58 protein-coding genes (1 of these 58 only partly in view) are annotated in these 54,245 nt (G+C 70.1%); 17 read left to right on the forward strand and 41 right to left on the reverse strand.

What is annotated here, in order from left to right; genetic code table 11:
- The 10 genes from AAHG09_RS24625 to AAHG09_RS24670 form a co-directional block, all read right to left on the reverse strand.
- On the reverse strand, positions 1–527 hold the 5' end (the start) of the coding sequence (locus tag AAHG09_RS24625) for a response regulator (RefSeq protein WP_342110148.1). It extends 1,852 nt beyond the left edge of the window; 527 of the gene's 2,379 nt are visible here — the first part of the coding sequence; it begins with the start codon at positions 525–527; its stop codon lies off the left edge, out of view.
- Between the two features lie 51 nt (positions 528–578).
- Positions 579–1,475 (reverse strand): EamA family transporter RarD, encoded by an 897-nt coding sequence (rarD, locus tag AAHG09_RS24630; RefSeq protein WP_342110149.1) that lies wholly within the window; start codon positions 1,473–1,475, stop codon positions 579–581.
- A gap of 110 nt (positions 1,476–1,585) precedes the next feature.
- Positions 1,586–3,118 (reverse strand): methyl-accepting chemotaxis protein, encoded by a 1,533-nt coding sequence (locus tag AAHG09_RS24635; RefSeq protein ID WP_342110150.1) that lies wholly within the window; start codon positions 3,116–3,118, stop codon positions 1,586–1,588.
- 472 nt (positions 3,119–3,590) lie between these two features.
- Positions 3,591–4,193: a pyridoxamine 5'-phosphate oxidase family protein gene (locus tag AAHG09_RS24640; RefSeq protein ID WP_342110151.1), complete on the reverse strand. Its 603-nt coding sequence runs from the start codon at positions 4,191–4,193 to the stop codon at positions 3,591–3,593.
- Positions 4,190–4,522 (reverse strand): lipid-A-disaccharide synthase N-terminal domain-containing protein, encoded by a 333-nt coding sequence (locus AAHG09_RS24645; protein ID WP_091715611.1) that lies wholly within the window; start codon positions 4,520–4,522, stop codon positions 4,190–4,192. Before AAHG09_RS24645 ends, AAHG09_RS24640 begins: the two co-directional genes overlap by 4 nt.
- Positions 4,516–5,283: a glycosyltransferase family 2 protein gene (locus tag AAHG09_RS24650; RefSeq protein ID WP_342110152.1), complete on the reverse strand. Its 768-nt coding sequence runs from the start codon at positions 5,281–5,283 to the stop codon at positions 4,516–4,518. Before AAHG09_RS24650 ends, AAHG09_RS24645 begins: the two co-directional genes overlap by 7 nt.
- Positions 5,280–7,013, reverse strand: a complete 1,734-nt coding sequence (locus AAHG09_RS24655; protein ID WP_342110153.1) for an ArnT family glycosyltransferase — start codon at positions 7,011–7,013, stop codon at positions 5,280–5,282. Before AAHG09_RS24655 ends, AAHG09_RS24650 begins: the two co-directional genes overlap by 4 nt.
- A gap of 101 nt (positions 7,014–7,114) precedes the next feature.
- Positions 7,115–8,548, reverse strand: a complete 1,434-nt coding sequence (locus AAHG09_RS24660) for an MmgE/PrpD family protein (protein ID WP_342110154.1) — start codon at positions 8,546–8,548, stop codon at positions 7,115–7,117.
- The gene (gene metC / locus AAHG09_RS24665; RefSeq protein WP_342110155.1) at positions 8,545–9,735 is read right to left on the reverse strand and encodes a cystathionine beta-lyase; all 1,191 of its coding nucleotides are present in this window, start codon (positions 9,733–9,735) and stop codon (positions 8,545–8,547) included. Before metC ends, AAHG09_RS24660 begins: the two co-directional genes overlap by 4 nt.
- Before the next feature lie 107 nt (positions 9,736–9,842).
- Positions 9,843–10,016, reverse strand: coding sequence for a ribosome modulation factor (locus AAHG09_RS24670; RefSeq protein ID WP_342110156.1), 174 nt, complete (start codon positions 10,014–10,016; stop codon positions 9,843–9,845).
- Between the two features lie 100 nt (positions 10,017–10,116).
- On the opposite strand from AAHG09_RS24670, the gene AAHG09_RS24675 reads away from it, so the two are divergent.
- A complete protein-coding gene (locus tag AAHG09_RS24675) occupies positions 10,117–10,386 on the forward strand; it encodes a hypothetical protein (protein ID WP_342110157.1) in 270 nt (89 codons plus the stop codon).
- Positions 10,387–10,609: 223 nt separating this feature from the next.
- On the opposite strand, the gene ntrC is transcribed toward AAHG09_RS24675, so the two are convergent.
- Genes ntrC through dusB form a run of 3 tightly spaced genes read right to left on the reverse strand, consistent with a single transcriptional unit; the run spans position 10,610 to position 14,288 of the window.
- Complete coding sequence (gene ntrC / locus AAHG09_RS24680) at positions 10,610–12,076, reverse strand: nitrogen regulation protein NR(I) (RefSeq protein WP_342110158.1); 1,467 nt, start codon at positions 12,074–12,076, stop codon at positions 10,610–10,612.
- 47 nt (positions 12,077–12,123) lie between these two features.
- Entirely contained in the window at positions 12,124–13,266 is a 1,143-nt protein-coding gene (locus AAHG09_RS24685) for a two-component system sensor histidine kinase NtrB (RefSeq protein WP_342110159.1), read from the reverse strand.
- Positions 13,263–14,288, reverse strand: a complete 1,026-nt coding sequence (dusB, locus tag AAHG09_RS24690; RefSeq protein ID WP_342110160.1) for a tRNA dihydrouridine synthase DusB — start codon at positions 14,286–14,288, stop codon at positions 13,263–13,265. Before dusB ends, AAHG09_RS24685 begins: the two co-directional genes overlap by 4 nt.
- A gap of 168 nt (positions 14,289–14,456) precedes the next feature.
- Here dusB and AAHG09_RS24695 point away from each other — a divergent pair, with 168 nt between their 5' ends.
- The gene (locus tag AAHG09_RS24695) at positions 14,457–15,749 is read left to right on the forward strand and encodes a bifunctional 2-C-methyl-D-erythritol 4-phosphate cytidylyltransferase/2-C-methyl-D-erythritol 2,4-cyclodiphosphate synthase (RefSeq protein WP_342110161.1); all 1,293 of its coding nucleotides are present in this window, start codon (positions 14,457–14,459) and stop codon (positions 15,747–15,749) included.
- A gap of 159 nt (positions 15,750–15,908) precedes the next feature.
- On the opposite strand, the gene AAHG09_RS24700 is transcribed toward AAHG09_RS24695, so the two are convergent.
- Complete coding sequence (locus AAHG09_RS24700) at positions 15,909–16,307, reverse strand: MAPEG family protein (protein ID WP_342110162.1); 399 nt, start codon at positions 16,305–16,307, stop codon at positions 15,909–15,911.
- 103 nt (positions 16,308–16,410) lie between these two features.
- Between AAHG09_RS24700 and AAHG09_RS24705 the strand changes: the two genes are divergently transcribed.
- A complete protein-coding gene (locus AAHG09_RS24705) occupies positions 16,411–16,908 on the forward strand; it encodes a CinA family protein (RefSeq protein WP_342110163.1) in 498 nt (165 codons plus the stop codon).
- A 17-nt stretch (positions 16,909–16,925) separates the two neighbouring features.
- The gene (locus AAHG09_RS24710) at positions 16,926–18,143 is read left to right on the forward strand and encodes an FAD-dependent oxidoreductase (protein WP_342110164.1); all 1,218 of its coding nucleotides are present in this window, start codon (positions 16,926–16,928) and stop codon (positions 18,141–18,143) included.
- 214 nt (positions 18,144–18,357) lie between these two features.
- Here the strand turns inward: AAHG09_RS24710 and AAHG09_RS24715 are convergent, their stop codons facing one another.
- From AAHG09_RS24715 to AAHG09_RS24745, 7 genes are all read right to left on the reverse strand, one after another.
- Positions 18,358–18,816, reverse strand: coding sequence for a type II toxin-antitoxin system RatA family toxin (locus AAHG09_RS24715; RefSeq protein ID WP_342110165.1), 459 nt, complete (start codon positions 18,814–18,816; stop codon positions 18,358–18,360).
- Positions 18,817–18,831: 15 nt separating this feature from the next.
- Positions 18,832–19,809, reverse strand: coding sequence for a lipoyl synthase (lipA, locus tag AAHG09_RS24720; RefSeq protein ID WP_342110166.1), 978 nt, complete (start codon positions 19,807–19,809; stop codon positions 18,832–18,834).
- 138 nt (positions 19,810–19,947) lie between these two features.
- Complete coding sequence (locus tag AAHG09_RS24725) at positions 19,948–20,679, reverse strand: MIP/aquaporin family protein (protein ID WP_342110167.1); 732 nt, start codon at positions 20,677–20,679, stop codon at positions 19,948–19,950.
- A 325-nt stretch (positions 20,680–21,004) separates the two neighbouring features.
- Positions 21,005–22,510, reverse strand: a complete 1,506-nt coding sequence (gene glpK, locus AAHG09_RS24730; RefSeq protein ID WP_342110168.1) for a glycerol kinase GlpK — start codon at positions 22,508–22,510, stop codon at positions 21,005–21,007.
- A 54-nt stretch (positions 22,511–22,564) separates the two neighbouring features.
- Entirely contained in the window at positions 22,565–24,097 is a 1,533-nt protein-coding gene (glpD, locus tag AAHG09_RS24735) for a glycerol-3-phosphate dehydrogenase (protein ID WP_342110169.1), read from the reverse strand.
- Between the two features lie 83 nt (positions 24,098–24,180).
- Positions 24,181–25,002, reverse strand: coding sequence for a DeoR/GlpR family DNA-binding transcription regulator (locus tag AAHG09_RS24740; protein WP_342110170.1), 822 nt, complete (start codon positions 25,000–25,002; stop codon positions 24,181–24,183).
- 284 nt (positions 25,003–25,286) lie between these two features.
- Entirely contained in the window at positions 25,287–25,535 is a 249-nt protein-coding gene (locus AAHG09_RS24745) for a hypothetical protein (protein WP_342110171.1), read from the reverse strand.
- 345 nt (positions 25,536–25,880) lie between these two features.
- On the opposite strand from AAHG09_RS24745, the gene AAHG09_RS24750 reads away from it, so the two are divergent.
- From AAHG09_RS24750 to AAHG09_RS24785, 8 genes are read left to right on the forward strand one after another with little or no spacing between them, the layout of a single operon-like run.
- Positions 25,881–26,375: a chemotaxis protein CheW gene (locus AAHG09_RS24750; RefSeq protein WP_342110172.1), complete on the forward strand. Its 495-nt coding sequence runs from the start codon at positions 25,881–25,883 to the stop codon at positions 26,373–26,375.
- A 6-nt stretch (positions 26,376–26,381) separates the two neighbouring features.
- On the forward strand, positions 26,382–27,956 hold the full coding sequence (locus AAHG09_RS24755) for a CheR family methyltransferase (protein ID WP_342110173.1): 1,575 nt from the start codon (positions 26,382–26,384) through the stop codon (positions 27,954–27,956).
- Complete coding sequence (locus AAHG09_RS24760) at positions 27,956–28,507, forward strand: chemotaxis protein CheW (protein ID WP_342110174.1); 552 nt, start codon at positions 27,956–27,958, stop codon at positions 28,505–28,507. Before AAHG09_RS24755 ends, AAHG09_RS24760 begins: the two co-directional genes overlap by 1 nt.
- An 18-nt stretch (positions 28,508–28,525) precedes the next feature.
- Positions 28,526–30,199, forward strand: coding sequence for a methyl-accepting chemotaxis protein (locus AAHG09_RS24765; RefSeq protein WP_342110175.1), 1,674 nt, complete (start codon positions 28,526–28,528; stop codon positions 30,197–30,199).
- A gap of 13 nt (positions 30,200–30,212) precedes the next feature.
- Positions 30,213–32,507, forward strand: a complete 2,295-nt coding sequence (locus AAHG09_RS24770; RefSeq protein ID WP_342110176.1) for a hybrid sensor histidine kinase/response regulator — start codon at positions 30,213–30,215, stop codon at positions 32,505–32,507.
- 14 nt (positions 32,508–32,521) lie between these two features.
- Entirely contained in the window at positions 32,522–33,571 is a 1,050-nt protein-coding gene (gene cheB, locus AAHG09_RS24775) for a chemotaxis-specific protein-glutamate methyltransferase CheB (RefSeq protein WP_342110192.1), read from the forward strand.
- Positions 33,568–35,292 carry a response regulator gene (locus tag AAHG09_RS24780; RefSeq protein WP_342110177.1) on the forward strand — a complete coding sequence of 575 codons (1,725 nt, stop codon included), beginning with the start codon at positions 33,568–33,570 and terminating at the stop codon, positions 35,290–35,292. Before cheB ends, AAHG09_RS24780 begins: the two co-directional genes overlap by 4 nt.
- Positions 35,289–37,175, forward strand: coding sequence for a response regulator (locus AAHG09_RS24785; RefSeq protein ID WP_342110178.1), 1,887 nt, complete (start codon positions 35,289–35,291; stop codon positions 37,173–37,175). Before AAHG09_RS24780 ends, AAHG09_RS24785 begins: the two co-directional genes overlap by 4 nt.
- Positions 37,176–37,641: 466 nt before the next feature.
- Here AAHG09_RS24785 and rplQ read toward each other — a convergent pair whose 3' ends face one another.
- From rplQ to rpsM, 5 genes are all read right to left on the reverse strand, one after another.
- On the reverse strand, positions 37,642–38,052 hold the full coding sequence (rplQ, locus tag AAHG09_RS24790) for a 50S ribosomal protein L17 (protein WP_342110179.1): 411 nt from the start codon (positions 38,050–38,052) through the stop codon (positions 37,642–37,644).
- A 244-nt stretch (positions 38,053–38,296) separates the two neighbouring features.
- Positions 38,297–39,316, reverse strand: a complete 1,020-nt coding sequence (locus AAHG09_RS24795) for a DNA-directed RNA polymerase subunit alpha (protein WP_010686165.1) — start codon at positions 39,314–39,316, stop codon at positions 38,297–38,299.
- A gap of 108 nt (positions 39,317–39,424) precedes the next feature.
- On the reverse strand, positions 39,425–40,297 hold the full coding sequence (locus tag AAHG09_RS24800) for an MBL fold metallo-hydrolase (protein ID WP_342110180.1): 873 nt from the start codon (positions 40,295–40,297) through the stop codon (positions 39,425–39,427).
- Between the two features lie 34 nt (positions 40,298–40,331).
- On the reverse strand, positions 40,332–40,721 hold the full coding sequence (gene rpsK, locus AAHG09_RS24805) for a 30S ribosomal protein S11 (protein ID WP_010686167.1): 390 nt from the start codon (positions 40,719–40,721) through the stop codon (positions 40,332–40,334).
- Between the two features lie 169 nt (positions 40,722–40,890).
- Positions 40,891–41,259 carry a 30S ribosomal protein S13 gene (rpsM, locus tag AAHG09_RS24810; protein ID WP_010686168.1) on the reverse strand — a complete coding sequence of 123 codons (369 nt, stop codon included), beginning with the start codon at positions 41,257–41,259 and terminating at the stop codon, positions 40,891–40,893.
- 250 nt (positions 41,260–41,509) lie between these two features.
- Between rpsM and AAHG09_RS24815 the strand changes: the two genes are divergently transcribed.
- Positions 41,510–41,866, forward strand: coding sequence for a hypothetical protein (locus AAHG09_RS24815; protein ID WP_342110181.1), 357 nt, complete (start codon positions 41,510–41,512; stop codon positions 41,864–41,866).
- Positions 41,867–41,948: 82 nt separating this feature from the next.
- Here AAHG09_RS24815 and AAHG09_RS24820 read toward each other — a convergent pair whose 3' ends face one another.
- The 15 genes from AAHG09_RS24820 to AAHG09_RS24890 all read right to left on the reverse strand — a co-directional run bounded on the left by AAHG09_RS24820 (position 41,949) and on the right by AAHG09_RS24890 (position 50,212).
- The gene (locus AAHG09_RS24820) at positions 41,949–42,179 is read right to left on the reverse strand and encodes a hypothetical protein (protein WP_342110182.1); all 231 of its coding nucleotides are present in this window, start codon (positions 42,177–42,179) and stop codon (positions 41,949–41,951) included.
- A 93-nt stretch (positions 42,180–42,272) separates the two neighbouring features.
- A complete protein-coding gene (locus tag AAHG09_RS24825) occupies positions 42,273–42,875 on the reverse strand; it encodes an adenylate kinase (protein WP_342110183.1) in 603 nt (200 codons plus the stop codon).
- Between the two features lie 168 nt (positions 42,876–43,043).
- Positions 43,044–44,390, reverse strand: coding sequence for a preprotein translocase subunit SecY (gene secY / locus AAHG09_RS24830; protein ID WP_342110184.1), 1,347 nt, complete (start codon positions 44,388–44,390; stop codon positions 43,044–43,046).
- 145 nt (positions 44,391–44,535) lie between these two features.
- A complete protein-coding gene (gene rplO / locus AAHG09_RS24835) occupies positions 44,536–45,039 on the reverse strand; it encodes a 50S ribosomal protein L15 (protein WP_342110185.1) in 504 nt (167 codons plus the stop codon).
- 10 nt (positions 45,040–45,049) lie between these two features.
- Complete coding sequence (rpmD, locus tag AAHG09_RS24840; protein WP_020096280.1) at positions 45,050–45,241, reverse strand: 50S ribosomal protein L30; 192 nt, start codon at positions 45,239–45,241, stop codon at positions 45,050–45,052.
- A 12-nt stretch (positions 45,242–45,253) separates the two neighbouring features.
- Positions 45,254–45,841 (reverse strand): 30S ribosomal protein S5, encoded by a 588-nt coding sequence (gene rpsE, locus AAHG09_RS24845; RefSeq protein ID WP_012319173.1) that lies wholly within the window; start codon positions 45,839–45,841, stop codon positions 45,254–45,256.
- A gap of 156 nt (positions 45,842–45,997) precedes the next feature.
- On the reverse strand, positions 45,998–46,360 hold the full coding sequence (gene rplR, locus AAHG09_RS24850) for a 50S ribosomal protein L18 (RefSeq protein WP_020096279.1): 363 nt from the start codon (positions 46,358–46,360) through the stop codon (positions 45,998–46,000).
- A 10-nt stretch (positions 46,361–46,370) separates the two neighbouring features.
- Complete coding sequence (gene rplF / locus AAHG09_RS24855; protein ID WP_342110186.1) at positions 46,371–46,904, reverse strand: 50S ribosomal protein L6; 534 nt, start codon at positions 46,902–46,904, stop codon at positions 46,371–46,373.
- A 22-nt stretch (positions 46,905–46,926) separates the two neighbouring features.
- Positions 46,927–47,322 carry a 30S ribosomal protein S8 gene (rpsH, locus tag AAHG09_RS24860; protein ID WP_091715665.1) on the reverse strand — a complete coding sequence of 132 codons (396 nt, stop codon included), beginning with the start codon at positions 47,320–47,322 and terminating at the stop codon, positions 46,927–46,929.
- 10 nt (positions 47,323–47,332) lie between these two features.
- Positions 47,333–47,638, reverse strand: a complete 306-nt coding sequence (gene rpsN, locus AAHG09_RS24865) for a 30S ribosomal protein S14 (RefSeq protein WP_010686179.1) — start codon at positions 47,636–47,638, stop codon at positions 47,333–47,335.
- Positions 47,639–47,678: 40 nt separating this feature from the next.
- Entirely contained in the window at positions 47,679–48,245 is a 567-nt protein-coding gene (gene rplE, locus AAHG09_RS24870) for a 50S ribosomal protein L5 (protein WP_331289774.1), read from the reverse strand.
- A complete protein-coding gene (gene rplX / locus AAHG09_RS24875; RefSeq protein WP_244041696.1) occupies positions 48,238–48,552 on the reverse strand; it encodes a 50S ribosomal protein L24 in 315 nt (104 codons plus the stop codon). Before rplX ends, rplE begins: the two co-directional genes overlap by 8 nt.
- Entirely contained in the window at positions 48,552–48,920 is a 369-nt protein-coding gene (gene rplN, locus AAHG09_RS24880) for a 50S ribosomal protein L14 (RefSeq protein WP_342110187.1), read from the reverse strand. Before rplN ends, rplX begins: the two co-directional genes overlap by 1 nt.
- Positions 48,921–49,502: 582 nt before the next feature.
- Positions 49,503–49,880 carry a hypothetical protein gene (locus AAHG09_RS24885; protein WP_342110188.1) on the reverse strand — a complete coding sequence of 126 codons (378 nt, stop codon included), beginning with the start codon at positions 49,878–49,880 and terminating at the stop codon, positions 49,503–49,505.
- 146 nt (positions 49,881–50,026) lie between these two features.
- Positions 50,027–50,212, reverse strand: coding sequence for a hypothetical protein (locus AAHG09_RS24890; protein WP_342110189.1), 186 nt, complete (start codon positions 50,210–50,212; stop codon positions 50,027–50,029).
- 795 nt (positions 50,213–51,007) lie between these two features.
- On the opposite strand from AAHG09_RS24890, the gene rpsL reads away from it, so the two are divergent.
- The 4 genes from rpsL to AAHG09_RS24910 form a co-directional block, all read left to right on the forward strand.
- The gene (rpsL, locus tag AAHG09_RS24895) at positions 51,008–51,379 is read left to right on the forward strand and encodes a 30S ribosomal protein S12 (RefSeq protein ID WP_007557568.1); all 372 of its coding nucleotides are present in this window, start codon (positions 51,008–51,010) and stop codon (positions 51,377–51,379) included.
- 103 nt (positions 51,380–51,482) lie between these two features.
- Positions 51,483–51,953, forward strand: coding sequence for a 30S ribosomal protein S7 (rpsG, locus tag AAHG09_RS24900; RefSeq protein WP_007557567.1), 471 nt, complete (start codon positions 51,483–51,485; stop codon positions 51,951–51,953).
- A gap of 30 nt (positions 51,954–51,983) precedes the next feature.
- Positions 51,984–54,059, forward strand: coding sequence for an elongation factor G (gene fusA, locus AAHG09_RS24905; RefSeq protein WP_342110190.1), 2,076 nt, complete (start codon positions 51,984–51,986; stop codon positions 54,057–54,059).
- Between the two features lie 59 nt (positions 54,060–54,118).
- On the forward strand, positions 54,119–54,245 hold a 127-nt coding region (locus tag AAHG09_RS24910), incomplete at its 3' end, for a GTP-binding protein (protein WP_342107789.1).

Here is a 54,245-nt window from a genome sequence, read left to right on the forward strand (position 1 = left end):
GTCTGGCCCGTGTAGATGCTCCAGCGGACCTGCGGCGGGGTCAGCTCGCCCGCCGCGTTGGTGTTCCAGATCACGGCCGCGGAGGCGTCGACCAGCGCGCGGAAGCGCTGCTCGGAATGGCGCAGGCGCTCCTCGATGGCGCGGCGGCCTGAGATGTCGGTGTTGGTCCCGTACCAGCGCAGGACCCGCCCGGATTCGTCGCAATGGGGGCGGGCCTTCGACAGGAACCAGCGGTAGACCCCGTCCCGGCCCCGCAGCGGGAACGTGTCCTCCCAGGAGGTCCCGAGGGCGATGGCGGCCTGATAGCGCCCGGTCACCGCAGCGACATGGTCGGGATGGTGGACGGTGCGCCAGCCCCAGCCGCGCATCTCCTCCAGGGTCGTGCCGGTATAGTCGTACCAGCGCTGGTTGTACCAGATGATGGTGCCGTCGGCCTCGGCGATCCAGGCGAGCTGCGGCAGCGTCTCGGCGAGGATCCGGTAGTCCGCGTCCGTGACGCGCGGTGCGCCGCCCTCACTCTCGCTCATCGGCTGCGCATCATCCTTCATCCGGCCCCCGTGGCCCCGTACCGGTATGCCTTATACACGCATTGCGTCCGGATCCGACGGCACCGGCGCGGTCGCGAGGGTGCGCCGGCCGCGGAGCGCATCGACCGTATAGAGGGCGAGCGCCACCCAGATCAGGGCGAGCATCAGGGCCCGGTGCGGCTCCACGCGCTCGCCATAGGCCAGCACGCTGAGGCCGAGCAGGCAGGTCGGGGCGACGTATTGCAGCAGGCCCAGCGTGGTCAGGCGCAGCCGCACCGCCGCGGCGGCGAACCAGATCAGCGGCAGGGCGGTGGTCAGCCCGGTGAGCATCAGGAGCGCGCGGCCCGTGGGCTCGGCGGGCAGGAACGGCTCGGGCGTGAGAACGAGCCACACGAGCGCCGGCGGCAGCAGCAGCAGCGTCTCGGACAGGAAGCCCACCAGCGCGTCGACTCCGACGATCTTCCGGATGAGCCCGTAGAGCGCGAAGCTCACGGCCAGCGACAGGGACATCAGCGGCAGCTCGCCGGCCCAGATCACCGCGATCCCGACGCCCGCGACCGCGATGGCGACGGCCGCGCCCTGCATCGGCCGCAGGCGCTCGCCGAGCACCACCCGCCCGAGCGCCACGCTGACCAGCGGGTTGATGTAGTAGCCGAGGCTCGCGTCGAGCAGATGCCCGCTGCTGACCGCGTAGAGATAGAGCAGCCAGTTCACGCCGATCATCGCGGCCGAGAGCAGAAGCAGGGCGTGCCGGCGGCGCAGGGGCAGCGGCAGGACGAGGCGGTGGCGCGCCGCCAGGATCAGTGCCAGCGTGCCGGCGAACAGGCTCGACCAGACGATACGCTCGGCCAGGATGTGGTTCGGGCTGTAGGCTCCGAGCAGCCGGAAGTGGACCGGGACCAGGAGGCCCCAGCTCAGATAGGCGGCGAGCGCGTAGACGAGGCCCACGTCGGTCTCCGGGGCGATCCGGTCGGGCGGCCGGGTGCCGGGGTTTAGCCTGGGCGGGGCGACGGCGTCAGGGGGACGGATGCAGGGCTGCCATCAGGCGGGCGGGGCTGTCACGCCGCGCGGATCGTGGCGAGGAAGCGCCGGACCTCGCCGCCGAGATCCTCCGACTGACGCGCCAGCGCGGCGGTGGCGGCCAGGACCTGGCCGGCCGCCGCACCGGTCGCCTCCGAGGCCTCGGCCACGCCCACCATGTTGCTGGTGACCTCGCTGGTGCCGGTGGCGGCCTGGGCGACGTTGCGCACGATCTCCTGTGTCGCCGCCCCCTGCTGCTCCACCGCGGCCGCGATCGTGGTCGCAACCGCGTCGATCTCGCGGATCCGCGCCGTGATCGTGGCGATCTGCGAGACGGCCTGCCCGGTCGCCCCCTGGATGCGGCCGATCTGCGCCGTGATCTCCTCCGTCGCCCGGGCCGCCTGGGCGGCGAGGCCCTTGACCTCCCCGGCCACGACCGCGAAGCCGCGGCCTGCCTCGCCGGCGCGCGCGGCTTCGATGGTGGCGTTCAGCGCCAGCAGGTTGGTCTGGCCGGCGATAGCCGCGATCAGCTCGACGACGGTGCCGACCTTGCCGGCTGCGGCGCTGAGGTCCTGTACCAGGGCGGCGGTCCGGTCGGCCTCCGAGACGGCGTTCTGCGCGAGCGTGGCGGAGCCGCTGACCTGCCGGCTGATCTCGAGCACCGAGGAGCCCAGCTCCTCGGCGGCGCTCGCCACCGTGTTGACGTTGGTGGCGGCCTCCTCGGCGGCGGCCGCCACGGTGGTAGACCGGTCGGCGGTCCGCGCGGCGGTGTCGGTCATGGTCCGGGCGGTCGCCTGCAGGGTGGCGATCGACGCGGAGACGAGGCCGATGATCCGGCCGACCGTGCCCTCGAAGCCGTCGGCGAAGGCCATCAAGGTCCGGCTGCGATCGGCGGCGGCGGCTTCGTCGATCAGACGCTTGGCGTCCGCCTGCTCGGCCGCGTTGCGGGAGACCAGGGCCTTGATGCCCTCCACGGCCTTGCCGATGGCGCCGATCTCGTCCGTGCGCCGCGCCTCCAATATTTCGGTCTCCAGCTTCCCGGCCGCCATGCCCTCCAGGGCGACCGTCAAGCGGCCGAGGGGGCGCGTGACGCCGAGATTGACAAGCAGCAGGCCGACCAGGATGCTGACTGCGATGCCGGCCGCCGAGGAGCCGATCACCCAGACCAGCATCGTCCGGGTGTCCGCGTCGAGCGTCCCGGCGCCGTTCTGGATCGCCGCGGCCAGATCCTCCGCGAAGGCGTCGATCTCGGTGAACAGCGTCTTCTGGACAGGATCCACCTTCTTGTGCGCCAGGGTCAGGGCCTGGGCGCTCATGCCCTTCTTGACCATGGCGCACATCTCGCCGGTGAGCTTGGCGTAGGTGTCGAGCAGCGCCGCGATCCGCTCGGTCCGGTCGTGGAACGCCGCCGGGGCGTTCCGGCGTACGCCGTCGATCAGCTTGCCGGCCTCGGCCGGGAGCGGCTCGAAGGCGGCGCCGATCCGGTCCGACTCATCCGGATCGGCCTCGCCGAGGGCTCGGAAGGCCACGTAGCTCATCTGATAGACGGTGCGTCCAAGGCGTGCCGCCATTGTAGCGGCCGTGGCATCGTTCTCGAGATAAGCGCTGTAAGTTGTGTCCATCGCTATCATGCGCTTGGAGATATAGTACAGATAACCGACCGAATTCGCGGCGATGAAGGCGAAGGCGAATGCAATTTTCAGCGATAGGGAATTTCTGACAAAACGATTCACGGTCAAGTCTCCAAGACCGGGGCTGCTTACATCTACGAGCTTTACGGAGTCGATAAGAATTTTGCATGCAGATGCTTATTTGGAGCGCGATGGGACAGGATCGAACCGTTTCCCATCGCAGGTCGTCTATCTGCTGATGTATGTATCTTCTGGTCGGTCGTGTTTCCCTGGGCCGTAAGATCTCAGGAGAAGTCCATGAGGCCGCGGTACACGAATCGGATCTGTTGAAAACGCGTTCGACCGACCGAGCCCTGGCCTTGCCGTGGCGCGGCACCCGTGCCGCCAACGGGGCCACCCGCAGGCAAAGCGATCAGGGCGCGAGCCAGTCCCCATGCCAATCGGCCTCGCGCCGGTGCCACGCCGCCCGGCGATGGCCGCGGCGGTCGAGATAGAGGAACTCCAGCCGCTCGGCCCGGACCAGAACGGCGGCGAAATGCGGCCGGCCCGTTATCGCGGCGGCGGCCTCGTCCGGCAGGGTGTAGGCATCCCCCGCCGGGAGCGTGGTGCCGGGGGCGGGCTCCGATCCGTAGCAGACCCGGCTCATCGCCCGGGACCCGGCCCAGGCGGCCTCCGCCACGGCATCGTCGGTGTGGAGGGCGGCGCGGCCCTCGACGCGGATCTGGACCTTCGCGGCCGCATCGTACGCCATGAGCGCGCAGGCCGGGTTTGCGGCGATCTCGGCCGCCTTGTCGGAGCGGCGGTCGCAGTGGAACCGGAGGGTGCCGGCCGCGGGATCGGCTTCGCGGAGCACGACGGTGCGCAGCCGCGGTGTACCGTCCGCCCCGAGGGTCGCCAGGGCCGGCAGGTGGAATCCGCTGCGCCCCAGGGCGGCGCCCTCCGCCAGGAGCCGCCAGAGTTCGGCGAAGCTGGCGTCGCGGTCGCCGTAGAAGGCCGGCAGCGGCGCGCGGGTCATGCCCCGCTCCGCCTGCGGCGGCGTTCGCGGAAGATCAGCGCGAGGTTGCGCAGGTAGATGCCGGTGGACAGGCCCTGGCCGATGATGATCACCGGCTCGCGCCGGACGAAGCCGTAGACCAGGGTCATCAGCCCGCCGAGGATCGACAGGAACCAGAAGGACAGCGGCATCACGCTGCGCCCGGCCCGCTCGCTGGCGATCCATTGCAGGATGAAGCGTGAGCCGAACACCACCTGGGCGACGATGCCGAACACCAGCCAGAAATCCATCCGGGTGACGAACACGTCGTAGAAGTAGTCGGGCAGATCGTGGGCGAGCTGGATCAGCATCCGACGTCCTGGTCTGCCGGTGGGCCGGCCGGCGGGGCGATCTCGTCCGGGCGCGGATCGGAGCGCTTGCGCCGGATCAGCCACCAGACGCCCGCGAGGTCGAGGAGCCCGACCCACAGGCGGTCGAACAGCCCGTAGTTCGATACGCCGGTCAGGCGCGGCCGGTCGACCACGTCGCGGTGGACCACGGCAAACCCCTCCCGCGCCACGAGCGCCGGCATGAACCGGTGCAGGGCGTCGAAATAGGGCAGCCGCAGGTAGACGGCGCGGCGGAAGACCTTGAGGCCGCAGCCGGTGTCGCGGGTGGAATCCTTCAGGATGCGCCCGCGCACGCCGTTGGCGATCCGCGACTGGAGCATCTTGAACGGCCCGTCCTTGCGTCCGCGCCGCTGGCCCTGGGCGAGCCCGGCCCGGGGGCCGGCCTCGTCGAGGGCGGCGAGCAGGACCGGGATGAAGGCCGGATCGTTCTGGCCGTCGCCGTCGAGGGTCGCCACGGTCTCGCCCCGGGCCGCCAGGACGCCGCTGCGCACGGCGGCGGACTGGCCGCCGCCGGTCGTATGGCGCAGAACCCGGAGCCAGGGCCGCCCCAGCCGCGCCGCCGCCAGTGCCGCCGGGGTGCCGTCGGTGGAGGCGTCATCGACGCAGATCAACTCGAAGGCGAGGCCCGCGCAGGCAGCCTCGATCTCGGCGACGAGCGGCGCGACGTTGCCGGCTTCGTTGCGCATCGGCACGACGATGCTGAGACGGAGGGCCTCGCTCACCGGGCCACCCCGTAGGCTGTCACGAAGATCCGCCGGCCGGTGTTGAGGTTGAAGCCCTCGACCTCGGCCATCGGCGCGGGCGCCCCGCGGCCGACCGGCCAGGCGGCGTTGAAGTCGTCGCGGTCCCGGGCCTCGACGAACAGCAGCCGACAGCCGCCCCCCTCCAGAAACTGCCGTGCCGCCGGCCCGTCCGGTGGTAGGGCGAGGCCGGTGCCGATCAGGAAGACGAGGCTCGGCTCGCGATAGCCGAGGCTCGCCACCGCGGGGTTCGCGCAGGGCATCCGGTCGCGCAGGGCGGCGAGGCGCGGCGAGACCTTGAGGGCCGGCAGCGAACGCTGCGCCACGCCCAGCACAGCCGGCCCGAGGAGGCAGGAGGCCAGCACGCCGAGCACCAGAGCGCGCTCGGCCGATCCCTCCACAGGCCCTCGGGCGAAGGCCAGCCACGCGAGGCCCGCCACCGCGCAGGCGGCGGCGAGCAGCGGCAGGGCCGGCCAGGGGAGCGTGTGGCTGTCGAGGCGCCAGCCGACGACGCACAGGCCGATGCTCAGGGCCACGGGGATCGCCGGCACCAGCAAAACAGTCAGGCGCGCGCCCCGCAGCCGGGGATCGAGCGCCCCCCGCGACAGGGCCAGCACGGTGAGGATTGCGAGCCACGGCATCAGCGGCAGGACGTAGTGGGGCAGCTTGGTGGGCACCGCCTCGAAGATCAGCCAGGCCGGCAGGACCGTGGCGATCAGGAACGCGAGGGCGGGCTCGCGCCGGGCCCGCCACGCGAAGGGCAGGCTCATCGCCGCGAAGGCGGCGCCGGGCCAGAAGGTGGCGAAGAACGCGAGCGTGTAGGCCCCCGGCGGTCCCCAGTGCCGCTCGGCCGCGCCGCCGACCTTGCCGAGCATGTCGTGCCCGATCGCCTCGGCGTAGAAGGCGCCGCCGCTCTTCCACGCGATGGCGGCGAACCAGGGCGCGACCAGCGCGCAGGTCAAGGCGAGGCCCGGAAGCGGTCGCAGGGGCAGCAGCCAGCGCCCGGAGCGGGCGACGATCGACAAGGCGACAGCCGGCAGGCCGACGAACAGCGGGACCATCGGCCCCTTCACGAGGATGCCCAGCGCCATCCCGAGCCAGAAGGCCGCGAAGACCGGACCCGAAGGGGTTCGGCCCGCGCGCGCGGCCAGCCACGTCCGGGCGAGCGCCCCGAGGCTCGCCGTGGCGCAGGCCGCGAGCAGCGCGTCGGTCTTGGCGAGGTGCGCCTCGGCATTGAGCATCAGGCAGGCGCCGTAGAGGGCGGCGGCGAGAAGCGCGCCACGGCGGGGCAGGAAGGCGAGCGCCGCCCAATAGGCGAGCAGCACCGAGGCCGTGGCGCCGATCAACGAGGGGATCCGGTACAGGGCGATCTGCGTGCGGGCGTCCGGCACGCCGAGCGCCTCGCCGGCCGCTACCGCGGCGGCCTGGGCCCAGTAGATCCCCACCGGCTTCTTGTTCCGCGCCTCGCCCTGGAAGCGGATGTTCACGAGGTCGCCGGTCTCCAGCATCTGCTTGGAGGCCTGGGCGAAGCGCGGCTCGTCGCGGTCCATCGGCTGCAGCGAGATCTGGCCGGGCAGGAATACGGTCAGGCAGAGCGCCAGCAGGGCCGCGACGGCCCGGGCATGGGTCAGGCTCAGCGCGTCGAGCCCGCGGCCGATCCGGTCGGCGGGGGCGAGGCGCGCGGTGCCGCCGGCGGATAGGCTCGTGGTCATGGCCCAGCCGGTCAATCAGGATCGCGCGGGAAGGTCAAATGCACCCGGTCTCTTGGGGGGCGGTGAGCCGTATTGGGAGCGGCACCCTGCGTCTTCCATCCTCAAGCGACCAGCAGCGGCCGCAGCTCCCGCATGTCGGCCACCGCCTCCAGGGCGTTGATCCGGGCGATCAGCCGATCCGTCTTGTCCGGCCCGAGCACCGGCGCCATCAGGTCCCGCGCCTTGGCGTTCACCGCCTCGGTGCTCAGCGGATTCTCCTTCGTCCCGGGCGGATGCCGTGTGTGATGCTCGACGATGCGGCCATCCGCCAGCGTGATCGTCACGATCGCGCCGCGCGGGGCGGCCGGGTCCATCAGGGCGGGATCGCCCGCGAGCTCGACCTTGGCGCGTTCCGCCGCGATCGCGGGATCGTGCATCAGGCCGGCATCGTGGCTGTCCGCGAAGGAGACCGCGCCCTTCACCAGCGCCAGCGCCACGAGGTGCTGGCAGCTGACATCCGGCATGGCGCTCGCGCCGACGATGCCGACCGCGTCGGTCGGCACCTTCACCAGGATGTGGCGCACGTTCTCCGGCGTCAGGCCGTATTGGCGGCGCAAGGTCAGCGTCGCGTCGAGCGGCGACTGGATCGGGTAGCCCACCGAGTAGGTCTTGATCGCTGTCTCGGTGACGAAGAAGCGGCTACCCAGCCCGTCCAGCATCGCCTCGGGCTTCGGCGCGGTCGAGAGGGCGTTCAGCAGGTTGTGGCGGCCATCGAGCACGTCGGCGACGCCGGTCAGCCCCGCCTCGACCATGCCGACCGCCGTGACGCCGTTGCGCGCGCCCATCCCGGCGAAGTCGAAGGCCTTCTCGACATGGTCGTGATCGCGCACCCAGCTCCACAGGCCGGAGACCTGCTGGGCCGCATAAGACAGCGCGAAGCGCATACCGCGCTCGTCGAGGCGGGCCAGGGACGCGGCCGCCCCGAGCGCCCCGAAGGTCGAGCTGGTGCCCTCCGCGCTCCGATGGGTGCCGCGCACATGGTCGGGCCCGAGCGCCAGCAGCAGCCGGCAGCAGAGATCGTAGCCGAGCGCCACGGCCCGGACGAACTCCGCGCCTGAATTGCCGTGCAGCTCGGCGAGCGCCAGGGCGGCCGGCACGGTGGCGCAGCCGGGATGGGCCTTGGTGACCGGCTCGAAATCGTCGGTCTCGTCGGCATGGGCGCACATGGCGTTGGCGAGTGCGGCGTTGACCGTCGTGGTCCGGACATCCGAGGCGACGACCCCCGCCTGCTCGGTGCCGCCGAGACCCTTCACGTAGGTGAGCGCCATCACGCCCGGCCGCATCCGCGCGCCCGACACCATGGCGGCGAGGCTGTCGAGGATGCGGTGCTTGCAGGCGATCAGCACCTCCGGCGGCAGGGCCTGCTCCCGGGCCGCCGCCATGTAGCGGGCGAGCCGCCCGGTCACGTCGGTTTCCCCGGCCAGGACCGGAAGCGTCTGTGCGACCGCGAGGGCGCCGGCGCCCTGGATCAGGCGGCGCCGGGTCGGCACGCTCACGAAGCGGCCCGCAGGCGCGCGAAGCCGGCATCGAGATCGGTCTTGAGGTCTTCGACGGCCTCCAGCCCGATGTGGAAGCGCAGGGCCGGGCCGCCGGGCGCCCACTGGGTCGCGGTCCGGTAGCCGGCGCAGTCGAACGGGATCACGAGGCTCTCGAAGCCGCCCCAGGAGAAGCCCATGCCGAACAGCTCCAGCCCGTCCAGCATGGCGGCCACCGCCGCCTCGGGCACGGGCTTCAGGATCACCCCGAACAGCCCGGAGGCCCCGGAGAAGTCGCGCTTCCAGATTGCGTGGCCCGGATCCTCCGGCAGGCCGGGATGGAGCACACGCAGCACCTCGGGCCGGGCCTGGAACCAGCGGGCCATCTCCAGCCCGGCACGGCCGTGCTCGCGCAGCCGCAGGTTCATGGTGCGTAGGCCCCGAAGGGCCAGGAAGATGTCCTCCGCGCCCGCGCACATGGCGAAATGGTCGAAGGTCCGCCGCACCGCCGGATAATATTTCGCGTTGGCCGAGGTCAGGCCGATCAGCAGGTCCGAGCCGCCGCTGAGGTACTTGGTCCCGGCCTCGACCGCGATGTCGACGCCGCGCTCGTGCGGCGGAAACAGGAGCGGCGTCGCCCAGGTGTTGTCCATGATCACGCAGGCCTCCTGGGCATGCGCGACCGCGGCGATGGCCGGGATGTCCTGCATCTCGAAGCTCTGGGAGCCGGGGGCCTCGACCAGAACGGCCTTCGTGTTCGGCCGCATCAGTTCCGCAATGCCGGCGCCGATTGTGGGATCGTAGTAGGTGACCTCGACGCCGTAGCGCGCCAGCACGCCGTCACAGAAATTGCGGGTCGGCCGGTAGGCGGAATCGGTGACGAGGAGGTGGTCGCCCGCCGAGACCGCGGCCATCAGCGCGACGGTCAGCGCCGCCAGCCCCGAGGGCGTCACCACCGCGCCGGCAGCGCCCGCGAGTTCCGTCCAGGCGCTCGTCAACGCGTCCATGGTGGGCGTGGCCGAGGTGCCGTAATTGTAGCGCCCGCGCCGGTGCTTGATGGCGTCGTAGGTCGGATAGAGGACCGTGGAGCCGCGATAGATCGGCGTGTTGACGAAGCCGTGCTGCTCACCCGGATCCCGTCCCGCATGGACGAGGCGCGTCGCGGGCGCGAAGGTCTTTTCGGATTCGGGCGAGGGCTTCAGGGACATCGGAACTCGTGGACCGGGCTGCGCTGCACCGCACGAAGCGCCGCCCGCCCGGCGAGGTCAAGCGGAGCCGGTCATCCCGGGGACTCAGATGCGTCCGTTCCCCTGAATCAGGGGGTCTCGGGCGGATCGGTGACGGCGGCTTCGTCGTAGGCCTCCATCCAGGCGGTCCGGTCCTCGGACCCTTCCGGATAGGGGCACTCGCTCTTGGGCTTGCCGTAGAGCCGGGCATTGCGCCCCTGAATGAACGGGCTGTCGCTCGCGGTGGCCTGGGCGTTCGTCAATATCGCCTCCCGAAAATTGGGCGGAAGCCTTGGAGTGGGGCTTCGTTAACGGCCGCGGCGCTATTCTGTTGCCGTCTCAAGTCGCGTGTCGGGTCGTCGCTTGCGTATCCTGCGTTCCCTCATCGGCGGCGTCCTCGTCCTCGCTTCCACGGCGACGGTGGTGTTCGTCAGCGCCGACCGGCTCGCGCATCTGGCGCCGGCGCCGGTGGTCCGCGCCGCCCAGGCCGAGCCCTCCGCCACCGGATCCCTGCCGGCGCCCGTCAAGGCCGCGCCGGCGCCCAAGCCGGCCGCGCCGGCGATCCCGAACGGGTTCGATACCGAGCGGTTGCACGCGCTGATGCGCGGCGACCCGATCCTGCCGGGGCGGTGAGCGCCGGTTCGGACACGCGCCCTTTTCCCGGGCCGGTGAAGCGTCAGCGGAACCTGATCCGGGACTCAGCGCGGGAAATGCCGCGCCAGCGGCACCGGTAAATTTGACCGGACGCTACGCGACGTCGTGTGCTGGCTCCCGGGTCGCATTCCGCTGTCGCTGCATGCGCCCGGGAAGGGGCCGTCGCGCGCATCTCGGAACGAGGGCGCGCGTTGGAAACGCCCTACCGCGCCGTCCGGAACACCTGCAGGTCGAGATCCCGCACCTTCTTGCGCAGGGTGTTGCGGTTGACCCCGAGCAGTTCCGCCGCGCGGATCTGGTTGCCGCGGGTGGCGGCGAGCGCCGCGCCGATCAGTGGCCCTTCGATCTCCCGCAGGATCCGGTGATAGAGGCCGGGCGGCGGCAGCGTGTCGCGATACCCGGAGAAATAATCCGAGAGGTGCCGCTCCACCGCGCTCGACAGGCTCTCGGATTCCCCGCCGGCCTTGCGGGCGGCGCCGTTGGCGGCGGGCGCCGACGGGGTCGCCAGCGGCAGGGTGTCGAGCTCGGCCTCGATCACCGGGCCGGTGATCGTGTCCTGCGGGTAGAGGGCGGCGAGCCGCCGGACGAGGTTTTCCAGCTCGCGGACGTTGCCCGGCCAGCGGTAGCGCTTCAGCCGCTCCATGGCGTCGCCATCGAGGGACTTCCGCGTCAGGCCCTCGCGCTCGACCAGCACGAAGAAGTGGCGGACGAGGTCCGGCACATCCTCCGAGCGCTCGCGCAGGGCCGGCAGCCGCAGCGGCACGACGTTGAGCCGGAAGAACAGGTCCTCGCGAAAAATACCCTGCTGGATCGAGATCCGCAGATCCTTGTTGGTCGCCGCGATGATCCGGACGTTGGTCTTGATCGGCACCCGGCCACCGACCGTGGTGTATTCGCCCTGCTGGAGCACGCGCAGCAGACGGGTCTGCGCCTCCATGGGCATGTCGCCGATCTCGTCGAGGAACAGGGTGCCGCCCTCGGCCTGCTCGAACCGTCCGGCCGAGCGCTGGAGCGCGCCCGTGAAGGCGCCCTTCTCGTGGCCGAACAGCTCGGACTCGATCAGGTCGCGCGGGATCGCCGCCATGTTGACCGGCACGAACGGGCCGGTGCGGCGGCGGCCGTAATCGTGCAGCGCCCGGGCGACCAGCTCCTTGCCGGTGCCGGACTCGCCGGTGATCATCACGGTGAGGTCGGTGGGCATCAGCCGGGCGAGCGCCCGGTAGATCTCCTGCATGGCGGGCGAGCGGCCGACCAGCGGGATGTCCTCGTTCTCGGGCGGCGCGCCGGCCGGCGCCGCGCCGCGGGGCCGCGAGAGCGCCCGGCCGACGATGGCGATCAGCTCCTTCAGGTCGAAGGGTTTGGGCAGGTACTCGTAGGCGCCCCGCTCCGAGGCGCGGATCGCCGTCATGAAGGTGTTCTGCGCGCTCATCACGATGATCGGCAGCTCCGGCCGCACCCGCTTGATGCGGGGCAGCAGGTCGAACACGTTCTCGTCGGGCATCACCACGTCGGTGATGACGAGGTCCCCCTCCCCCTGCGCGACCCAGCGCCAGAGGGTGGCGCAGTTGCCCGTGGAGCGGACTTCGTAGCCCGCCCGGGACAGCGCCTGGTTGAGCACGGTGCGGATCGCGGCGTCGTCGTCGGCGACGATGATGTGGCCGTTGGGCATGACTCTCTACTCAGACCTCCGACGGGGGCCGGACGGGGGAAACCACATTACGGATCGACCGCCGATTCGCGCCCGTCCCGGGCACTCGACATCGGCAGGAGGATGCGGAACGTCGTGCGGCGGGGGGCGGGATCGCACTCGACGATCCCTCCGTGATCGCCGACGATCTTGGCCACCAATGCAAGACCGAGGCCGGACCCCTGCGCCTTGGTGGTCACGAACGGATCGAACAGGTCCTGCAGCAGCTCGGCCGAGATGCCGGGGCCGTTGTCGCGCACCGCCACCTCGATCGGCAGGCTGACCCGCTCGCGCGAGCCCGGCACCTGCAGGCGCAGGCCGGTGCGGAAGGCGGTCGACAGGGTGATCTCGCCCTCGACCGCGTCGGGGCCGATCGCCTCGGCGGCGTTCTTCACGAGGTTCAGGATCACCTGGATCAGCTGGTCGCGGCTGCCGAGCACCGGCGGCAGGGACGGATCGTAGGTCTCGACGAAGCGGATGTGGCGCGCGAAGCCCGATTGGGCCGAGCGCTTCACCTGATCGAGCACCCCGTGGACATTGACGGCCCCGCGTTCGGCCGGACGCTCGTCGCCGAACAGCTCCATGCGCTCGACGATCCGGACGATCCGGTCGGATTCGTCGCAGATCAGGCGGGTGAGCAGCCGGTCCTCCTCGGCGCCGGTGCTCTCGAGGAGCTGCGCCGCGCCGCGGATGCCGGCGAGCGGGTTCTTGATCTCATGGGCCAGCATGGCGCCGAGCGCGACCATCGAGCGTGCGGCGCCGCGATGGGTGAGCTGGCGGTTCATCTTGTCGGCGATGGTACGTTCCTGGAGCATCATCACGACGGCGTCGCCGTCGTCACCGAGCGGGGTGGCGAACACGTCGACGCTGCGCTCCAGCCCCAGGCGCGGCTGGGTCAGCTCCACCCGGTACTCGCTGACGCTGGCTTGGCGCCGTCGCACCTCGGCCACCAGGGCGATGATCGGCGAGGCGAACGGGATGATGTCGCGCAGGCGGCGGCGCTGCATCAGCCGGGCTGAATAATCGAAGAACGCCTCCGCGGCGTGGTTGCAGTGGAGGATGCGCTCGTCGCCGCCGATGGTCAGCACCGGCAGCGGCAGGGCGTTCAGCACGGCTTCGGCCGCGGTATCGCGCCGTGTGCCGGGCTCCTGCTGGGGGAGTTCGTCGCTCATGCGGCCTCCCGCACGGTATCGGCCGGTCCCGCGAAGGCCCGGGCCAGGAGGGTCAGGGCGACGTCCGGATCGGTGGTGGTCAGGAGTGCCGACCGCTCGGCCGGCTCCAGCGCCCCGCCGGTCCCGGCATAGGCGGCGAGGTGCTTTCGCGCGTGGCGCACGCCCATCTGGCGACCGTAGAGCGCCAGGAGGCCGGCATAGTGCTCCGCGGCGAGCGCCGCCTGCTCGGCCCGCGACGGCTCCGGAACCGGCTGGCCAGCGAGCGCCGCCGCAACCTGCCCCACCAGCCAGGGCCGGCCGGTCGCTGCCCGGCCGATCATCACCCCTGCAGCGCCGGAGGCCGCGAGGCAGGCCCGGGCGGTGGCGAGGTCGCCGACGTCACCGTTGGCGATCACCGGGATCGACACCGCTTCGACCACCGCGCGGATCGCCATCCAATCGGCCGTGCCGGTGTAGAATTGCTGCCGGGTCCGGCCGTGGACCGTGACGGCGTTCAGCCCCAGCTTCTCGGCGCGCGCCGCGAGGTCGGCGGCGTTGCGGGTCGCGTCGTCCCAGCCGAGGCGCATCTTCACGGTGACCGGAACCGAGACGGCATTCCGGACCGCCGCCAGGAGCCGCTCGGCATGGTCGAGGTCGCGCATCAGGGCCGAGCCCGACGCGATGCCGGTCACGATCTTGGCCGGGCAGCCCATATTCACGTCGATCACGTGGGCGCCGTTGTCTTCGGCGAGGCGCGCGGCCTCCGCCATCGGCCCCGCCTCGCAGCCCGCGAGCTGCACCACGTGGAGATCGACGCCCGAACCGTCGGCGCGTAGCGTGGCCTCACCGGATCCGCGGGTGAATTCCCGCGCCGCCACCATCTCGGAGATCACCGCGTCGGCGCCGCAGCGGCGGGCGATCCGGCGCATGTGCAGGTCGGTAACGCCCGAGAGCGGGGCGAGCAGGCAGAGCGGTGCGGGCTTAGCCCCACCCTCGATCGGCCGTCCCCCGCGCAGTGCGCTCAAATAATGATCAGTCGCCATTCTGCACAACAATGAGGCAAGCCCGGTCCGCTGGCAAGCGGGGCCGCGCGTTGATTTCGCGTCCACCCCCGCTTAAACGACGGGCCTGCTCACCGGCAGGGCAGTGGCGGCACGGCTGGCCCGCGCCCGGCCGCGATCCCGCCCTCAGATTCTACGAGTTCACCGCCCATGTCCGCCACCGGCACGCCTGCCACCGGACCCGCCGCTGCGGGAACCGGCGTCGCCGCGGTGGTGGTGGCGGCCGGCCGGGGCATCCGCATCGGTGGCGGCACGCCCAAGCAATATCGCCGCGTCGGCGGACAGGCGGTCCTCACGCGTACCCTCGCGGCGCTCGCCGCCCAGGAGGCCATCGACCGGATCCAGCCGGTGATCGCCGCCGACGCGGCTGATTTCTTTCGGGCTTGCCTGGAGGAGCTCAACGTCGGGCTGCGCGAAAAGATCGCCGAGCCGGTCGCGGGGGGCGCCACGCGCCAGCTCTCCGTCCGGGCCGGGCTCGAGGCCCTGGCCGGCGCGGCGCCCGAGATCGTGCTGGTGCACGACGCCGCCCGCCCCTACGTCGATGCCCCGCTCATCGCCCGGGCGATCGCGGCCGGGCGCGATCACGGGGCGGCCGTCCCGGGCGTGCCGGTCACCGACACGGTCAAGCGCGTGGTCGACATTGCGCCGGGTATCGGCCGGGTGCACGAGACCCCGCCGCGCGAGCATCTGCGCGCCGTCCAGACGCCCCAGGCCTTCGCGTTCGGCCCGCTGCTCGGCGCCCATCGCGACGCCGCCACCCAGGGCCTCGACGGCTTCACCGATGACGGGGCGCTCGCCGAATGGGCGGGCCTGCCCGTGGTGGTGTTCGCGGGCGATATCGCCAACCGCAAGATCACCCAGCCCGCCGACCTGATCGAGGCCGACCGCGCCTTTGCGGCCGGCACCGCCGAAACCCCTGCGCCGGGAGCCCGCGCCATGACCAGCTACGTGACCCGCCTCGGCACCGGCTTCGACGTCCATGCCTTCACCACCGGCGACCATGTCTGGCTCGGCGGCGTGAAGATCCCGGCCGATCGGGGCGTGCTCGCCCATTCCGACGGCGACGTGGCGCTCCACGCGCTGACCGATGCGTTGCTCGGCGCCATCGCGGATGGCGATATCGGCACCCACTTCCCGCCCTCCGAGGAGCGCTGGCGCGGGGCGTCCTCGGACCAGTTCCTGGCCCATGCCTGCGAGCTGGTCCGCGCCCGGGGCGGCCGGATCGACCATCTCGACATCACGGTGCTGGCGGAGGCGCCGCGCATCGGCAAGCACCGGGAGGAGATCCGGGCGCGCATCGCCGCCATCGCCGGCGTGCCGCTCTCGGCGGTCTCCATCAAGGCGACCACCACGGAAAAGCTCGGCTTCGTCGGCCGCGCCGAGGGGCTCGCCGCCCAGGCCGCCGCGACCGTGCGGCTGCCCGAGACGGATGAGCCCGTCTGACGGGAGCGCGCGAAGTCCTGGTTTCGAAAGGGCGAGCCCTTTCGCGGGTCCAGGGCAGAGCCCTGGTGCCGGACGTTATCCGGTGTCGGGCTGCGCCCGAGACCGTCAGGGCCTTGCCCTGACAACCCACCAAAGGGCTCGCCCTTTGGGAACCCGGGATCAGCCCGCGCGCAGCAGCAGCGCGATCGCGGCGACGCCGAGCACCGCCAGCGTCAGCAGGATGCCGCCGCCCCGGCAGGCGAACTGGCGCGGCGAGTTCGGCGGGGCGAACATCCCGATCGGGTGCAGGATCCGGGCGACCAGCAGGGCCACCAGCAGCCCCTGCACCAGCCCGTGGCTGCCGCCGCCGGCCTCCAGCAGGCCGATCAGGATCAGCGCCAGCGGCACGTATTCGATGAAATTCGCGTGCGAGCGGATGCGCTTGAGCACCGTGGTGTCACCGCCGTCGCCGATGAGCACGTTCTCGGAGACCCGCGCCCCGATCACCCACCCCGACAGGCCCAGATAGACGAGGGCGAGCAGCCCGGCGAAGAAGGCCGTGGTGGCGGGGAAGATCATGGATGCGGTGTCTCCTGTCGGCGGCCGTTCGTCCTTGAGTGGAGCCCGGCTCTGGTTCACACCACGAGATAGGGCGCCCTCGCCCGATGGGAGCCTGTTCGCGATGATCGACGACACGGAGCTTCTGGCCCGCGCCGAGGCGCTGGTGGCGGCCTACACGAAGGCCGGACGCAGGATCGCCACCGCGGAATCCTGCACGGGCGGCCTCGTGGCCGGCCTGCTCACCGCGGTGCCGGGCTCTTCGGCTGTGGTCGAGCGCGGGTTCGTCACCTATTCGAACGAGGCCAAGGCCGAGGCGATCGGCGTGCCCATGGACCTGATCCAGAAGCACGGTGCGGTCAGCGAGCCGGTGGCGCGGGCGATGGCCGCCGGCGCGCTCGCCGCCTCGCGGGCCGATATGGCGGTGGCGATCACCGGCATCGCCGGCCCCGGCGGCGGCAGCGCCGGGAAGCCGGTCGGCCTCGTGCATTTCGGCCTCGCCGTGCGGGACGGCGCGGTGCGCCACTTGGAACGGCGCTATGGCGATCTCGGCCGCGCGGGCATCCGCTGCGCCGCCGTCGCCGACGCGATCGGCCTTCTGGAGGAAGCCCTCGGCCCCTGACGACGGGAGGGACGGCCATGGACAGGGTGACCACACGCCTCTGCATCGTCGGCGGCGGCCCCGCCGGGATGATGGCCGGCCTGCTCTTCGCCCGCGCCGGGATCGACACGATCGTACTGGAGAAGCACGCGGATTTCCTGCGCGACTTCCGCGGCGACACGATCCATCCCTCCACCCTCGACCTGATGGACGAACTCGGCTTCACCGAGCGCTTCCGCGCCCTGCCCCAGCGGCGCGTCGAGCATTTTTCCGGGGTCGTCGCCGGGCGCAGCTACCGGGTCGCGGATTTCAGCCGGCTGCCGACCCGCAACCGCTTCCTGTCCTTCATGCCGCAATGGGATTTCTTGGACTTCTTGGCCGGCGAGGCCGGGCGCTATCCGGCCTTCCGCCTGATCCGCCGCAGTGAGGCCCGGGATCTGATCGAGGTCGACGGCCAAGTCGTCGGCGTCCGCGCCGAGGGGCCGGACGGACCCACCGAGATCCGGTCCGACCTCGTGCTATGCGCCGATGGCCGCCATTCCCGGATGCGCGACTGCGCGGGCTTCACGCCCCGGGCCTTCGGCGCGCCGATCGACGTGCTGTGGTTCCGCCTGCCCCGCCGGGATGGCGACCCCGAGGCGGCGGCCGGCCGCTTCAGGCCGGGCCGCATCCTCATCACCCTCGACCGGGGCGATGCGTGGCAATGCGCCTATGTGGTGCCGAAGGGCGGCGACGCGGCGCTGCGGGCGAAGGGGCTTCCGGCCTTCCGAGACGCGGTGGCGCAGATCGCGCCGTTCCTGGCCGACCGCACTTCGGAGATCACCGGTTGGGACGACGTCAAGCTCCTGACCGTCACGGTCGACCGACTGGCGCGCTGGCACCGCCCGGGACTGCTCTGCATCGGTGACGCAGCCCATGCCATGTCGCCGGTGGGCGGCGTCGGCATCAACCTCGCGATCCAGGACGCGGTGGCGGCGGCCAATCTCCTGGCCGCGCCGCTGCGGGCAGGCCCCGTCGCCGAGGCCGACCTCGCCAGGGTCCAGGCCCGCCGGATGTTTCCGGTGCGGGCCACGCAGGCGCTGCAGCGGGTAATCCAGTCCCGGGTGATCGCCGCCTCGCTCAAGGCGGACGCGCCGTTCCGCGCGCCGCTCGCACTGAGGATATTGAATGCCGTGCCGCCGCTTCAGGTTCTGCCGGCCCGGATGATCGGGATGGGGGTTCGGCCGGAGCATGTGCGCGTGCCGGCGCGGGTCTGACACCATCTTCGCGCGCAGCCGGCACGCCGGTAATCCCACATTCCCTCTTCATCCTGAGGTGCTGCGCAGCAGCCTCGAAGGAGAACGCCAGGAATCACAGCGCTATCTGGAGGGCTCCTTCGAGGCCTCCGCTGCGCTCCGGCACCTCAGGATGAGGCCGGTGGATGGGACCGCCGTCTGAGCCTGAGCGGAACGGTCCATCTTCGCACAGCCGCTATGCCCGCGCCCCGTACATCCGGTCCGCCCGCCCCTCGAAGGCGTCGGTGAACTTGCGGAACGCCCGGTCGAACATCGTGCCCATCAGGAGCCCGAGGGTGCGGCTCTTGAACTCGTAGGTGATGAAGAAGTCGACGTTGCAGCCGCCGTTCGGGCCGTCCTTGAACAGCCAGCGGTTCTCCAGATGCCGGAACGGGCCGTCGATATACTCGGCCACGATCTTGAGGTGCGCCGGATCGAGGCTGACCCGCGTGGTGAAGCGCTCGCGGATCGCCTTGTAGCCCACGCCCATCTCGGCAATCAGCACTTGGCCGCCCTCCGCCATGTCCTGCCGACGGATCACCCGCAGGGATTCGCAGAGCGGCAGGAACTCGGGGTAGCGCTCCACGTCGGCGACGAGGTCGTACATCTGCTGCGGCGAATGCTTCACCGTGCGGGTGACCCGGAAGGACGGCATGGGGTTCGGTTTTCCTCAGGCGGACAGCGCGGGCGATAGTTTCGCCAGACGCGCAGCCTGCAAACGCGCGAAATCCTCACCCGCATGGTGCGACGAACGCGTCAGGGGCGTGGCCGAGACCAGCAGGAAGCCCTTGGCGTAGGCGGTGGTCTCGTAGGCCTTGAACTCGTCGGGGGGCACGAAACGCACGACCTCGTGGTGCTTCTTCGACGGCTGCAGGTACTGGCCGATGGTGAGGAAATCGACGTCGGCCGAGCGCAGGTCGTCCATGAGCTGGAGCACTTCGTTCCGCTCCTCGCCGAGCCCGACCATGATGCCGGACTTGGTGAAGATCGTCGGATCGAGCTCTTTCACCCGCTGAAGCAGGCGCACGGAGTGGAAGTAGCGGGCGCCGGGCCGCACCGTGAGGTACTTGGCCGGCACGGTCTCCAGGTTGTGGTTGAAGACGTCGGGCTTGGCTTCGACCACGGTTTCAAGCGCCCCGTCCTTGCGCAGGAAGTCGGGGGTCAGGATCTCGACCGTTGTGCCGGGGCTCGCCCGTCGGATCGCCGCGATGGTCCGGGAGAAATGCGCGGCGCCGCCGTCCTTCAGGTCGTCACGGTCGACCGAGGTGATCACCACGTGGTGCAGGCCGAGCTTGGCGACCGAATCGCCGATCTTCTCGGGCTCAGCCCTATCGAGGGCGTCGGGCAGGCCGGTGCGCACGTTGCAGAAGGCGCAGGCCCGCGTGCAGGTGTCGCCCATGATCATGAAGGTGGCGTGCCGCTTCTCCCAGCACTCGCCGATATTCGGGCAGCCGGCCTCCTCGCAGACCGTGACGAGGCCGTGCTCGCGGACGATCTTCTGCGTCTCGGTCCAGGCCTTGGAGCCCGGCGCCTTCACGCGGATCCAGTCCGGCTTCTTGGCCTGGACGGGCTGATCGGGCCGGTGCGCCTTCTCGGGGTGGCGGACCGGTCGCGGATCGTTCTTCAGGATGTCGAGGACGACGGCCATGGGTCGGGGGCTGCCACACAGCGTGGAGGCGCCCGGAGGCGCGGTCGGGGATGGCCCTGACTTAAGGCCCCAAGCCCCGCGCCGCAAACCGCCGCGACGCAGGGACGCCCCGCGACGGTTGAGGGTGTGGGCGTTCCGTCAGATCCCCAGCGCCCGCACGAACAGCCCGGCCAAAGCCGCGCCGACCACCGGGGCGGCCACCGGGATCAGCGCGTAGCCCCAGTCCGAAGAGCCCTTGCCGGCGATCGGCAGCACCGCGTGGGCGATGCGCGGGCCGAGATCGCGGGCGGGGTTGATGGCGTAGCCGGTGGTTCCGCCGAGCGAGAGGCCGATGCCCCAGACCAGCATGCCGACCATGTAGGGCGCCACGCCCCGCGGGATCGCCCCGGAGGAGCCCAGCGTGTTGGTCACGAGGGCGGAGATGGTCAGGATCAGGAAGAAGGTCGCGATGATCTCGGAGATCCAGTTGGACTTCGCATCGCGGATCGCCGGGCCGGTGCAGAAGCAGGCGAGTTTGAGATCCTGCTCCGGGGTCGCCGCCCAGTGCGGCAGGTAGTGGATCCAGACGATGACCGCGCCCGCAAAGGCGCCGAGCATCTGGGCCGGGATGTAGACCGCGAGCTTGCTGAAATCCCCGGTGCTGACCGCACCCGCCACCGTCACGGCGGGGTTGAGATGCGCGTCGGGGCTGCCTGTGGCGTTCGCCACGAAGATGCCGGCGAGCACCGCGAAGGCCCAGCCGGCCGTGATGGCGATCCAGCCCGCGCCCTCGCCCTTGGATTTCTTGAGCAGGGCGCCGGCAACGATGCCGTCGCCCAGCACGATCAGCGTCATCGTGCCGAGGAACTCGCCCAGGAATGGTGATGCCATGGTGTAGTCTCCCCCGTTTGTTGTTGGTTTTGATAGGTCTGACGTCGCGCAGGACGTGGCGTCCACGAGGCACGCTCCGGCAATCGGTCGCGCGCCCTCCCTCCCCCCTCTGCGGGGGAGGGTGGCCCCTGCGTCAGCAGGGGTCGGGACGAAGTCCCGCGAGGGGGGAACCCGGGTCCAGGATAGGGTGGAGCAGGTTTGAAGGCCGGCGCTTCCTTCTGCACCGTCGCTCCCCCCTTGCGGGACTTCGTCCCGACCCGATCCGCTTCGCGGTTCTCCCTCCCCCGCAGAGGGGGGAGGGAGAACCGCGGCGCCTGCCCTACCCTCACGCCTCGTCGGTCTTCCAGTCGAACGACCGCTGCACCGCCCGCCCCCAGGCGGCGGCGATCTTCTGGCGCTGGCTGGCATCCATCTTCGGCGTCCAGCGCTTGTCGACGCCCCAGTTGCGCTTGAGGTCGTCGAGCCCCTTCCAGTAGCCGACCGCCAGACCCGCCGCGTAGGCGGCGCCGAGCGCCGTGGTCTCGGCCACCTTCGGGCGGACCACCGGCACATCGAGCATGTCGGCCTGGAACTGCATCAGCGTGGTGTTGGCGACCATGCCGCCATCGGCCCGCAACTCCTTGACCGGGATGCCGGAATCCTTGGCCATCGCGTCCAGCACCTCGTGGGTCTGAAAGGCGGTCGCCTCCAGCACCGAGCGGGCGATATGGCCGCGGTTGACGTAGCGGGTCAGGCCGATGATCAGGCCGCGGGCGCCCTCGTTCCAGTGCGGCGCGTAGAGCCCCGAGAAGGCCGGCACGAAGTAGACCCCGCCATTGTCCTCGACCGTGGTAGCGAGCGTCTCGACCTCGGCCGAATCCTTGATCATGTGCAGGTTGTCGCGCAGCCACTGTACCAGGGCGCCTGTGATGGCGATCGAACCTTCGAGCGCGTAGGCGGGCTTCTGCCCGTCGAGGCGATAGGCCAGCGTGGTGACGAGGCCGGCCTTCGAGGGGACGGGCTCCTCGCCGGTGTTCATCAGCGCGAAGCAGCCGGTGCCGTAGGTGTTCTTGGCCTCGCCCGGGGTGAAGCAGGTCTGGCCGAACAGGGCCGCCTGCTGGTCGCCCAGGATGCCGGCGATCGGCACGCCCGCGAACGGCGCTTTGGTCTCCCCGTAGACCTCGCTCGACGAGACGATCTTCGGCAGCATCGCCTTCGGAATGCCGAAGGTCGACAGCATGCCGTCGTCCCATTCGAGGGTCTTGAGCGACATCAGCTGCGTGCGGCTGGCATTGGTCACGTCGGTGACGTGGAGGCCGCCCTCCGTGCCGCCGGTGAGGTTCCAGACCAGCCACGTGTCGATGTTGCCGAACAGCACGTCGCCGGCTTCGGCCTTCTCGCGGGCACCCTCGACGTGGTCGAGGAGCCAGCGCAGCTTGAGGCCTGAAAAGTAGCTCGCCAGCGGCAGGCCGGTAAGATCACGGAATCGGTCGCGGCCGCCCTCGCGGGCGAATTCCGCCACCAGCCGGTCGTTGCGGGTATCCTGCCAGACCAGGGCGTTGTGGAGCGGCTTGCCGGTGGTCCGGTCCCAGATGACCGTGGTCTCGCGCTGGTTGGTGATGCCCACCGCCGCGAGGTCGGAGGGCTGGAGCCCGCCCTTCTCCAGCGCCTCGCGCATCACGGCTTGCGTCTTCGACCAGATCTCGGTGGCGTCGTGCTCGACATGGCCCGGGGCCGGATAGATCTGCGCGTGCTCGGCTTGGGCCAGCGCGATGACGCTGCCCTCCCGGTCGAACACGATGAAGCGGCTGCTGGTGGTGCCCTGGTCGATGGCCCCGACATAACGGCTCATCGTTCCCTCCCCTGTGATGCCCGACCGGTCTGCGCCGGATCGGGGTCGAAACAATCAGGCCGCCTCGGCCCTGCGATCGAGATAGGCGGCAAGGCGCGCTGCGCTCTCGGCGCTCGTGCGTAGGCCGAGCTTCGAGCGCCGCCACAGGATATCCTCGGCCGTGACCGCCCATTCCTCGGTGCGCAGGTAATCGACCTCCGCCGCCGTGAGGCCGCCGTCGAACGCCTCGCCGAGATCCGCCATGGAACGGGCGGTCCCGACGATGTCGCGGGCCCGGGTGCCGTAGGCGCGGGCGAGGCGGCGGGCCGTCTCCTCCGGCAGGAACGGCTTTTCGGCCCGGAGCTTCGCCAGGAACTGGTCGAAATCGGCATCCGTCATGGCGCCGCCCGGCAGCACCGCGTCCCCGGTCCAGGTCTTCTTCAGGTGCGGGAAGTACGGCTTCAGCTTCTCCAGCGCGTGCTCGGCGAGGCGCCGGTAGGTCGTGATCTTGCCGCCGAACACCGACAGCACGGCGGCCTTGCCGCCCTGGTCCTCGACGTCGAGGACGTAGTCGCGGGTCACCGCGGAGGCGTTCTCGGCCGCGTCGTCGTAGAGCGGGCGCACGCCCGAATAGCTCCAGACAACATCGGTCGGGGTGATCTGGGTGTCGAACGAGCGGTTGACGCAGCCGCAGAGGTAGTCAGTCTCTTCTGGGGAGATCGAGACCGGGCCGGGCTCGCCGTCATAGGGCACGTCGGTGGTGCCGATCAGCGTGAAGTCGCGCTCGTAGGGGATCGCGAAGATGATGCGCTTGTCGGGCTGCTGCAGGATGTAGGCCTGATCGCCCTCGAACAGGCGCTTCACCACGATGTGGCTGCCCTTGATCAACCGTACCGCCGCGCGGCTGTTGATGCCGAGGGTGCCGCCGAGCGTCGCGCTGACCCAGGGGCCGGCGGCGTTGACGACGGCCTTCGCGCGGATCGTCCGCTCGGCCCCGCCGCGCTCGTCGCGCAGCGTCGCGACCCAACCCTCACCCTCGCGCCGTGCCGAGACCACGCCGGTGCGGGTCAGCACCGTGGCGCCGCGCTCGCGGGCGTCCATGGCGTTGAGCACCACGAGGCGGCTGTCCTCCACCCAGCAGTCGGAATAGACGAAGCCGCGCTTCAGGCGCTGCTGCAGCGGCGCGCCATAGGCCGAATTGCGCAGGTCGACGCCGTGCGAGCCCGGCAGCGTGCGCAGCCGCGCGAGATGATCGTACAGGAACAGGCCGAGGCGCAGCATCCAAGCCGGGCGCAGGCCCTCGTCGTGGGGCAGGACGAAGCGCAGGGGCCAGATCACGTGCGGGGCGAGCCGCAGCAGCCGCTCGCGCTCGGCCAACGCCTCCCGGACGAGGCGGAACTCGTAATATTCGAGGTAGCGCAGGCCGCCGTGGATCAGCTTCGTCGACGAGGACGACGTGAAGCCCGCGAGATCCCCGCGTTCGGCCAGCAGGACCGACAGGCCGCGGCCGGCCGCATCCCGGGCGATGCCGGTGCCGTTGATGCCGCCGCCGACGACCAGAAGATCGTAAGCGTCGGACGGCTCGCGCTGGCGCGTTGCTGCCGCCATGGGTCCTCCTACCCCGCCCTGATGGCAGGTTGGCACTATATTGACCCGGCTTCGAATTTTCGCAAGCGAAAATTTTTTGTTCGTTAGGGTTCGCTGCCCTCATCGGCGACGGCCAGGGTGACGCCCATCCGGTCGAGCAGCAGGGCGATTTCCGGGGGCGGTGGCCGGTCGGTGAAAAACGTATCGATCTGGTCGAGCCGCCCGACCTGCACCATCGGGCGCCGGGTGAACTTGCTGTGGTCCGCCACGAGGAAAGTTTTCCGGGCATGGGCCAGGATGGTCTGCGTCGCCCGCACCTCCTCGTAATCGTAATCGAGCAGCGCCCCGTCGGCGTCGATGCCGCTGATGCCGATCACCGCCACGTCGACCCGGAACTGGCTGAGCGTGTCGCAGGTGAGCTGGCCCAGCACCGCCCCGTCGCGGTTGCGCACGGTGCCGCCCGCCACGACGATGTGGAACTCCGTCGCCTCCGCGAGCGAGAGCGCGACGTTCAGGTTGTTGGTGATGATGCTGAGATCGTCGTGCCGGGTCAGCTCCCGGGCGACCGCCTCGGGCGTCGTGCCGATGTTGACGAAGACCGAGCAATGCGACGGGATCCGGCTCGCCGCGAGACGCCCGATCCGGGTCTTTTCCGGCAGCAGCGTCACCCGGCGATCGGCGTAGTCGATGTTCTCGACGCTGGAGGGCAGGCCGCCGCCGCCGCGGTAGCGCTCCAGCCGGCCCTCGGCGCTCAGCTCGTTCAGATCGCGGCGGATCGTCTGGACGGTGACGCCGAACTGCGCGGCGAGCGCCTCGATGGTGACGAAGCCCCGCTGGCGCACCGAAGCCACGATGGCGCTGCGCCGCCCCTCGACGCCGGTCGCCTCGATCCTGTCCTCGGACCTCCGGTCGAGCGGTCGCGACATCGATCCTCCCTAGTCTTCTAACGTCGTGGTCCGTTCGCCTTGCGGGCGAGGATGTTCGTTTTCGAACATCTTGGGGTCGGACCGCCGCGGATACGAGCCTGGACTGTACGGACGCGTCCGGCAAGGCGTCGCGAGCAGGGTGGCGAAATCCGCCTGTGGAATTATGATGCTGGGAGCGGCCCCGTCCGATCGCGAAGGTTCGGGTACGAAAAAGGGGCCCGCCGCGGTTGCGGCAGGCCCCTGATTCGGGTTCGGCCGCCCGAGAGCGGCGGAACCGCGATCGATCACATGTGGTGACGCATCCGGCGGTGATGCCGCATCCGCTTGTGCTTCATCATGCGCTTGCGCATCATCGGCCGCTCGGCCATCGGTGCGGCGCCCCGCTCCATCGCCGCGGCTTCGCCGGCCCGCTCCATGCCGCCGCGCGGCCCGCCGGCCTGCGCGCCAGAGTTGTTGTAGGGCGCGTTGCCCTGGGCATAGGCGGAGCCCGCGAGGAGCGTCAGCGACGCGGCGGCCAACAGAAGTTTCCTCATCGTCAATCCCTGGCGTAGTTCGTCGCAGGCGAGGCGCCGACCATCATAGATGCGGCACTGCTGCGTCGGAAAATAAGCGGCTGAGCGAAGACTTGGTTCCGTGAACCGGCCCGGTACGGTTAAGGTCTTCCACGACGCCTTGAGAAAAGAGACGGCCGTTTTCGCGCCTCCCGGTCCCCCGCGCAGAAGAAGGATAGGCGGGGTGGCGGTTCCCCCGATCCGCGGAGCCGCATCCGCGGCGCAGACGCAGCGATTGCCCGGCTTTTGCCGATCGCGCTAACCTGCCCTATCTCGCGAACCGTCCCGGTCGGGCGGTGACGCAAAACCTCGGGGGAGCGGGCGGCCTTGGCCAGCAGCGGGACGGCCTATCTCCTCCTCGACGTGGCCGGAACGCCCTGTGCCCTGCCGCGGGCCGCGGTGGCCGAGGTGCTGCCGTTGCCGGACCTCCACGCGCCGCCCGCCATCGGCGGCTGGCTGACCGGCTTTCTCAACCTCGGCGGCACGCCGGTGCCCGTCATCGACCTCGCGGCCCTGCTCGGTCTCCGGGCGGCCCCATCCCCGGCCGACCTCTACGCGCATCTCGTCCTCGTCCGGGGCGAGGCGGTCGCGTATCGCGTGGACCGGGCTGCCGATCTCGTGACGGTGCCGGAGGCCGCGATCCGGCCGGCCGGCGAGGCCGGGACGCTCAACGGCTGCGTGGCGGCCGAACTCGTCCTCGGCGAGCGCCTCGTCCATGCACTCGCGCCCGACCGGCTGCTCACCGCCCAGGAGCGCGCCCGGGTCGCGGCCCACGCCCGGGCCGCCGCCGAACGCCTCGCCGCCCTGCCCGACCCCGCCTGATCCGCGATGACGCGTCCGGGTTCTTCCCATCCCGATCCGGGTGCCGATCCCGCCTACGCGGCGCTGAAGGCGCGCATCATCGCGCGCACCGGCCACCATTACTATATCGACAAGGACGATCTCCTGATCGAGCGGCTGCGCCGACGATTCCGCGACGCCGCGGCGGCCGATTGTGCGGCTTACGCCGCCCTCCTGTCGGACGGGGCTCTGGGCGAGGCCGAATGGGCGCGGCTGGAGGCCGAGATCACCGTCGGCGAGACGTTCTTCTTCCGCTACGCCGAGCAGTTCCAGGCGTTGCGCGAGCGGATCCTGCCGGCGCTGATCGCGGCCCGGGCCAGCGAACGCGCGCTGCGGATCTGGAGCGCCGGCTGCTCGACCGGGGCGGAGCCCTACTCCCTGGCGATCCTGGTGCGCGAACTCCTGGGCGAGGCCTTGCCCGACTGGCGGATCTCGATCCTCGGCACCGACATCAGCACGGACGCCCTCGCCACCGCACGCGCCGCCGAGTACGGCCGCTGGGCCCTGCGCACGATGCCGCTGGAGGAGCGGCTGCGCTACTTCACCCGCCTGCCCCCCGCCCCCGGCATCCGGCGGGAGGGCGGCTACGCCCTGCGTCCGGAATTCCGCGCCCTGGTGCGGTTCGAACGCGGCAACCTGCTCACCCTCACGGAGCCCGCCGCGGCCGCGGGCGAGGCGTTCGACCTGATCCTGTGCCGCAACGTCCTGATCTATTTCGAGGCCCGCACGGTCGCCGCGGTGGTGCGCGGCCTCGGCCGCCGGCTACGGCCGGACGGCTGGCTGCTCCTCGGCCACGCCGAGCCGAACCCGGTCTTTTCGGGATTTCTCGATGCGGTCAGCCTGCCCGGGACCGTGGTCTATCGTCCGCTCCCGGAGCCGCCCGCCCTGGTGATGGCGTCCGGACTGGTTCCGCCGTCGCTGGGCGTCGGCGGCGGAGACGGCGCGGAGGTCCTGGTCCCGGATGGCCCGGAATCCGACACGGTCGCGCCCGCCGCAGCGCCGGTCGGCATGCCTGCGGCCGATACCGCGGGGGGCGCCCTGGCCGACCTGCTGCCGGCCCGCCTGCCGCTTCCCTTGCCGCTTCCCTTGCCGCTTTCCTTGCCGCTCCCCCTGCCGGGCGAGGCCGAGGACGGCCCGGAGATCGGGGCGTCCGACCGCGACCGCATCCGGGCCCTCGCGGATGCCGGGGATACCGGAGCGGCCTGGCGGGCGCTGCGCGTCGCCCTCGAAGCCGCCCCCACCGACCCGGCCCTGCGCTTCTACGAGGGTCTGCTCGCCCGGGCGCTCGGCCGCGACGTGGAGGCCGAGCGGGCATTGCGGGCGGCCCTGTATCTCGACCGGGGCTTCGTGATGGCCCACTACCATCTCGGCCTGCTGCTGATCGCCCGCGATCGCCCGTATGAGGCGGCCCGCGCCCTCGACAACGCCGTCGCGCTGAGCCAAGCGGTGAGCGAAGCCCTGGGGCCGGATACGGCACTGCCCGAGGGTGACGGCGCGTCCGCCGCCGAGATCGCCGCGGGCGCGTCCGTGGCCCGCGCGGCGCTCGAGCGCAGGAGTTCCTGATGGGGGCAGGCCCGGGCGTGCAGGAGAACCGCGCTCCGCCGCGGCCACGGACGGCGCACGACCTACGGGCCGAGCGGACCGCGGCCCTGGCCCGGCGTGGCGTCATCACGTCGAACCGCGAGACCGGGCTCGATCATCTCGTCTGCGCCTGCGGCAGCGAGCGCTACGGCCTGCCGCTGACGGCCGTCGCGCAGGTCCTACCGATGCGTCCCCTCACCCCCATGCCGGGCGCGGTGCCGGCGTTCCTGGGCCTCATCGCCCTCTCGGGCCGGATCGTGGGCGTTCTCGGCCTCGCCCGGGCGCTCGGCCGGCCGCAGCCTGAGAGCGAGGCGGGGCATCTCGTGGTCCTGCGCGGATCGGCGTCCCCGCACGCCCTCGCCCTGGTGGTCGACCGGGTGCTGGGGATCGCCCCGGCGGCGGCGGCGGGGTCCGTGGATCCCGAGGGCTTGGGCAACGCGGCCGCTTCGGGCTATGCCCCCGGGGCGGATACCGACCGACCGGACTTCGTGATCGTCGATCTTCCCCGCCTCCTGCGCCGCGCCCTGCCCTAACCGGAGCCAGCCCCGACCGTGACCTTCTCGATCGGCAGACGCATCCTCCTCGGCTTCTTCGCCATCACGGTGGTGATCGTGGCGCTCGGGCTCTACGCGCTGGAGCAGATCGGCGCGGTGCGCGACACGACCGACGCGATCGTGCGGCGCGACATGATCGTGCTGCGCCAGATCGACGACCTCGGCAACGAGGCCCGCGACCTCGGCCTCCTGCGCCGCACCGCCGTGATCGCGATGCTGACGCAGGCCCAGGGGCGGCCGGCGCGCCTCGACGACACCGTGGCGGCGTGGCGGCAGACCGCCACCCAGATCGAGAACCGGCTCGCCACCACGATCCAGCTCGCCACCGAGTACCGCGCCTACTCGGCCTCCACCGAGCGCGTGGCCGCCTGGGACCGGATCGCCGCCGCCGCCGCCGACGTGCAGCGCGGCTTCCGCGAGGTCCGCAGCCTCGGCGAGGCGCAGTTCGCCGCCATCGCCAAGCAGGATGTCGCGGGGGTCGAGGCCCGCAACGACGAGATCGCCCGCCTCCAGGCGCCGTTTCTGGAGGGAATCAAGAATCTCCGGACCCTCCTCGACGGCGGGATGGCGCTAGGCCAGCGCGCCGCCCAGGAGGTCTACGATCGCTCCCGCCTCTCGATCTACCTGACGCTTGCCGCCGCGATCGTGCTGGCGATCCTGATCACGTGGCTGATCAGTCGTGCGGTGGTACGCCCGTTGGAGACCGTCATGGCCTTCGTCGAGCGGGTCGGCGGCGGTGACCTGTCGGGTCACCTCCCGATGACCGGCCGTGACGAGATCGGCCGGCTCGCCAGCACCCTCAACGCCATGGTGGCGGGCCTCTCGGACCTCGCCAAGACCAACCGCGCCGCCACCACCGACCTGAACGCCGCCGCGGCCGAGATCCGGGCCTCCGCACAGGAGCAGGCGGCCTCGGTCGAGCAGCAATTCGCCGCCGTGCAGGAGACCGCCGCCACGGTGGACGAGATCACCCATTCGGGCGCGCAGATCAGCAAGCGCGCCACCGAGGTGATCGCCACCGCACAGGCCACCGCCCAGACCTCCCGCCAGGGCCTGCGCGCGGTCTCCGACACCGCCAAGGCCATGGACGCGATCCGCGAGCAGGCCGAGGCGGTGGCCGGCAACATCGTCAGCCTGTCGGAGAAGACGCAGACGATCGGCGACATCATCGAGACGGTCAACGACATCTCGGAGCGCACGCACCTCCTGGCGCTGAACGCCGCCATCGAGGCGGCGGCGGCCGGCGAGAGCGGGCGCAGCTTCTCCGTGGTGGCCTCGGAGATGAAGCTGCTGGCCGATCAGGCCAAGGCCGCCACCGGGCAGGTGCGCGGGATCCTGGGCGAGATCCAGCGGGGCATCAACACCTCGGTGATGCTCACCGAGGAGGCGGTGAAGCGCGCCGCCGCCGGCAAGACCCGCTCCGACACGACGCAGCGGACCATCGAGGAGATCACCGCCCGGGTGGAGGAGAACGTCCAGACCTTCCAGCAGATCGTCGCCTCGACGAACCAGCAGCAGCTCGGCATCGAGCAGGTGATGGGCGCCCTCCAGAACATCCGGCAGGCGAGCCAGCAGACGGCGGCCGGCACCCGGCAGGTCGAATCCGCCTCGGCCAACCTGACGGAGCTGGCCCAGGCGCTGATGGCGCTCGCCGAACGCTACCGGCACTGAGGCCGGCGGCGTCTTGGCCCAGGACATCCGCCAGCTCCTGCTCGCCGCCTTCGATGTCGAGCACCGGGAGCACGTCGCGGCGATCCGCGGGGCGCTCGGCAGCGCGACGCCGGACTGGAACGACGTGTTCCGCCGCGCCCACAGCCTCAAGGGGGCCTCCCGCGCCGTCGATCTGCCAGCCGTCGAGGCCGTAGCGCACCGCCTGGAAACGCTGTTCGAGAAGGTCCGGACCGACGCCACCGCCCTCGACCGGGAGGCGGCCAATGCGGTTCACCTCGCCCTCGACCGGATCGAGTCCTACGTCGCCGGCCTGAAGGACGGGGCCGGGCCGGAGATGCCGCCGGATGCCCTGACGGCCCTCGGGCAGGTTCTCGCGCTGCCGGGCGAGACGGCGGCTGCCAAGCCGGCCACCAAGTCGGCGGCCAAGCCGGCGGCCGAGCCCGTCGCCGAGCCTGCCGTCGCGCTCGTCCCGCCGCCCGCCCCGCCGCCTGCCCCGTCCGCTGCCCCGCCCGCCGGGCCGGCTCCCGAGCCCCTTCACAAACCCGCCGAGCCGGTCGATCCCGGCGCCGCCCTGCTGCGGGTCCCCGCGGAGGCCGTGGAGGCGATGGCGCGGGCGAGCCACGACCTCACCAGCACCCTGGCCGGCCGCACCTCGGCGGCCGAGAGCCTTGCCCGGCTGGCCGGCCTCGCCCGGACCCTGCGGTCCGGCGCGGAGGCGCTGGCTGGCGGGGCCGACACCGACAGGACCGCGTGGCGCGCCTTCGCGACCGAAATCGGCGCCTTCGCCCGGGAGGCGTCGGACCTGTCCCGGCGCCATGCGGTGTCCAGCAGCACGATCGACGGGGCGGCGGCCCGCGTCCGCGCCGCCGCCGAACGCCTCGCCCTGGTATCGGCCGAGACCGTCCTGGCTCCCCTGGCTCGCTCCCTGCGCGAGACCGCCCGGGAGCAGGGTCGGGAGGTCGATCTCGATCTGCGCGGCCTCGATCTGCCGGTGGAGCGCGGCACGCTCCAGGCCCTCAAGGACCCGTTGCTCCATGCGCTCCGCAACGCCTTGAGCCACGGCTGGCAGAGCCCGGAGCGGCGTCGCGCCGCCGGCAAGCCCGAGGCCCTGGGGCTCGGGCTGGAGGTGGCGGTGCGCGGCGCCCGGCTTCAGGTCACGGTGTTCGACGACGGGCCGGGTCCGGATCTCGCCCGGATCGAGGCCGTCGCCCGGGAGCGCGGCCTCCTCGCCCCGGAGGCCAGCCCCGATCCCGAGGCCCTTCTGCGCCTCGTCTTCGAGCCGGGCTTCTCCACCGCGGAGGCGATCGACACCCTGTCGGGGCGCGGCTACGGCCTCTCGGTGGCGGCGGATGCGGCCCGCCAGCTCCTGGGTAGCGTGCGGCTGGAGCCGCGCACGCCCTCCGGCACCGCCCTGGTCTTCAGTCTGCCGCTCTCGGCGGCCCGGCGCAGCCTACTGCTGGTCGAGGCGGCTGGCCGCAGCTACGCGCTGCCGGCCAACGCCGTCGAGCGCCTGCTGCGCCTGAGGCGGGCCGAGCTGCCGGTGGCGATGGGCCGCCCGATCCTCCGGCTCGGCACGGGGGATGCGGCCACGAACCACCCGGTGAGCGACCTCGCCGCGATCCTGGGCGAGACCGCCGATCCGGACGATCCCGATGCCCTCCGCGCCGTCGTGCTGCGGACCGATGGCGGGCGCCTGGCGCTCGCCGTCGACCGCCTGCACGATGTCCGCTCGCTCCTGGTCCTGCCGGCCCCGGCCTTCGGTTCGGATCCGGGCCTGATCGCCGGCACCGCCATCCTGCCGGGCGACGTGCCGGTTCTGGTCCTGGACCCCGAGGGCCTCGCCGCGCGCGCGGCTGTCGCACCCTCGACCGGAACGATGGGGCAGGCTCCACGTTCGACGACACATACGACGGGCGCCGCCGCACCGCGGGCCGCCGCGCGGGCGACCATCCTGGTCGTCGACGATTCGATCACCACCCGGACGTTGGAGAAGGGCATCTTGGAAGCGGCCGGCTACCGCGTGGTCGTCTGCGTCGACGGTCAGGACGCCCTCGACCGGCTGCGCGCCGAGGTCGAGCCCGTGGATCTTGTCCTCGCGGACGTGGAGATGCCGCGCCTCGACGGGTTCGGCCTGCTCCAGGCCCTGCGGGCCGACCCGCGCTTCGCCCGGCTGCCGGCGATCCTGATGACGTCCCGCGGGGACGCCGCCGACGTGGCCCGGGGCCTCGATCTCGGTGCCGACGCCTACCTGACCAAGCAGAAGTTCGATCAGCGCCAGCTGCTCGATACGATCGGACAGTTCCTGTGACCCCCGTCCGCGTCATGCTGGTCGAGGACAGCCTCGTGGTGCGCGAGCTGCTGCGCCACATCGTGTCCCGCGATCCCCGGCTCGAACTCGTGGGCGCGGTCGCCTCCGGCGAGGAGGCCCTCGACAAGCTCCGGTCCGTCCGGCCCGACGTGATCTCCATGGATATCCGCCTGCCCGGCATCGACGGGCTGGAGACCACCCGGCGGATCATGGCGGAGCAGCCGACCCCGATCGTCGTGGTGGCGGATTCGGTCGAGGATTCCTCCCTGCGCATCTCGATGAATGCGCTGCGCGCCGGTGCGCTGTCGGTGGTCGAGAAGCCGGTGGCCACGACCCATGCGGGCTACGAGGCGGTGGCGGGCGAGATCTGCACGCAGTTGCGGATCATGGCCCAGGTTCCGGTGATCCGCCGCCGGCCGATCGGCACGGAATGGGCGGGCCGGACCACCACGGTATCCTACGCGCCGCCGGTCGAGTCGCCCGGCCTGGCGCCGAGCGTTCTGGGGATCGCTGCCTCCACCGGCGGCCCCCCGGCGCTCGCCCGGGTGATCGGTGCATTGCCAAAGGACTTTTCGCTGCCGGTGCTGGTCGTTCAGCATATGGGTCCGGCCTTCATGGACGGGTTCGCGTCCTGGCTCGACAGCGTCGTGACCCTTCCCGTGGGCCTCGCCCGGGACGGGGAGCGCGCCGAACCCGGCCGGGTCTACGTGGCCCCGGGGGACCGGCACCTGGAACTCGGATCGAACCGGATCCTGCGCGTGATCGATTCGGCGCCCGTCTCGGGCCAGCGCCCGGCCGCCACCGTGCTGTTCCGCTCGATGGCCCGGCAGGTCGGGGCCACCGGGATCGGCGTGCTGCTCACCGGCATGGGCGAGGACGGGGCGCTCGGCCTCGCCGACATGCAGGCCGCCGGCGCCCAGACGGTCGCCGAGCACGAGAGCACCGCGGTGGTCTACGGCATGCCGGCGGCGGCGGTGCGCCTCGGGGCCGCCCGGGCGGTCCTGCCGCTCGACCGGATCGGGGACCACGTCCTGCGCCTCGTGGAACCGGGGGCGCGGCCGTGACCGCCCCCGAGGCTGGTGCCCCCGAGGGACCCGCCCGGATCCTGCTGGTCGAGGATTCGGAGACGCAGGCCCTGGAGTTCCGCCTGCTCCTGGAGACGCACGGCTTCGCGGTGGAGCGCTGCGCCTCGGCCGAGACTGCCCTCGACCACCTCAACCGCCAGCAGCCCGATCTCGTGGTGGCGGATTACCACCTGCCCGGCATGAACGGCGACGAGCTGATCCGGCAGATGCGCCTGTCCCTGCGCACCCGGGCGCTGCCGGTCCTGATGCTCACCGGCGGCAATGGCGGCGAGCGCCAGGGGCTGGAGAGCGGCGCCGACGCCTACCTGCCGAAATCCGCCGACCGCGACCTGATGATCCTGCGCATCCGCGCCCTGCTGCGCGAGCGCCGCCCGGCCGGCGACGGCGACGGGCCGGGCGCGGCCGCCTTCCGGCGCGGGCGGATCCTCGTGATCGACGGCAGCGCCACCTACCGGACGTTCCTGGCCGGCCTGATGGCGCAGGACGGGCACCACGTGGCGAGCGCCGACGGGCCCGAGGCCGCCCTCGCCGCCCTCGCCGCGGCCGCCGAAGGCGAGCCCTTCGACTGTGTCACGGTCGACCTCCTGGGCCACGCCTACGACGGACTCGCCCTGTGCCGGGCGATCGACCAGCGCCGGGCCGGACAGGTGGCGGGGGCCGGCTTCCACCTCGTCGGCATCGCCGGCAGCGATCCGGCCAAGGACTTTCTGGTCGAGGCCTTCGCGGCCGGGGCCGATGACGTCATCGCCAAGACCGACGCCGAGGTTCTGGCACTGCGGGTGCGGGGCTTCGTGCGCCGCCGCCTGCTGGAGGAGGACGACCGGCACATCGCCGGCCAGTTCGGCGAGCGCGAGCGGGCCGTGGAGCGCGCCCGCGCGGAAGCCGAGGCCGCCGAAGCCCGGGCCCGCCTCGCCGACGCCCTGGAGCGGGCCAACCGCGACCTCGCCACAGCCAACCGTCAACTCACCGAGGCGCAGGCCAAGCTGGTCCAGGCTGCCAAGATGGCCTCGCTCGGCGAACTGGTCGCCGGCATCGCCCACGAGATCAACAACCCCCTGGCGTTCATCCTGGCCCATCAGGGCACGGTGGAGCGGCTCCTCGGCGAGTTGCCCGAGGCCCTCCCCGAGGCCGCCCCGCGTCTCGTCGAGAAGGCCCGCCAGCGGGTCGGCTCGATGCGGATGGGGCTGACGCGCATTCAGGATCTCGTGCTGAACCTGCGCAAGTTCTCGCGCCTCGACGAGGGCGAGCGCGCCCTGGTCAACGTGCCCGAGGCGATCGAGACCGTGCTCGCCCTGATCCAGCACAAGCTCGGCGACCGGATCGCGGTGGAGCGATCGTTTGACGGCCGGGCCGAGATCCACTGCACCCCGGCGCTGCTCAATCAGGTGGTGATGAACATCCTGGGCAACGCCGCCGACGCCATGCCGGAGGGCGGTAAGATCCGAATCAACACCGAATCGAGCCCGGACCTCGACGAAATCCGGATCAGTGATACCGGTCCGGGTATACCAGAAGACCTCCGTGAAAAAATATTCGAGCCGTTCTTCACGACGAAGCCGGTTGGATCCGGTACGGGGCTCGGTCTTGCGATTGCCTACAGTGTCGTTCAAGCGCATAGCGGCTCGCTCACCGTGGAGACGGCCCCGGGTGGGGGAGCCTGCTTCGTGATCGGCATCCCGCGGCAGGCGGCCAGTGCATGAGTGACGGTACGGCAGGTATTGGGACGATCCTGGCCGTCGATGACGAGCCGGATATCCTGATCGCCCTGGAGGATCTGTTCGAGGATTCCTACCGGGTGCTGACGACCTCGCGCCCCGCCGAGGCGCTGGAGATCCTGCGCGCGGAGCCCGACATCGCCGTGGTGGTCTCGGACCAGCGCATGCCGGGGCTGACCGGTGATGCCCTGCTCGCAGAGGCGCGCAGCTTCCACGACGCCCAGGCGATCCTGCTCACCGGCTACGCCGACATCACCGCGGTGATCGGCGCCCTCAACCGCGGCGGCATCGTCGGCTACGTGACGAAGCCCTGGGATGCCGGCCTGCTGCGCTCCACAGTGCGGCAGGCCTTCGAGCGCCACCGCCTGGGCCGCGACCTCGCCACCGAGCGGGCGCTGCTGCGCGGCCTGCTCGACCACGCCCGGGACGCGATCAGCTTCAAGGACGCGCAAGGCCGCTTCGTGCGGCTCAACGCCCGCAAAGCGGCGCTCCTCGGCCACGACGTCGCCGCCTGCCTGGGCCGCCGTGAGGACGAACTTCTGGGGCCGAAGGGCGCACCCGTCACCGAGGCCGATGCGGCGGCGATCCGGGCCGGCACGGTGGCGGAGAGCCTGACCAGCGATGGCCCGGCCGGGGCCGAGCAGTGGAGCCACGTGACCCGGGTGCCGATCCGCGACGCGGGCGGCGCGATCGGCCACCTCGCCACGATCGAGCGGGACGTGACCGAGCAGCGAACTCTGGAGGCGCGGCTGCGCCAATCCGACAAGATGCAGGCGCTCGGCACCCTGGCCGGGGGCATCGCGCACGACTTCAACAACCTGCTGACCGCGATCCTCGGCAGCCTGGAACTCGCCGGCCCGAAGGTCGCCGATCAGCCCCGGGTCCAGCGCCTGATCGAGAACGCCCGCGGGGCGGCCGAGCGCGGCGCCTCGCTGACGAAGCGTCTGCTCAGCTTCAGCCGCGCCCACGACCTCCAGGCCCGGGCGGTCGACGTGAACGCCCTGATCGTCGGGATGAGCGACCTGTTCGGGCGCAGCCTCGGCGGGCTCGTCACCGTGCGGACGGATCTCGGAGCGGATCTCCCGGCGGTCCAGGTCGATCCCGAACAACTCGAACTCGCGGTCCTCAACCTGTGCATCAACGCCCGGGACGCGATGCCCGAGGGCGGCACCATCACGGTGGCGACGCGCCGGATGGACATCACCGGGGATCCCGAGATCGCCGACGGCGCCTATCTCGGCGTCAGCGTCACCGACGAGGGCACCGGAATTCCGGAGGAGATCCTGCGCCGGGTCTGCGAGCCGTTCTTCACCACCAAGGCCGTGGGCCAGGGCACCGGGCTCGGGCTCGCCATGGTGTTCGGCCTGGCTCAGCAATCCAAGGGCCGGCTGGCGATCGACAGCACGGTGGGCCGGGGCACCCGGGTTGAACTCGCCCTCCCCTTCGCGACCGAGGCGCCGCAGCAGGCCGCTCCGGTGCCGGGCGCGGCGCCGACCGCCGGGCGACGGGCCCGCGTCCTCATCGTCGACGACGACCCGCAGGTGCGGCACGTGACGGCTTCGTTCCTCACGGGGTTCGGCCACAGCACCACCGAGGCGGGGGACGGAGAGGCGGCCCTGGACTATCTCCTGCGGGACCGCTGCGACATCGTCGTGGCCGATCTTGCCATGCCGGGCATGAGTGGTGTCGAGCTTGCCGCCGTGATCCGCGAACGGAATCCGGGCCTGCCGGTGCTGATCCTCACGGGCCATGCGGATGCGATGCAGATCCCCGAGGATCTGCCGGTCCTGGCGAAGCCGTTCCGCTCGGCCGACCTCGCCGAGCGGGTCGCCACGCTGCTCGCTGCAGCGGATGCCGGATCCCGCTGAACCGGTCGGGAACCGGCCGGTCGCCGGCTCAGTAACTCCTCGTGGGAGCCGGTGGCTCCCGGGTACCGAAGAGGAGGTGGACCATGAGCGATCACGGCATCTTCCCGCGCCGCAGGCGCGACAACGACCCGGACCAGGACGGTCCACCGGACGCGGACCCGCAGGGATAGGGGTTTTCGGAGTGCGGCGCGGTTGAGCTCAGGCCCGTCCGACACGGGCCGTCGAACCCCCGCGAACCTCGAAGACGTGGACCCTGCTCCAGACCCGTTGGCGCAAGCCGGCGGGTTTTTTCTACGACTGCGCAGCGTCACAGCGCCCGCAGAGAATCGACCCAGGCATACCCACCGGCCTGCACGGCTTCACTGCGTGCGCAACACCGAGACGCGGATACGAAAAGCAAGAAGCCGCCCCGGACGAACCGGGGCGGCTTCTTGGATTCAGGAGCGTTGGGACGCCCTTCGGTCGATCAGGCGGCCTCGGCGACCTGGCTCGGGCCGGAATCCTTGCCGCGGGCATCGACATCGCGATCCACGAACTCGATCACCGCCATCGGGGCGTTGTCGCCCTGGCGGAAGCCCGCCTTCATGATTCGGCAATAGCCGCCCGGACGACCCGCATAGCGCGGCCCGAGCACCGTGAAGAGCTTCTTGACCATGTCGGCGTCGCGCAGCTGCGCCATCGCCAGACGGCGGGTGTGCACGCTGTCGATGCGGCCCAGCGTGATCAGCTTCTCAACGACCGGACGCAGATCCTTCGCCTTCGGCAGGGTGGTGATGATCTGCTCGTGCTTGAGCAGCGCGGCGGACATGTTGGCGAACATCGCCTTACGATGCTCGGCGGTGCGGTTGAAACGGCGGCCGCGATAGGCGTGACGCATGTGCTGGCTTCCTTCTCCTCTCGGCCGCCGTGCCACGGTACGGCCGGGTGCCCCAGGAACGGGGCGGTTGATTCCGCATGACCCCGCGGAGGGAACTCCAACCCAGAACCCTCATCCTGAGGTGACCGCGTAGCGGGCCTCGAAGGAGGGCTCCAGAAGGCGCTGCGAACCCTGGAGGCCTCCTTCGAGGCCTCCGCTACGCTCCGGCACCTCAGGATAAGGGCGGAGCGTGGGAACGAGCGGCTTAGTAATGTTCCTCGAAGCGCTTGGCGAGATCCTCGATGTTCTCCGGCGGCCAGCCGGGGATATCCATGCCGAGGTGCAGGCCCATGCCGGCGAGCACTTCCTTGATCTCGTTGAGCGACTTGCGGCCGAAGTTCGGGGTCCGCAGCATCTCGCCCTCGGACTTCTGGATCAGGTCGCCGATGTAGACGATGTTGTCGTTCTTCAGGCAGTTCGCCGAACGGACCGACAGCTCCAGCTCGTCCACCTTCTTGAGCAGCGCCGGGTTGAAGGGCAGCTGCGGCGCGAGCGGAGCGGCCTCTTCCTTGCGCGGATCCTCGAAGTTCACGAAGACCTGCAGCTGGTCCTGGATGATGCGCGCCGCGTAGGCGAGCGCATCCTCCGGCGAGACCGCGCCGTTGGTCTCGACCGTCATGGTCAGCTTGTCCTTGTCGAGATCCTGGCCCTCGCGGGTGGTCTCGACGCGGTAGCTGACCTTGGTGACCGGCGAGAACAGCGAGTCGACCGGGATCAGGCCGATCGGGGCATCCTCGGGGCGGTTGCGCTCGGCCGGGACGTAGCCCTTGCCGGTGGCGACCGTGAATTCCATCCGGATCTCGGCGCCGTCGTCCAGCGTGCAGATCACGAGGTCGGGGTTCAGGATCTGGATGTCGCCGACCGTGCCGATATCACCGGCGGTGACGAGGCCCGGGCCGGTCTTGCGCAGGGTCATGCGCTTCGGCGCGTCCGTCTGCGAGCGGATCGCGATGGTCTTGATGTTGAGGACGATGTCGGTGACGTCCTCGCGCACGCCCGGGATCGACGAGAACTCGTGCAGCACGCCGTCGATCTGCACCGAGGTCACGGCCGCGCCCTGGAGCGAGGACAGGAGCACCCGGCGCAGGGCGTTGCCCAGCGTCGTGCCGAAGCCGCGCTCAAGCGGCTCGGCGACGACGGTGGCGACCCGCTTCGGGTCGTCGCCGGTCGTGACCTGCAGCTTGTTCGGCTTGATCAGTTCCTGCCAATTCTTCTGAATGACCACGATCCTACCTCTCGACCTTGCCCGGGATCCGCGACGCCCGTTCCCGCGCTTCGGCCGTCCGGCGCAGCCCCCTGGCGCCCCGAACGGTCCCTGAATGTCTGTCCGCCGTTACTCGCCGCCGACCCAGAGGGCCGGTACGAAGCTGTAGCCCGCCCCGTCCCGATCCACGTAGCCCAGCGCCGGGAATTCGAGATGGGCACCGGCGATGAAGCTCCGCTCGTTCGCCACCTCGTCCATGATCTTCTTGCGCGTCTCCCGCGCTTGGTCGCCGTCGACATCGAAGCCGACGCCGGCCTCAGGGTTCTTGAACTGGATCGCCGGCAGGTGCACCACGTCGGTCCACATCAGCAGCGACTGTCCACCGGAGACGATGCGGAAACCGCAATGGCCCGGCGTATGGCCGGGCAGGTGGACCGCCGTGATCCCCGGAAGCACCTCACCGCCGCGGTGCTCGCGCATCCGCTTGGCGTAGGGCGCCACCGCCTTGCGGGCGCCCTCGAAATACGGCTTGGCCGCATCCGGAGCGCGGGATAGCGCCTCGTCCGGCAGCCAATGGGCCGCCTCATCGGCGTGGACCACGATCTCGGCGTTCGGGTACCGCGCCGCGCCGTCCTTCACGAGCCCGCCGACATGATCGGGATGCAGGTGCGTGACGAGAACGGTCTCGATCTCCTCCGGCTTGACACCTGTGACCGCGAGCGCGGCTCCGGCCCGGCCGAGGGTCGGCGCGGGAGCCAGATCGCCGTAGCCCGTGTCGATCAGGGTCGGCTTGAGGCCGGGTCCCGTGATCAGGAAGGCGTTCAGCGTGATCTTCGGCTGCTCGGTGCGGAAACCGGCCAGCTGAAGCCGCCCGGCCTCCTCCTTGGAGATGCCCGTGACCAGATCGAGGCTCGCTTGAAACCAGCCGTCGTTGAGCGCGGTGACCGTGAGGTCGCCGAGGTTCCAACGCAGCACGCCCGGAAGCGGCTTCGATCCCGTCATAAGCTTCTCCGTCAAAGGACTTCGCAGGTTCCGATTAGACGCGGCGGCGCTTGCGCGGCCGGCAGCCGTTGTGCGGGATCGAGGTGACGTCGCGGATCGAGGTCACCGTGAAGCCGGCAGCCTGGAGGGCGCGGAGCGCCGACTCACGGCCCGAACCCGGACCCGACACCTCGACCTCGAGGGTGCGCATGCCGTGCTCGGCGGCCTTGCGGCCGGCATCCTCGGCGGCGACCTGGGCGGCGTAGGGGGTCGACTTCCGCGAACCCTTGAAGCCCATCGCGCCGGCGGACGACCACGAGATCGTGTTGCCCTGCGCGTCCGTAATGGTGATCATCGTGTTGTTGAACGACGCGTTCACGTGGGCGACGCCCGACACGATGTTCTTGCGTTCGCGGCGGCGGACGCGTTGCGGTTCCTTGGCCATTCTGGTCTCGCTCTTCCTTCAAACACGCCCGTAACACCAGGCGCTCGGGATTCGTTTGGAACTTGGCCGGCGTGTCCGTGCAGGATCGTCGTGCCAAAGCCGGGCCCCGCGCGGGGCACCCGGCGCGACGGAGAGGAGGCCGAGCAAAGCACGGCCTCCCAACCCCAAATTACTTCTTCTTGCCGGCGATCGGCTTCGCCTTGCCCTTGCGGGTACGGGCGTTGGTGTGGGTGCGCTGGCCGCGGACCGGCAGCTGCTTGCGGTGGCGCAGGCCACGATAGGCGCCGAGATCCATCAGGCGCTTGATGTTCATCGAGACTTCGCGGCGCAGGTCGCCCTCGACGAGGTAGTCGCGGTCGATCGTCTCGCGGATCGAGAGAACCTCGGCGTCGGTCAGCTGGTTGACCCGGCGCTCGGCGGGGATGTTCACCTTCTGGGTGATCTCCTCGGCCTTCTTGGCGCCGATGCCGTGGATGTACTGGAGCGCGATGACGACGCGCTTGTTGGTCGGGATGTTGACGCCTGCGATACGGGCCACGATCACTCTCCATATGGGGCCCGGGGAACCGGGCCTGTCGTGTGCGCGTCCGGTGGAGGCCGGCCCCTGCGCACGTGAAACGACGACGCGGCCCGCGGGCGACCCTGGACAGGGTACCTCGGACCATCGTTCGGTTGGACGAAGGTGGGCCTGCTAGCGCGCGAACGCGCCGATGTCAACGACAGGATACCTGTCCTTTGCGCCGCCATGCATCCTGCGCGGACCCGAGGCGGACACGAGAGGAGTCGAGATGTCACTGCTGACCAGCGATGGCGCCACGCTGCGGGCTTTCGCCGATGGTGTCCTGCGTGCGGCCGTGGAGACCCTTGAGGAGGTCATTCCCGTCACCTTGGCGGTGATCGGCGGCGTGCTCGCCGAGGCCGAACCAGGATCCGTGGCCCTCCAGGAAGAGGATGACGGGCCGGGCCTGCTGTGGGCGACCTTCGTGGGGCGGCGGATGGTGTTCCGCTACAATGCGAGGACGGCGATGATCGAGTTGCGCGACGGTACCATGGAGGGCTATCCGTTGCGCCTGTTCGGCCACCGCTCGCTCCAGATGGACGTCGTCAACTTCTTCGGCAGCCTGCGCCGGGAAGGACGGGTCTGATAGACGTGCGGACGAGGCCGAGCGGCGATCCCGGCCCCGGTGCCCGTCCTGGTGGACGCGTCTGCGTCCTGGGGGCGTGCGCCTAGCGGAAACCCTGGTTCTGCAGCCGGCAGTAGCCCCCGGTGTTCCGGTAGCCCGCCGGACAGCGCCGAACGCAGGTGCCCGCCGCGAATTTCAGCGGGGGGCGACAGGCATGGCGGAACCGCTTCTGCCGGTACGCGAAGGATTGGGCCGGGCTTTGCGCCATGGCCGGCAGGGGCGGGATGGCCACCGCAAGCAGGAGGGTCGCGGTGGCGAGGTGGCGGAGCGTCATAGCGTTTCCCAGTGCGGATCCGCCTCTTAACCCCTCGACCGGACGAATGTTTCAGATCCGCCCGATCACCGATGGTTCAATGCGCGGCGTGAATCAGGAAACGACCGCTTCCGCGTGCGGCTCCAGCACCGCCATCAGGTCGGCCGTCACCTTGTCGATCGGCTGCATGCCGTCGACGGTCTGCAGCATGCCCTTCTCGGCGTAGTAGGCCGAGAGCGGCGCCGTCTGGGCGCGGTAGGCCTCCAGGCGCTGCTTGAACACCTCCGGCGTATCATCCTTCCGCACGGCCTGACCGCGGGCCAGGGTCTCGGCCGCGCGATTGGCGATCCGGCCGACCAGCGCGGCCTCGTCCACCTTCAGCTCGATGACGGCCGACAGCTTGAGGCCCTTGCCGGTCAGCATCTCGTTGAGCGCTTCCGCCTGCGCGACCGTGCGTGGGAAGCCGTCGAGGATGAAGCCGCGGCGGGCATCCGACTCCTCGATCCGATCGGCCACGATGCCGACGACGATCCGGTCCGAGACGAGGCCGCCCGATTCCATCACGGCCTTGGCTTCCAGCCCGACCGGGGTGCCGGCGGCGACGGCGGCGCGCAGCATGTCGCCGGTGGAAAGCTGCGGGATGCCGAAGCGCTGGACGATCCGCTCGGATTGCGTCCCCTTCCCCGCGCCGGGCGGCCCGAGCAGAATGATGCGCATGGCGTAGTCCTCGTTCGGCCCACTCCCTGTGGGCACAAGCCGCGGTGGCGAAGCCTCCCTGGCATCGCCGGTTTCGGGGGGGTTCTAGCGGGTCGCGGGCGCGGAGGCACCCGGACCTTAGGCGCAAAGGCGGAAGACGCTAGGCGTTATCCGCCCTCTGTATCAGTCTCAGCGCCGGCGCTGCGTCGTCGAGGCGCCGCGCAGCTTGGCCTTCTTCACAAGGCCCTCGTACTGATGCGCCATCAGGTGCCCGTGGATCTGCGCCACCGTATCCATCGTGACCGAGACCACGATGAGCAGCGAGGTGCCGCCGAAGCCGAGGCTCGCCGCCGCGTAGGACGACAGGATTTCCGGGAACAGGCACACCACGGTCAGGTACAGGGCGCCGATCACCGTGATGCGGGTCAGCACCTTGTCGATGAACGCGGCGGTACGCTCGCCGGGCCGGATGCCCGGGATGAAGCCGCCATGCTTCTTCAGGTTGTCGGCGGTCTCCTGCGGGTTGAAGACCACCGCGGTGTAGAAGAACGTGAAGAAGATGATCAGCGCCGCGTAGAGCACCATGAACAGCGGCGTGCCGTGGCCGAGATAGGCCGTGATCGTGCCGAGCCAGCCGGTGGCACCGCCGTTGGCCGAGAAGCTCGCGGCGGTGGCCGGCAGCAACAGGAGCGAGGAGGCGAAGATTGGCGGAATCACGCCCGAAGTGTTGAGCTTGAGCGGCAGGAACGAGGTCTGGCCCTCGTACATGCGGTTGCCGACCTGGCGCTTCGGGTAGTTGATCAGGAGACGGCGCTGGGCGCGCTCCATGAACACGATGAAGTAGACCAGCGCCACAGCGGCCACTGCCACGCCCAGGATGATGGCGGGCGAGAGCGCACCGGTGCGGCCGAGTTCGAGCGCGCCCGCGATCGCCACCGGCAGGTGGGCGACGATGCCGGCGAAGATGATCAGCGACGAGCCGTTGCCGATGCCGCGCGAGGTGATCTGCTCGCCGAGCCACATCAGGAACAGGGTGCCGCCGGTGAGCGTGATCACCGTCGAGGCCAGGAAGAACGGGCCCGGATCGATCGCCGCCGAGGAGCTCTGGAGGCCGATGGCGATACCCCAGGACTGGACCAGCGCCAGTACCACCGTCAGGTAGCGGGTGTACTGGTTGATGACCTTGCGGCCGGACTCGCCTTCCTTCTTCAGCGCCTCCAGGCTCGGGATCACCGAGGTCAGGAGCTGCACGATGATCGAAGCCGAGATGTAGGGCATTATGTTCAGGGCAAAGATCGCCATGCGCTCGACGGCGCCGCCCGAGAACATGTTGAACAGGCCCAGCACGCCGCCCGACTGCTGCTGGAAATTGCGGGCGAACTGCTCCGGATCGATACCGGGGATCGGGATGTAGGTGCCCAGCCGGAACACCACGAGCGCGCCGAGGGTAAACCAGATGCGCTTCTTCAGCTCATCGGCCTTGGCGATCGCACCGAAGTTGAGGTTGGCGGCAAGCTGCTCGGCGGCTGAGGCCATAAGCGTCGCGTCCTGGACATGTCGCCGGGCGGTCGAGCCCGGATGAAACGAAAAACGGCGGCCCGCGTGGTCGCAGGGCCGCCGCTCGAAGGATCGGCTTAAAGGGTGCGCCGGGCCCGTGCAACGGGTCCCGGGGTCGCCCCCGTCAGGCCGAGGCCGCCTCGCTGCCGCCACGGGTGGAGGCACCCTGGGCGTAAACGGTCGTGACCGAGCCGCCGGCCTTCTCGACCGCCTCGACGGCGGACTTGGAGGCGCGGGTGACCTCGAAGCTGAGCTTCGCGGTCAGCTCGCCGACGCCGAGCAGCTTCACGCCGTCGCGGGGACGGGCGATAATGCCGGCCTCGACCAGGCTCTGCACCGTCACGGTAGCGGCCTTGTCGAGCTTGCCCGCGTCGACCGCCTCCTGGATCCGGCCGAGGTTCACCTCGTTCAGGTCCTGGGCGTAGAGGTTGTTGAAGCCGCGCTTCGGCAGGCGACGATGGAGCGGCATCTGACCGCCCTCGAAGCCCTTGATGGACACGCCGGTCCGGGCCTTCTGACCCTTCACGCCGCGACCCGCGGTCTTGCCCTTGCCGGAGCCGATGCCCCGGCCCACGCGCATCCGGTCCTTGGTGGCGCCGGGATTGTCGCTGATCTGATTGAGCTTCATCGGGACCTCCTCACGCCACGTCGCCGTGGACGCGCACGAGGTGCGCAACCTTGCGGATCATGCCGCGCACGGAGGGGGTATCCTCCAGCTCGGACACGCGGTGGAGCTTGTTGAGCTTGAGGCCGATCAGCGTCTGGCGCTGGCTGGCCTCGCGGCGGATCGGCGAGCCAATCTGCTCGATGCGGACGGTCTTCTGTGCCATCGGACCCTCCCCTTACGCGACCGCGGCTTCGGACTGGTCGGCCGGATCGGCATCGCGGCGACGCGACTGGAGCGTCGACACCTTGATGCCGCGGCGGGCCGCCACGGAGCGCGGGCTGTCCTCGTTCTTGAGCGCCTCGAAGGTGGCGCGCACGAGGTTGTAGGGGTTCGACGAACCCAGCGACTTGGCGACGACGTCCTGCATGCCGAGCGTCTCAAACACGGCGCGCATCGGGCCGCCGGCGATGATGCCGGTGCCCTGCGGGGCCGCGCGGAGAATCACCTTGCCGGCGCCGTGGCGGCCGTTGACGTCGTGGTGCAGGGTCCGGCCCTCGCGGAGCGAGACGCGGATCAGGCCGCGCTTGGCGGCCTCGGTCGCCTTGCGGATCGCCTCCGGCACCTCACGGGCCTTGCCGTGGCCGAAGCCGACGCGGCCCTTCTGGTCGCCGACGACGACGAGGGCCGCGAAGCCGAAGCGACGGCCGCCCTTCACCACCTTGGCGACGCGGTTGATGTGGACGAGCTTGTCCACGAACTCGCTGTCGCGCTCCTCGCGATCCTCGCGGCGGCCGCGGCCCCCGCCTTCACGTTCACGTGCCATGTTGATATCCGTTCATCTCACTGGCGCGGGCGGCGGGCCCGCTCGCTCGATTGTGTGTCGAATGCCGGACATGCTTGGCACGTCCGGCCCGCCGTCGTTCAAGGGTTCCAATCAGGTTCGCCGCCGGCAGAGGCGCCGACGGCGAGTCCCCAAAAATCAGAACTCCAGGCCACCCTCGCGGGCGGCCTCGGCCACGGCCGCGACACGGCCGTGATAGATGTAGCCGGAGCGGTCGAAGATCACCTTCGTGACGCCCGCGGCCTTGGCGCGCTCGGCGACCAGCTTGCCCACCGCCTTGGCGGCGGCGACGTCGGCGCCGGTCTTGAGTTCGCCCTTGAGGGCCTTGTCGATCGACGAGGCCGAGGCCAGCGTCTTGCCGGCGACGTCGTCGATGACCTGCACGTAGATCTGCTTCGACGAGCGGAACACCGAGAGCCGCGGGCGGCCGTTGGCGGCGGCCCGCAGCGCGCGGCGGACGCGCGCCTTGCGGCGATCGAGGGCTTCGAGCTTGCGAGACATGATGCCCTCCTTACTTCTTCTTGCCTTCCTTGCGGAAGATGAACTCGCCCGCGTACTTCACGCCCTTGCCCTTGTAGGGCTCGGGTCCGCGGTAGTCGCGGATCTCGGCGGCGACCTGACCGACCTGCTGGCGGTTGATCCCGGAGATCGTGATCTCGGTGGGCTTCGGGGTTGCGATCGTGATCCCGGCGGGGATCTCGTACTCGATGTCGTGGCTGTAGCCGAGCGACAGCTTCAGGGCCTTGCCGGCCATCGCAGCGCGGTAACCGACGCCGGTGATCTCGAGCTTCTTCTCGAAGCCCTTCGACACACCCTCGACGATGTTGGCGATCTGCGCCCGCGACGTGCCCCACAGGGAGCGCGCCGGCTTGGACTGGTTGACGGGCTGCACCTCGATGGCGCCGTCCTTCATGGCCACGTTGACGAGGGACGGAACGACGAACGACAGCTCGCCCTTCGACCCCTTCATCTTCACCGTCTGACCGGTGACCGTGGCGGTAACGCCGGCCGGCACGGGGACCGGCTTCTTGCCTACGCGAGACATGGGATAACCTCCTCCGTCCCGATCAGAACACGGTGCAGAGCACTTCACCGCCGACGTTGCGCTCGCGCGCCTCGTGGTCGGCCATGACGCCCTGCGGGGTGGAGACGATGGTGACGCCGAGGCCGTCGGCCACGTGCGGCAGCTCGCCGACCGACGAGTAGACCCGGCGGCCCGGCTTCGACACGCGCTTGATCTCGCGGATCACGGGGCGCCCGTCGTAGTACTTGAGCTCGATCGCGAACTCGGTGCGGCCGTTGCCGAGGTCGGTCGCCGCGTAGTCGCGGATGTAGCCCTCGGCCTTCAGCACGTTCAGGACGCTGGCGCGCAGGCGCGAGCCGGGAGTCTGAACGACGTTGCGACGGCGCAGCTGGCCGTTGCGGATGCGGGTGAGCATGTCGCCCACGGGATCATTGACCATGGGGACCTCCTTACCAGCTCGACTTGACGAGGCCGGGGATCAGCCCCCGGTTGCCAAGCTCGCGCAAAGCCACGCGCGAGATGCCCATCTTGCGGTAGTAGGCGCGCGGGCGGCCGGTCATGCCGCAGCGATTGCGGATGCGGGTGGCCGACGAGTTGCGCGGCAGTTCCGCGAGCTTGAGGCGCGCCTCGAAGCGCTCCTCCATCTCGAGGGCGTCGTTGTTGGCGATCTCGAGGAGCGCCTTCCGCTTGGCCGCGAAGCGCTTCACCAGCGCCTTGCGGGCCTCGTTCTTCTCGACTGAGCTTTTCTTCGACATGTGGTCTATCTCCGGTGTCCGCGTCTGAAGCCTGAGGGCTTCACTGCCGGAACGGGAACTTGAAGGCGGCGAGCAGGGCCTTGGCCTCGGCATCGGTCTTGGCGGTGGTCGCCACGACGATGTCCATGCCCCAGGTCTGCTCGGCCTTGTCGTAGGAGATCTCCGGGAACACGAGGTGTTCCTTGAGACCCAGCGCATAGTTGCCGCGGCCGTCGAACGAGCGCGGGTTCAGGCCGCGGAAGTCACGCACGCGCGGCAGCGCGATGGTGATCAGCCGGTCCATGAACTCGTACATGCGCTGCTTGCGCAGCGTCACCTTGCAGCCGATCGGCATGCCCTCGCGAACCTTGAAGGTCGCGATGGCCTTGCGGGCCTTGGTGATGACCGGCTTCTGGCCGGCGATGAGGGCGAGGTCGCCCGCGGCCACGGAGGCCTTCTTGGAGTCCGCAGTGGACTCGCCGACGCCCATGTTGATCACGATCTTCGTGATCTGCGGCACTTCCATGGGGTTCTTGTAGCCGAACTCTTCGATCAGCTTCTGACGAACCACCTCGTCGTAGTGCTTGCGCAGGCGCGGGGTGTAGGCGTTCTTGTCGGCCTCAGCCATCGATCTGATCCCCCGTGGTCTTGGCGAACCGGACCTTGCGCCCGTCTTCGAGGATGCGGAAACCCACGCGGGTCGGCTTGCCGTTGGCATCCGCGACCGCGATGTTCGAGAGTTGGATGGCGGCCTCCTTGGAGATGATGCCGCCCTCCTGGTTCTGCGTCTGCTTCTGGTGCTTCTTGACCAGGTTGACGCCGCGCACGAAAGCCCGGCCTTCCTTCGGCAGAACCTGAATCACCTCGCCGGAGCGACCCGAGTCGCGACCGGTGAGCACGACGACGGTGTCGCCCTTCTTGATCTTGGCGGCCATTACAGCACCTCCGGAGCCAGGGAGATGATCTTCATGTGGTTGCGGGCGCGGAGCTCGCGCGGAACCGGTCCGAAGATACGGGTGCCGATCGGCTCCTTCTGATTGTTGATCAGAACCGCGGCGTTCTTGTCGAAGCGGATGACCGAACCGTCGGCACGCTTCACTTCCTTGGCGGTGCGGACAACGACCGCCTTCATGACGTCGCCCTTCTTGACGCGACCGCGCGGGATCGCCTCCTTGACGGAGACGACGATGACATCGCCCACGCCGGCATACTTGCGCTTCGACCCGCCAAGAACCTTGATGCACATAACGCGGCGTGCACCCGAGTTGTCGGCGACGTCCAGATTCGTCTGCATCTGGATCACGTGCGTGACTCCTTGCTTCAGGCGGGTTTCCGCACGCGGGCGGTATTGCCCGGCGGACGACGCCTGATGGGGACCTGACGTCCCCGGCTCATGTGTTCGACCGCGCTAGCGGTGTCATGGACACCGGCGCGGTCACCGCGTTCACAGGGTGCAAGCACCCATCGAATGTTTCGCGAAGGCCGGGCGGATACTACGGGTGGGCTCGGAAGGCAAGCCGAGCGGCTGGATTTTCCGCGCCACGGCTCGGAACGCCGGCCATGTTCCGGGCGCGTGCAGCGTCGGCGCAATCCAGCCCATCACATCGCGTGGCGTCGATCTGGATCACCTTGGGCCGCTGGCGCGGCGCTCGTCGTGCTGACTCTCAGGTTCGGGTCCGCCGACGCACCACCCGTCCAGGAAAGGGACCCGCGCTCGCGACGAGCGCGGCCTTCGATTCTCCACCGAACACCACACTGTCCGATGGAGCGATGCCCGAACCACGCCCGAGAGTTCGGCGAGGAACCGGCCACGGCGGAGCGACCAAACGAAAAGGGCCGGTGCACAGATCTGCGCACCGGCCCACAACGCACAAGAGGGACAGAGTCAGGCGGGCTGGCCGCCCGATTCGAACAGGAAGCCGTCGAGGCTCGGGATCGTCACCGCGGTCCCGCAGGCCGGCTTCGACAGGCGCCAGGGCCGCTCGCCCCGGGCGCGGATCGCCTCGGAGGGGCGCAGGCGGCGCATCGTGCCGTCCTCCCGCATCTCCTCGATGGCGAGGAAACCGTAGACCTGCAGGCGCGAGGCCGTGAGCTTGGTCGCGCGATCCTCGGCGGCCAGGACCATGCTGCCGGTGGCGTAGACCGCATCCAGCAGGGAGCGCTGCTCGCTGCGGCGGCGATCGCGCGCCTCCCGCTCGCCCGGCGCCTGGGCGGGAACGGGCCGCCGGAACGGAACGACGTTGCTGACCGCGACGCAACCCATACGCATACCCTCGACGCGAACTCGGGGGCGGTCCGGCCGCCCGTTGATCGCGACACTTCGACGGTTTACTTTAAACTTCCGTAGACCATGGCGGCGCGCCCCTGCCCCGATCCGGTACGCCGGTAGTTACGCGAGCCCGCCGCGTCTCAACCGGGAGGTCCGCCGAATCCCCTGCCCGCCGCAATCGCCAGCCGATCGAGCGCGAGGCAGGGCGCGACGCAGACTGCGCCGACGGACAGGAAGATCTCGACCGGGTCGACCATGGTGCGGTTGTTCACCCGCGCTGCCACGAAGGACGGGTCCCGCACGCCGATCACGGGGGCCGGCGACATGTCCGGGGTCCGCGCAGTCTCCTGATTGTTGAAGGACGCCGCCACGACCTGAAGAGCCCGTGGCAGGACGACGGTGACGGCAGAGCCCGGATCGGTGTAGCGCCAAGGGCGACGGCCGCATGTCGTGCGCAGGGACCCATGCGCATGCGAGGAGAAACGATGACCGATCGCGGGAATCGGGTGAGCGGTGGTCCTGAAAGATCTCCCCGTCGCCGTCTGGCGAGCGCCGATAAGGATCATCGGGCCCTATCAAAGACAACAGTTCAGCTCTCCGCTCGCCGGGGGTGCGAGAGCTCAGCATGCTGAGCGGACCAGCACTCGTTCTGTGGAGCTCTTTCTGTACCCGACGCGATGATTCGCGAAATCCTGGGCGGTCCGCAGGGCCCGGGGTTGACCCGGGCGGCGACCGTGATCGATCATCCGGAATACGGAGGGAGTCATCGCGCGTGTCCGCGCCTTGACCGAACTTTAACCTCCGGTGCGGCGCAGATTTCTGCCGCGAATGCATTGACCTCGCGGGCAACCGCGTCTAGAAGCGCGCCACTTCGGACGGCCACCGGCTGCCGACGGCCCCCTCGGACATGCTCCGGACGCCGCCGCAAACGCCCCGCGCGCTCCGAGGAATCAAATCGCCTGACGCTGTAAGTCAGATCCGTAGGTACGAGCGCGTTCGTTTTTGAGCGTGCTCCTCTGCCCGCACCGCGCCGAGGGGCTCTGACCAGCCCTCCGGCGCATATTCGTATTGCGGACTGCTCTTCGCGGTCCGGACTAGGTGACCGAGGAAGAGGGCACAGGATGCCGACGATCAACCAGCTGATCGCCCAGCCGCGGAAGATCCAGCGGAGCCGCAACAAGGTTCCGGCGCTCGACGCTTGCCCGCAGAAGCGCGGCGTCTGCACCCGCGTCTACACGACGACCCCGAAGAAGCCGAACTCGGCGCTCCGTAAGGTCGCCAAGGTGCGGCTCACCAACGGCTTCGAGGTGATCGGCTACATCCCGGGCGAGGGCCACAACCTTCAGGAGCACTCCGTGGTGATGATCCGCGGCGGCCGCGTGAAGGACCTTCCGGGCGTGCGCTACCACATCCTGCGCGGCGTGCTCGACACGCAGGGCGTGAAGAACCGCAAGCAGCGCCGTTCGAAGTACGGCGCCAAGCGTCCGAAGTAAGTTTTTCGGGCGCTCACGTTTCCACTGCCTGACAAGGATGTCGCCGGCGAAAGCTCAAGGCGGCCTGCGTCAGGTGCTTAAAACCTGATTTTCGAGAGCTACAATGTCCCGTCGTCACTCTGCCGAGAAGCGCGAGATCATCCCGGACCCGAAGTACGGGGATGTCGTCCTGACGAAGTTCATGAATTCCATCATGTATGAGGGCAAGAAGTCGACCGCCGAGCGGATCGTCTACGGCGCCTTCGACATCGTCGAGAACCGCGCCCGGGCCAACCCGATCGAGGTGTTCCGCGCCGCCCTCGACAACGTCGCGCCGATGATCGAAGTCCGCTCCCGCCGCGTCGGCGGCGCGACCTATCAGGTCCCCGTCGAGGTGCGCACCGAGCGTCGTCAGGCGCTGGCGATCCGCTGGCTGATCCAGGCCGCCCGCTCGCGCAACGACCGCACCATGATCGAGCGCCTCTCCGCCGAGCTGCTCGACGCCGCCAACAACCGCGGCAACGCCGTCAAGAAGCGGGAAGACACGCACCGGATGGCGGAAGCCAACCGCGCCTTCTCGCACTACCGCTGGTAAGCGGTTCCGCCGTCTCTCAGGAGCAATCCGATGCCCCGCACGCACGCGATCGAGGACTACCGCAACTTCGGCATCATGGCCCACATCGATGCCGGCAAGACCACGACCACGGAGCGGATTCTCTACTACACCGGAAAGTCCCATAAGATCGGCGAGGTCCATGAGGGCGCCGCCACCATGGACTGGATGGAACAGGAGCAGGAGCGCGGCATCACGATCACGTCCGCCGCGACGACGTGCTTCTGGCGCGACAAGCGCCTGAACATCATCGACACCCCCGGCCACGTGGACTTCACCATCGAGGTGGAGCGCTCGCTCCGCGTGCTCGACGGCGCCGTGTGCGTGCTCGACGGCAACCAGGGCGTCGAGCCGCAGACCGAGACCGTGTGGCGCCAGGCCGACAAGTACGACGTGCCGCGCGTCGTGTTCGTCAACAAGATGGACAAGATCGGCGCCGACTTCTTCAAGTGCGTCGCCGATATCATCGACCGCGTCGCCGGCAAGCCCGTGTGCCTGCAGCTGCCGATCGGTGCCGAGTCCAACTTCCAGGGCGTGATCGACCTCATCAAGATGAAGGCGATCGTCTGGTCGGGCGAGGCGCTGGGCGCCAACTACAACGAGGTCCAGATTCCGGCCGACCTGAAGGACCAGGCGGTCGAGTATCGGACCAAGCTGGTCGAGGCCTGCGTCGAGCTCGACGACGACGCCATGTCCGCCTACCTCGACGGCACCGAGCCGGACGAGGACGCCATGCGCAAGCTCGTGCGCAAGGCCGTGCAGCTGCGCGCCTTCCACCCGGTGCTCTGCGGTTCGGCGTTCAAGAACAAGGGCGTGCAGCCCCTGCTCGACGCCGTCGTGGATTACCTGCCCTCCCCCGCCGACCGCGGCGAGATCAAGGGCCTCGACTTCAAGACCGAGGAAGAGACCGTCCGTCACCCGACGGATTCGGATCCCTTCTCCATGCTCGCCTTCAAGATCATGGACGATCCCCACGTCGGCACGATCACGTTCTGCCGCGTGTATTCGGGCAAGGTCGATTCCGGCGCCAACGTGCTGAACTCGTCGCGCGACAAGAAGGAGCGCGTCGGCCGCATGCTGCTGATGCATGCGAACAACCGCGAGGACATCAAGGAGGCCTTCGCCGGCGACATCGTCGCCCTGGCCGGTCTCAAGGATACCCGTACGGGCGATACCCTCTGCGATCCGCAGAAGGCCGTGATCCTCGAGAAGATGGAGTTCCCGGAGCCGGTCATCGAGATCGCCGTCGAGCCGAAGTCGAAGGCCGACCAGGAGAAGCTCGGTATCGCCCTCGCCAAGCTCGCCGCGGAGGATCCGTCCTTCCGCGTGTCGACCGATCAGGAATCCGGCCAGACCATCCTCAAGGGGATGGGCGAGCTCCACCTGGACATCAAGGTCGACATCCTGCGCCGCACCTACAAGGTCGACGCGAATATCGGCCAGCCGCAGGTCGCCTACCGCGAGAAGCTGACCCGCCGTCAGGAGATTGACTACACGCACAAGAAGCAGACCGGCGGTACCGGTCAGTTCGCCCGCGTGAAGTTCGTGGTCGAGCCGAACGAGCCGGGCGCCGGCTTCGCGTTCGAGTCGAAAATCGTCGGCGGCGCGGTGCCGAAGGAGTACATCCCGGGTGTCGAGAAGGGCCTCAACTCGGTCCTCGGCGCCGGCGTGCTCGCCGGGTTCCCGGTGGTCGACGTGAAGGTCGAGCTGATCGACGGCGCCTACCACGACGTCGACTCCTCGGCGCTCGCCTTCGAGATCGCGTCCCGCGCGGCCTTCCGTGAGGCCCTGCAGAAGGGTGGCTCGGTTCTGCTCGAGCCGGTGATGAAGGTCGAGGTCGTCTCGCCGGAAGAGTACACCGGCTCGGTCATCGGTGACCTGAATTCCCGCCGTGGCCAGATCCAGGGTCAGGACATGCGGGGCAACGCCAACGTCATCAACGCGATGGTGCCGCTGGCCAACATGTTCGGCTACGTGAACCAGCTGCGCTCCTTCTCTCAGGGCCGCGCGAACTTCACGATGCAGTTCGATCACTACGAAGAGGTGCCGCGCGGCGAGGCCGACAAGGTCATCGCCAAGTACGCCTGAGGCTTCGGCCTCAAGGCATCTCTTCTTCCGCAACGCGAATTCGAATCTAGGAGGCTCTGATGGGCAAGGAAAAGTTCTCCCGCACCAAGCCGCACTGCAACATCGGGACGATCGGCCACGTTGATCACGGCAAGACGTCGCTGACGGCGGCGATCACGAAGGTGCTGGCGGAGTCGGGCGGCGCGA

Origin of the sequence: Methylobacterium guangdongense (assembly GCF_038442355.1) — a bacterium.
Classification (GTDB): domain Bacteria; phylum Pseudomonadota; class Alphaproteobacteria; order Rhizobiales; family Beijerinckiaceae; genus Methylobacterium; species Methylobacterium guangdongense.

Coding starts and splice junctions, on each gene's coding strand:
- AAHG09_RS24635 (WP_342110150.1), bottom strand. CDS start 3,118: ATGGCGGCACGCCTTGGACGCACCGTCTATCAGATGAGCTACGTGGCC.
- AAHG09_RS24640 (WP_342110151.1), bottom strand. CDS start 4,193: ATGACCCGCGCGCCGCTGCCGGCCTTCTACGGCGACCGCGACGCCAGC.
- AAHG09_RS24645 (WP_091715611.1), bottom strand. CDS start 4,522: ATGCTGATCCAGCTCGCCCACGATCTGCCCGACTACTTCTACGACGTG.
- AAHG09_RS24655 (WP_342110153.1), bottom strand. CDS start 7,013: ATGACCACGAGCCTATCCGCCGGCGGCACCGCGCGCCTCGCCCCCGCC.
- metC (WP_342110155.1), bottom strand. CDS start 9,735: ATGTCCCTGAAGCCCTCGCCCGAATCCGAAAAGACCTTCGCGCCCGCG.
- ntrC (WP_342110158.1), bottom strand. CDS start 12,076: ATGCCCAACGGCCACATCATCGTCGCCGACGACGACGCCGCGATCCGC.
- AAHG09_RS24685 (WP_342110159.1), bottom strand. CDS start 13,266: ATGAGCGACGAACTCCCCCAGCAGGAGCCCGGCACACGGCGCGATACC.
- dusB (WP_342110160.1), bottom strand. CDS start 14,288: ATGGCGACTGATCATTATTTGAGCGCACTGCGCGGGGGACGGCCGATC.
- AAHG09_RS24695 (WP_342110161.1), top strand. CDS start 14,457: ATGTCCGCCACCGGCACGCCTGCCACCGGACCCGCCGCTGCGGGAACC.
- AAHG09_RS24700 (WP_342110162.1), bottom strand. CDS start 16,307: ATGATCTTCCCCGCCACCACGGCCTTCTTCGCCGGGCTGCTCGCCCTC.
- AAHG09_RS24705 (WP_342110163.1), top strand. CDS start 16,411: ATGATCGACGACACGGAGCTTCTGGCCCGCGCCGAGGCGCTGGTGGCG.
- AAHG09_RS24710 (WP_342110164.1), top strand. CDS start 16,926: ATGGACAGGGTGACCACACGCCTCTGCATCGTCGGCGGCGGCCCCGCC.
- AAHG09_RS24715 (WP_342110165.1), bottom strand. CDS start 18,816: ATGCCGTCCTTCCGGGTCACCCGCACGGTGAAGCATTCGCCGCAGCAG.
- lipA (WP_342110166.1), bottom strand. CDS start 19,809: ATGGCCGTCGTCCTCGACATCCTGAAGAACGATCCGCGACCGGTCCGC.
- AAHG09_RS24725 (WP_342110167.1), bottom strand. CDS start 20,679: ATGGCATCACCATTCCTGGGCGAGTTCCTCGGCACGATGACGCTGATC.
- glpK (WP_342110168.1), bottom strand. CDS start 22,510: ATGAGCCGTTATGTCGGGGCCATCGACCAGGGCACCACCAGCAGCCGC.
- glpD (WP_342110169.1), bottom strand. CDS start 24,097: ATGGCGGCAGCAACGCGCCAGCGCGAGCCGTCCGACGCTTACGATCTT.
- AAHG09_RS24740 (WP_342110170.1), bottom strand. CDS start 25,002: ATGTCGCGACCGCTCGACCGGAGGTCCGAGGACAGGATCGAGGCGACC.
- AAHG09_RS24745 (WP_342110171.1), bottom strand. CDS start 25,535: ATGAGGAAACTTCTGTTGGCCGCCGCGTCGCTGACGCTCCTCGCGGGC.
- AAHG09_RS24755 (WP_342110173.1), top strand. CDS start 26,382: ATGACGCGTCCGGGTTCTTCCCATCCCGATCCGGGTGCCGATCCCGCC.
- AAHG09_RS24760 (WP_342110174.1), top strand. CDS start 27,956: ATGGGGGCAGGCCCGGGCGTGCAGGAGAACCGCGCTCCGCCGCGGCCA.
- cheB (WP_342110192.1), top strand. CDS start 32,522: ATGCTGGTCGAGGACAGCCTCGTGGTGCGCGAGCTGCTGCGCCACATC.
- AAHG09_RS24785 (WP_342110178.1), top strand. CDS start 35,289: ATGAGTGACGGTACGGCAGGTATTGGGACGATCCTGGCCGTCGATGAC.
- rplQ (WP_342110179.1), bottom strand. CDS start 38,052: ATGCGTCACGCCTATCGCGGCCGCCGTTTCAACCGCACCGCCGAGCAT.
- AAHG09_RS24800 (WP_342110180.1), bottom strand. CDS start 40,297: ATGACGGGATCGAAGCCGCTTCCGGGCGTGCTGCGTTGGAACCTCGGC.
- rpsK (WP_010686167.1), bottom strand. CDS start 40,721: ATGGCCAAGGAACCGCAACGCGTCCGCCGCCGCGAACGCAAGAACATC.
- AAHG09_RS24815 (WP_342110181.1), top strand. CDS start 41,510: ATGTCACTGCTGACCAGCGATGGCGCCACGCTGCGGGCTTTCGCCGAT.
- AAHG09_RS24820 (WP_342110182.1), bottom strand. CDS start 42,179: ATGACGCTCCGCCACCTCGCCACCGCGACCCTCCTGCTTGCGGTGGCC.
- AAHG09_RS24825 (WP_342110183.1), bottom strand. CDS start 42,875: ATGCGCATCATTCTGCTCGGGCCGCCCGGCGCGGGGAAGGGGACGCAA.
- secY (WP_342110184.1), bottom strand. CDS start 44,390: ATGGCCTCAGCCGCCGAGCAGCTTGCCGCCAACCTCAACTTCGGTGCG.
- rplO (WP_342110185.1), bottom strand. CDS start 45,039: ATGAAGCTCAATCAGATCAGCGACAATCCCGGCGCCACCAAGGACCGG.
- rpmD (WP_020096280.1), bottom strand. CDS start 45,241: ATGGCACAGAAGACCGTCCGCATCGAGCAGATTGGCTCGCCGATCCGC.
- rpsE (WP_012319173.1), bottom strand. CDS start 45,841: ATGGCACGTGAACGTGAAGGCGGGGGCCGCGGCCGCCGCGAGGATCGC.
- rplR (WP_020096279.1), bottom strand. CDS start 46,360: ATGTCTCGCAAGCTCGAAGCCCTCGATCGCCGCAAGGCGCGCGTCCGC.
- rplF (WP_342110186.1), bottom strand. CDS start 46,904: ATGTCTCGCGTAGGCAAGAAGCCGGTCCCCGTGCCGGCCGGCGTTACC.
- rpsH (WP_091715665.1), bottom strand. CDS start 47,322: ATGGTCAATGATCCCGTGGGCGACATGCTCACCCGCATCCGCAACGGC.
- rpsN (WP_010686179.1), bottom strand. CDS start 47,638: ATGTCGAAGAAAAGCTCAGTCGAGAAGAACGAGGCCCGCAAGGCGCTG.
- rplE (WP_331289774.1), bottom strand. CDS start 48,245: ATGGCTGAGGCCGACAAGAACGCCTACACCCCGCGCCTGCGCAAGCAC.
- rplX (WP_244041696.1), bottom strand. CDS start 48,552: ATGGCCGCCAAGATCAAGAAGGGCGACACCGTCGTCGTGCTCACCGGT.
- AAHG09_RS24885 (WP_342110188.1), bottom strand. CDS start 49,880: ATGGGTTGCGTCGCGGTCAGCAACGTCGTTCCGTTCCGGCGGCCCGTT.
- AAHG09_RS24890 (WP_342110189.1), bottom strand. CDS start 50,212: ATGTCGCCGGCCCCCGTGATCGGCGTGCGGGACCCGTCCTTCGTGGCA.
- rpsL (WP_007557568.1), top strand. CDS start 51,008: ATGCCGACGATCAACCAGCTGATCGCCCAGCCGCGGAAGATCCAGCGG.
- rpsG (WP_007557567.1), top strand. CDS start 51,483: ATGTCCCGTCGTCACTCTGCCGAGAAGCGCGAGATCATCCCGGACCCG.
- fusA (WP_342110190.1), top strand. CDS start 51,984: ATGCCCCGCACGCACGCGATCGAGGACTACCGCAACTTCGGCATCATG.